Consider the following 53,148-nt stretch of genomic DNA (forward strand, 5'->3'; position numbering starts at 1 on the left):
ACATCGGCTGCCACTGCGTGGAATGCAATCTGGTCGGGGTCTTCGCCGACTGGCCCTGTGAAGCGGGTGACGCGGCAGCCTTTCTCGCCAAGGTGTGAAGGCCGGCCGAAGCCCCCTCCGGGATCAGGCTCGCAAGCTCGGCGTCACCACGCCTTGCCCAGCGTCAGGCCTCCCGCTTCAAGCCCTGGCATGAGCAAGACCTGACCCTCTCGCGCTGGCGCGCCAGGCCTTGGCGGCTCAAAGCCCCCCCCCGATCCCTCCATCAGTTCGCCAGCAAGGCCGGCAGCAAGTGCTTGGCCAGCAGATCCATCGTCAGCTTCGGCGCATTGCGCACCTGGTAGTTGCTGCTGGTGATCACGATGACGGCGTCCAGCTCGGGAATGATCTGCACCGTGTTGCCGCCGGCGCCGTTCATGGCCCAGCTGCGGATGCGGCGCTCGTCTACCTGGAACTGATGGCCCCAAAACAGGTAGCCGTAGTCCGTGCCATCGTCCATGCGCGCCTGCGGGCTCAGCGAGGCCGCCACCCAGGCGGCGGGCAGCAGCTGCCGGCCTTGCCAACGGCCGCCATCTCGGTAGAGCTGGCCGAGCTTGAGCAGATCGAGGCTGCGCAAGCCCAGCCCGCCACCGACTTGCGGGATCGGCGGGCCGGATTGTTGCTGCCGCGGCACGGCCGGCAAGAACTGCCATTGGGCCGCCGTGATGCCCAGCGGCTCGAACAGGCGGCGCTGCGCGTACTGCGCCAGGGGCTCGCGCACCGCCGCGCTCAAGGCCGCGCCCACGGTGCTGACGCCGGCCGTGCAGTAGCTGAAGGCGCGGCCATGCGGCGAGTCCTTGGGCGCGGTGGCCCAGGCCGGAAAACCGCGCATCGGCAGCTCCCAGAAGAAGCCCACCCAGTCTTCAACCAGGTACATGCGCTCCTCATTGCCGCGCGACCATTCGTTCCAGTCATTGCACTCCAGCGGCCCGCTCATGGTGATCAGGTCCTCGAAGCTGATGGCCGCCTTGCGGGGCTCGCGGCGCCCGTGTTCGGCCTGGCGCGGCAGGTGCTCCAGCACGCTGGCCTTGACACTGGCCACATGCCCATCGGCAATGGCCAGGCCCAGCAACATGCCCGCCACCGACTTGGTGACCGAGCGCGTGTTGCGCAGCGCCTCGCGCCCCTCCGGGTCGAAATAGGCCTCGAAGATCAGCTGATCCTTGCGAGCGATCACGATGCTGGTGATCGCCTGGAACTGGCCGGCCCGCACTGCGGCATCGGCCGCTTGCAGGGATGGCGTCTGCGCGGAGGCCCCTCCCGCGCTGGACAACAACAAGAGGCCGGACAGGGCCGACAGCACGGCAAGGTGGACAGGTCGCTTCACACGGAGCTCCAGGGCGTTGGACTTGGGCGACCAGCCTAGCAAGGGCCCTGGAGCCTTGGCTTGTACGCACGCAACCTTTTGGCTTGCCTGATTGCTTGCTCGTTTGCATTCTTGATCGCTTGCTGCCAGGGCGACCCCATGGCTTTTGGGCCAGTTGAACGCCGCTGACATACTGTCCCGCATGCCTTTGCCCCAGCCCATCGGCCACCGTTTGAACGCCCTGCACGCCCACGACCTGGCGCTCAGCCACTGCGTGCCCTCGTTGGCCGCGCATGAGGTGCCCGAGCATTGCCACATCGAGCCCCAGTTCGTGCTGGTGGCGCGCGGGCGCTATGCCAGCACGGCGCACGGAGCCACTGACGAAAGCGAACCCCTGCTGGTGTTCAACCCGCCGGGCACCGTGCACGCCGATTGCTTTGCCGCCTCGCAGCCGCTGGCCGAGGCACGCTTCATCTCGCTGGACCTGGGCTTTGGCCTCTGGGGCTCGCTGAGCCAGGCCATGGTCTTACCGCCCGAGCCTGTGGCCTTGTCCGGACCGGTGGCGCGGCAGCTGCTGGCCCGAGCGCTCCGCCTGGCTCAAAGCCTCGACAGTGAAGCGCTGGACCTCGACAGCCTGGCGGCCGAGCTGACCGCAGCAGTGGCCGGCGACCAGGAACGCCAGCACGGCCGCCCGCCGCCCTGGCTGCTGCAGTGCCGAGATGCCTTGCGGGATGACAGCCAGTACACCGTCGGCAACCAAGGCCTGTGCAAGCTGGCGCAGGAACTGGGCCTGCACCCCGTCTATCTGGCACGCGCCTTCCGCAGCCACTTCCGCTGCTCACCCGGCGACTTCGCGCGCCAGCACCGCCTGCAGCGCGCCGCCAAGCTGCTGGCACACAGCCGCCTCAGCCTCAGCGAGGTGGCGCTGGACTGCGGCTTCTTCGACCAGCCCCATCTGAGCCGGAGCTTCCGGGCGCGTTTCGGGATGACACCGGGTGAGTACCGGGTTCGGGCGGGGTAAAGATCGCCGAGGGTCGGGTTTTGCCTTGAGATATGAGGCCTGCCCCTCGACGCCTTGCTAGCGGTCTTGAGCAAAACCTGAAACCCTCAAATTTGCAGCTATAAAGCGAGAAATCCACACTAGGCAAGATGCCATGAAGTTCCGATCCGACACTCTTGAGATCGACCCCGAGAACCCATTTGCCAACGATGCACTTGAGCGAAAGCCGCTCGTAGAGTTCCTCGAAGGGGTTATCACCAAGGCTGAAGGTCCGCTGGTGCTGGCACTTGACTCTCCTTGGGGCACAGGCAAGACAACACTCGTGAAGATGCTGCAAGCCAGCCTAGAGAAAAAGCAACATCGCTGCATCTACTTCAACGCTTGGACTGTGGACTACACAAGCGAACCACTTGTGGCGCTGGTATCCAAAATCGATCTGCTTGAAAAACATAAGAGCCCGGTAGCCCAAAAGCGTCTAAATACACTGAAGAACATCTCAATGCTGGTTGGCAAGCGCGGGCTGATTGCCGCGGTTAAGGCCTCGACGCTTGGAGCACTAGATCTTGACAAAGAGTTTGAAGCGGCGCTCGCACAGGGATCCGGCGACGCGACGTCGGAATTATTCGACCTCGTTACCAAAGAGGGAGAATACCTCAACAAGTTCCGACAAGAACTAGAAGCCGCTGTCAGCGAACTGAGGAATAGTGATGCGACAAAGAACTTGATCTTCTTCATCGATGAGCTAGATCGCTGCCGACCAAGTTTCTCAATAGAACTATTGGAACGGATAAAGCATCTTTTCGACGTCCCAAACATCATATTCGTACTGTCGATCGACAAATCTCAGCTAGAGGTCAGCACATCATCGGTCTATGGCACGGGCATCAATTCCCGAGAGTATCTCAGGCGGTTCATAGATCTTGAATTCCAAGTACCTCAAGTCTCAGGCAAGCCATTTATTCAAAATTTGTTCAAACGCTCCTCTCTGGATTCCAGCTTTAGCCAACGGCAAGGAGAGTTGCGAGGCGACAGATCCAATTTTATCGATGCATTTTGCCACCTAGCCAAAGCGACTCAGCTTTCTCTTCGAACACAGGAGCAATGCATTTCAAGGCTGGCGCTGGTCATGGAGCAAACCCCCGCCAACCATTACTTGCATCCTATTCTTGTCGCCACACTAATTGTGGTCCGATCAATCAATACTCTGCTGTACTCGCAAATCAGGGCGGAAACCGCTTCAACCGAAGAGTTGATGAGCTGGCTCCGCAACTTGCCTGGTTCAAACTCGCTAAGTGCTCATGCATCACTGGCGATTGAGGCGTACATGAGCGCGGCAGACCCCAACGAAACGCGGCGCGCGATTCGCCGCCAGCGACTTGAGAACATTTCAAACGACACTACGATTGATTCAATCGACCGAAGATATGCCAGCGATGTCTTGCAGTTAACAGGACAACTTGCTAGCAGATACAGCGGAGCACCAAACTTGGCTTTCCTGATGAACAAAATGGACCTAGCGGAAAACCTAAAGCTCTAACGCTAGCCAACACTGGCAATATTCGGCAACGGCTTACCTTGCAAGTGAGCCTTGACCAAAGCCGGTCCGTAGTAGTGATTCAGGAACTCATGAATTGCTACCAGGTGCGAGACAGTAGCGACTGTCAAGCCCAACGCCGCAAGCCCTATGTCCACTAAATTACCCCAATACGATCCAACGGCAAAAACAAGGACGATTCCAACGAGCAGTTCATTAGCCCCGACCATTGCTCTCAATCTCGCACGAGGCTCCACAAGACTCGACTCAATCAGATCCAACGCTGTCTTTCGTTCGTCAATTGAAAGTCCGGAAAACTTTGCACTGTCAAGCTGCAAAGCCTTCCTGCTAGCACCGGTCGCCTGATCCACCAATTTATAGGCAAGTCTGGTCATCATCTTTGATAAGGTCACCCCACCGAACGTCGCACCAATGGCCCACAACACATTCGCAGCAGTGGCCAGTGACAAAACACCTTTGTCCAATGCGACGAAATCCGAGATTGGGATGACCGAAATTGTTTCCAGAATACTCAAGTGAGTCTGGTGCTGGGCAGCAAGAGAGGCTAAAAAACCAGCTGCAAAAATGGCAAGTCGATGCAACGGAAGCGCCTTTGTCGCAGCTTCCGCATACGTTGAACTAATATCCTCCCACGCAGACATGGTCTATGCCACACGAAGAAACATTAAGTCACCACCACGCAGATCAAATCCTCTTGCCTCAAGAATAGGGCACACATGAATCCTCACCTCCGCCTCGCCTGTGTGATACCGGTGCAACGCCGCAAAGTCTGCTTCATCTGATAGCTTTAAGGTCACTTCCTTCTGAGTATCAAGATTGAGAAGCTTCGCATTCGGTCTCGTAGAGCGATTGCCGGCATCAAGAAGTCGAATTCGCGCACGAACAATCATTGGAGGTCCGAGCTCACGGTCAGCAGCAATCTTGTGAAAACTCGTTGCAATTGCCGGTGTAAAAACCAAGGGCAGCTGTGGTCTTGACCCAAAAAATGTCAGTTCGACAGTACTTTGCGCTAAGCCAGGTCGATTAATTTGCCCGACAAGCTGGTCCACTTCTTTCACGATGGAACGATTGGAATAGGCATCGGACCAAGCGGCAGGCGGATTTTCCAATACATCTGAGAACGCACGCGCTCGATCACCCATTTGAAAAGCGTACTGTCGGCTTTCAACCAACTGCTGAGCGATCGATTGATGCTGTACAAATGCGCGATCAACTGCGCCTTGAAAAATCATGCTTGTTGCAGCGTAAATGCGATCAATGACACGATCAGCACCGGCTTTAATGGCATCCAGATAAATGCCGCCTTCTCGCGGATACAAGGCGAGGAACTCAGTATCTCGATACTCGGCGCTGGTCAAGCGCTCGTACTTCTCAACCGCCCCGTACTTCTCGACGAGATAGGCCCGGTCAATGGCCCTCTGCATGTGTTGATAGGTGTTGCCGAGAACACGGACGCTCACGCGATGCTCGTCAGTGATCCCACCGTCAAAATGAACACTAAATGAAGCCACAAGATCTCCCTGCTCGCTATTGATTTTTCGGGCATTCTGGATCAGGAGACGCCGATCGCGATAGGGGGAAACCTGACGTTATGGCGTGATCGTCCTTAATCACTGATTTCTCATCACCCCTACTCCCCCACCAACACCCCCGACACATTCCACGAACTGAAGCTCGTCCCCTCGCGCGGCCCTTGCGGAATCCGCACCGTCATCCGGTGCCGTCCGGCTTTCAAGTTACCGAGGTCGATGTAGATCGGGTTGGTCGCCGTGCCGGGGCACCAGTTGGAGCGGCTGATGTCGGAGGACGAGAGGCCGTCGTTGAAGTTGCCTGAAGCCGGGTTGAAGAGGCGGAAAGCGCCGCAGTCCTGGCGCCAGGGGACGAAGGCAAACACCTCTTTGCCGTTGAGCAAGATGGTGTTCTTCTTGGGCACGAACTCGTCACCATTGGTCCACCCGCCGTGGCCGGTGCTGATGTAGCGCAGGCGGGCGTTCTTGAGCGGGCGGTCGAGGGTGAAATCCACCTCCAGGCCCTTGGGCTTGTCGAACATGGTGGCGTAGTCCTGCTCGGCCATCTCCATCACATTGGTGGTGTTGAACAGCGGGATCAGGCGTGGAGCCGATGCGGCAACAGCCGCTGCACCTGTACTCGGGCTCACCGGCTTGGAGAACATGGCGGTGGCGGCATCGCTGGGGTGGATGGTGAGGTTGAGATCCAGCTTGTGGCCGCCCTTGTCGTAGTTGCCGATGAACACGCCCAGGGCCAGTTGCTGGCCCGAGAGGCGCTGTGCCAGATCGGTGATGTCCATGCGGTAGGGCGCGGCCTCGTGCCAGGTCTTGCCCTTGAGCTGCAGGTGGTTGTAGTGCTTGACGCCAAAGGGCGTGAAGAAACGCATCAGCTCGATCAGGGGCGCGTAGTCCTCGGTGGCGACCACGCCGCGGTAGGTCCGGCCATTGCCGTTTTGGTAGGCCGGCAAGGCGGCCACGCCGCGCTGCAGGCCGTCCAGGAAGTTGCGCGTGGCCTTCTTCTTTCCTTTCTCTACTTCCTTCGCAGTGCCCAGCGGGATCACGAAGACCGAGCCGGTGCGGTCGTAGGCATCGCCGTTGGAGCGGGCCAGCAGGTCCACAAACACCTGGCTGCCCGGCGCGATCTCGGGCAGCTGCACGATCTTGAGCACGACCGTGCCATTGGCATAACGGGTCACGCCCTCGCGTGGCTCGCGGTCCTCGCCCGCGAAGTTGACGATCTGGTCCTGGAACACCGGGATCGTGGTGAAGCGGCTGCGCCAGACGCGGTCTTTGTAGCTGAGGCCGTCGAGCAGGGACGGCGCTTCAGCCTTCCCACCCTGGGCCATCTCCGCCAGATCCAGGCCCTGGAAGGGCTCGATCTGCGTGGCGCTGATGACGAAGTTGCCATTGCGCACCAGCTCCAGCACCAGGCCCAGCTGGTGGCCCAGCACGGTGGGCGCGCCGGCCGCGGGCAGCTCGGTCGTGTACCAAAGCTCGATGGTGTTGGAGTTCACCACCGTCTTGGCCTTTTTGCAGCGGTAGCCGAGGATGGTGCGCGTCTCTTCGCTGAACTCGTAGCTTTGCTTGGGCAGCGATTCGCGGTCCAGGGTGGCGATGCCCTCCCCTGGGCTCAGGCGGGCCAGCTGCAGCAGCTCTTGTGCGGCGGGCTTGATGAACTGCTGCTCAAAGGGAAAGCCGGCCTTGCCGGCCAGGATGGCCTCGGAGCTGATCAAGGCCTCGCCCTTGGCGGCGAACACCCAGATCGGGTCCTGGCCCTCGACCGGCTTGCCGTTGTAGCTGCGCTGATAGCGCAGCTTCCAGCCCTCGGTGGGCGCGGCCAGTGCCAGGCTGGGCGCCAGGGTGGCCAGGGTGGCCAGCAGAACGCCGGCCAGGTGGGCTTTGTTGAACATCGGGCGTGTCGTGCGCATCCTTATCCTCACTCGTGTCGTCTTCTTGCTCTTGGCCGTCGGCCGGTCGCCTCAGTGTGCCAGCCGCAGCTGGTGCAGGCCCTCGTCTGCCGCGGCGGGCAGCTCCAGGCGCAGCCGGCCGGTCTCGTCCTTCTGAGCCGGCAGCGGCTGGCCGTCGAATCGCCAGGGCGATGCACGATCCAAGCCCAGAATCTCCAGCCGCGCCAGCCGCTGAAATCCGGCGTTCGGGGGCAGATCAAGCTCCAGCATCAGCCCCTGGCCATCCTGACGGATACCGATGCGGCGTGCCGCACCCTGGCGATAGCCATAGCCCTCGCCTGAATCTTGGAACACCTCGCTGTGGCCGCTGCCGCCCCAGGCCACGGTCAGGGTCAGCAGCGCGGCGCGCATCTCGCCCGTGTGCTGCAGCGGCGCTTGCGTGGGCACGGCGGCGCCCACGCGGATGAACAAGGGCAGGCGGTCCAGTGGCGCGGCCACGGTGGCCTCGCTGCCGCCTTCGAAGCGGCGGCCGGTCCACCAGTCCAGCCAGGCTTCGCCGGCGGGGAAGTAGACGCGGCGCTGGCGCTCGCCCTCGCGCAGCACCGGTGCCACGAGCAGGTCGCGGCCGAGCAGGAACTGGTCGTCCACCAGGCTGGCGCGCACATCGCGCGGGAAGTTGAACCACAGCGGCCGCAGCGGCGGCAGGCCGCTCCGCTCGTTCTCCTCAAAGAGGCTGTAGAGGTAGGGCAGCAGGCGGTAGCGCAGCTCGATGGTGGCGCGGTTGATGCGCTCGAACTCGGGGCCAAAAGCCCAGGGCTCGCGCGGCGCCGAGACATCGTTGGAATGCGTGCGGAAAAAGGGCGTGAGCACGGCCGCCTGCAGCCAGCGGCTGTGCAGCTCGGCGCTGGGGCTGCCCATGAAGCCGCCGACATCGGCGCCCACGAATGGCACGCCCGAGATGGACAGATTGCTCAGCATGGGGATGGTGAGCGCCAGATGCGTCCAGGTGGGTGAGTTGTCGCCCGTCCACACCGCTGCATAGCGCTGCACACCGGCCGCGCCCGCGCGCGTCAGCACCATGGGCCGCTGCTCGGGCCGCAGGCGGCGCAGACCCTCGAAGCTGGCGCGGGCCATCTGCAGGCCGTAGACATTGTGATAACGCGCATGATCACCGGGCCGGCCGTCGCCGGCATGGCGCGCATCCAGCGGCAGGGTCTTTTGCGGGCCGAGCGAGATCTCGGGCTTGTTGAAGCCATCGGGCGCGAACACGCCCGGCTCGTTCATATCGTTCCAGAAGCCATCGACGCCCAGCTCCAGGGGCGCGGCGTAGAGCTGGCCGAACCAGTCGCGCGCAGCCGGCGAGGTGAAATCCGGGAAGGCACAGATGCCGGGCCAGACCTTGGCATGCAGCTCATTGCCATCAGCGCCGCGCATGAACACGCCGGCCTCCCGGCCGCTGCGGTAGATGGCAAAGCCTTCGTCGCGCTTGATGCCGGGGTCGACGATGGTGACGGCGCGGAAGCCCTGCGCATGCAGCTGACCCAGCATCTCGCGCGGCTGCGGGAAGCTGCTCGGGTTCCAGGTGAAGACGCGGAAGCCGTCCATGTGATCGATGTCGAGGTAGAGCACATCGGCCGGGATCTGGCGCTGGCGGAACTCCCGCGCCACGCTCAGAACTTCATCCTGCGTCTTGTAGGACCAGCGCGACTGCTGATAGCCCAGGGCCCAGACGGGAGGCAGCGGGCCGCGGCCTGTGAGCGCGGTGTAGTCCTGCAGCACCCGGGCCGGGCTGCGCTCCGGGCCGCCGGTGAAGACGAAGTAGTCCAGCTCGCCACGCGCCGCACCGAAGCGCCAGCGCTGCGGCTCGGTCTTGCCCATGTCGAACCAGCTGCGGCTGCTGTTGTTGAGAAAGACGCCGTGGCTCAGGCCCTGGTGCAGGGCGATGAAGAAGGGGATGGCCTGGTAGGACGGGTCGTGGCCGGGCGCGTAGTCGGGCACGTCGGCGTTCCACATCACCAGATGCTGCTGGTGGCGCGAGAGCGGCAGGGCTTTCTCGCCGAAGCCGTAGTAGAGCTCGTAGTCGTCGCGGCGCTTGGTGGCCTCGACGCTGCCCTCTTGCGGATCGAAGACGATGGGCCGGGCCGGATCATCGGCGCTGATCAGGCGGCCGGCGCTGTCGAACACGCTCAGCTGCAGCTCAGGGGCACGGCGGATCTGCACCCGCGTGCCGCTGGCCGAGCGCAGCTCCAGCAACTGCGGGCCAATGCGGCGCAGCTCCGCCTTGGCCTGCGGCGGCGATTCAGTCAGCGCGTAGCTGGCCGTGTCGGGCTCGAAAGGCGCGCCGCTGGGGCTGATGCGCACGCGCAGCACCTCGGGCGTGACGAAGCTGATGCGGGCCCGGGCGCCGCGCGCCAGGCGCAGGTCCACGCCGTCCTCGCGCGGGCTGGACTGCGTGACCGGGCCGAGGCTGCGCGGGACCGCCTCGGCAGGCAGCGGTGCGAGCACGGCGAACACAGCGAACAGCCATGCCGTGGTGCACCGAGGGCTCCAAAAGCTCATCACAGCGCCGCACTCCCCAGCACACGCAGGCGCAGGGCGCGCTGCAAGTCATCCACGGTGGCCTTGCCGTTTCCGCTGAACTTGAGCTTGAGACGCAGCGACTCGCCGGGCAGCAGCGTCAAAGCGTTGTCCGCCACGTCCACATCCAGGCCCTCGAACTCGACCCAGACGCCACGCGCCAGACTGCGCGCTTGCACATGCAGCTGCAGCTCGCCGCCCACGCGCTCGACCTGGGCCTGCACGGCCGAGGCTTGTGGCCAGGCCAGATCTTTCGCGGGCTTGAAGTACACCACGCTGCGCGATGGTGGCTCGCCCTCGAGCTGCAGCTCGAACACGGCCACGGCGGCGGCTGGGTCGGCATCGCCGAGCAGATCGGCATCGGCATAACGCGTGAGCAGCTGGGACGAGAGCGGGGCCAAGGCCAGCGCCTGGCGCTCCTCGCGCAGGGTGCGGCCTTGCAGCGTCATCACGCGAAGGCGGACCTCGCCGCGGCGGGCCTCGGCGCGGTCATTGATCACATGGAGCCGGGTCTGGCCCGAAGCCTCACGGAGTGCGGCCACCGCCACCGGCGCGAAGAAGCGCCGGGCCTGGAAGTGCAAGGCCTTCCAGCGGCCGACATGGTCGATGCTGGACCAGGACGCGCCGGGCCAGACATCGTTGAGCTGCCAGTACAGCGAGCCCATGGTGAAGGGCCGGCTGGCGCGGTGGTGCAGGGCGGCGAGCTGGATGCCCTCGGCCTGCATCAGCTGGCTGCGGTAGATGAAGTCGCCAAAATCGCGCGGCTCGCCGAACTCCTCGCGGATGTATTTCAGCAGCCGCTCATTGCCTTGGCCGGCCATGAATTTCTGGTGCGCGGTGATCAGCGGCGCGTGGATGCCCTGCGCACTGCGCGGTGCAAACGCATCCACGGTGGCCTGCACCGGCCAGGCCTGCAGTCCGTACTCGGACATGAAGCGCGGTGTGATCTCCAGGTACTTGCTGACCGGGTGGGCCGGGTTGCCCCAGACCTCCCAGTAGTGCATATCGCCGCTGGCGGGCATGTTGGCCACCTCGGCCAGGTCATCACCCGGCGAGCTGGACCAGTAGGCGATGCCACCGCCCTCCTCCGCCACCACCTGGCGCAAGTCACGGCCGAAGAGCTGCACATAGCCCTGCCAGACGCGCTCGGCAAGGGCCGGGTCGGCCGCCTTCATATCGCGGCCATGGCCCCAATATTTCCAGGCGATTTCCTGCTCGTTGTTGCCGCACCAGAGCACCAGGCTGGGGTGGTGGCGCAGGCGCTGCACCTGCTCGCGCGCCTCGACCACCACATTGGCGCGGAAGGCCGGATCGTAGGCCGGCTGCATGCCGCCGCCGAACATGAAGTCCTGCCAGATCATCAGGCCCAGCTCGTCGGCCAGGTCGAAGAAGGCTTCGCTCTCGTAGTAGCCGCCGCCCCAGCTGCGGATCATGTTCATGTTCGCCTCGCGCGCCGAAACCATCACCCGGCGCAGCTGCGCGGAGCTGACGCGCGGCGAGAACATGTCGAACGGAATGGAATTGGCACCCTTGGCGAAGACGGGGATGCCGTTGACCTCGAAGTGGAAGCCGCGGCCTTGCGCGTCGGGCTCGCGCTTCAAGACCACGCTGCGCAGGCCGGTGCGCTGGCTCAGCGCATCGACGCGCCGGCCGGCTTGCCAGACCTCCAGCTCGTAGCGGTACAGGGCCTGCTCGCCGTAGCCGTTCGGGAACCAGCGCCGCGGTTGCTCGACCTGCAGGGGCAGCGCGATTTTCTGCAGGCCGGCCTCCGTGGCCTGGCCCCACTGCTCGGCGGCCAGCTGGCGACGGCCATCAGGGGCGGTCTGCCAGAGGCGCAGCTGATAGTGCCCGGCGCGCGCCAGCTCCAGCGTGGTGATGGCGCGCAAGCGGGCACGCTCGGCCGTGACTTCATCCTGCAGCAGCTGCAGCGATTCGATGCGCAGGCCGTTCCAGCTCCGCAGGGTCACCGGCTGGCTGATGCCGGCAGTGACGTAGCGCGGGCCCCAGTCCCAGCCGTAGTGGTAGCCCGGCTTGCGGACGAAATTGCTCGTCATAGCATCGGGCGGCTCGTCGCCGTAGGGCGAGGGGTAGTTGCCGGCCAGCTTGACCGGCATGGCCTGCACCTGGGGCAGGAGCATGTTGATCGGCGAGCGGAAGACGATGCTCAGCTCATTGCCCTGCGCGCGCAGCAGGCCTTTTTGAACCGGCACGCGCCAGCGACGGAAGGCGTTGTCGGCCTTGAGCAAGGGCTGGCCGTTGAGCCGCACCTCGGCAAACGTGTCCAGGCCCTCGAAGACCAGCTCCTGGCGTGCCTGCGCCCGCTGAGCGCGCGGCACATCAAAGCGCGTGCGGTACTCCCAATCGGCCAGGCCTATCCACTGCAGCGCCGCCTCGGGCGCGGCCACAAAAGGGTCGGGGATCAGTTGGGCGGCCAGCAGATCGGTGTGCACCGTGCCGGGCACCTGGGCCGGGCGCCAGGCCGTGGCTGCGGCATGGGCGGCGGCCTGGCTGCTGGCGGGGCTGAGGCGGAACTGCCAAGCTTGGCTGAGGGGCAGCAGTTCAACGGCTGCTGCGGGCAAGGCAAGCGAGAGCATGGACAAGAAACAGGCTGCGCGACGAAGCAAGTTCTGAAACTTCATGTGGCCCTCCAGTAACGCTCAATCCACTGCTGGTGGGTGGGCATGGCGGCCACGGCGTCGCTCAGGATGTGGCGCGTGCCCTCCACGAAAGCACGCAGGCGGTCTTCGGGCATGTCATCGACGATGGGGTGGTAGCTGCGCGGCAGGATGCGCTGGCCCAGCATCACCTGCACCCAGCTGGGCAGGGCGAAGAAATCCTCGCCGTGACGGAAGTAGCGGCCATCGGCGCGGAACAGGTCCATGGCCTCACGCAGGCTGTCGGGCACGGACATGGTGCGGCAGTCGTTCCAGAACAGGGAATCGTCGCGCTCGGTCGCGTGGTAGTGCAGGATCAGGAAGTCGCGCACGCGCTCGTACTCGAAGGCAGTCTCGCGGTTGAAGCGCTCGGCCAGCTGCGGGTTGAACTCAGAGCCGGGGAACAGGCTCAGCAAACGGCTGAGGCCCGATTGCACGAGGTAGATGCTGGTGGATTCCAGTGGCTCCAGGAATCCGCTGGCCAGGCCCAGGGCGATCACGTTCTTGTTCCAGACCTGCTTGCGCATGCCGGTGGTGAAGCGCAGCAGGCGAGGGTCGGCCAGGGGCTTGCCGTCGAGATTCGCCATCAGGGTGGCGGCGGCCTGGTCCTCGCTGAGGTGCTGGCTGGAGAAGACATAGCCATTGCCGATGCGGTGCTGCAGCGGGATGCGCCATTGCCAGCCGGCGGCCTGGGCGGTGGCGCGGGTGTAGGGCGTTATGGGACTCACACCTTCACAAGGCACAGCCAAGGCGCGGTCGCACGGCAACCAGTGCGACCAGTCGGTGTAGCCGGTCTTGAGGGTCACTTCGATCAGCAGGCCGCGAAATCCCGAGCAGTCGATGAAGAGATCACCCTCGACGCGTTCACCGCTTTCCAGCTGCACGGCTTCGATGAAGCCGTCGCCCGTGCGCTGCAGGGCGCGCACGATCTTGCCTTCGATGCGCTGCACGCCGCGGCGCTCCGAGATCTCGCGCAGAAAGCGGGCGTAGAGGCTGGCGTCGAAATGGTAGGCGTAGGCGATGTCCGCCAGGGGCGAGTCGGGCGCAGCGTTGGAGTCGCCCGGGATGAACTTGCCCTGCGGCGCCATCACGGTCTGCAGCGAGTAATCGCCGATCGGCCCGGCGCGGCCGGCCAGGAACAGCTTGAGCCAGAACTGGTGGAACGGCAGCGGCCCGCGCGAGCGGCCGATGACGCCGAAGCCATGGGTGTAGCGGTCACCCATGCGGGCCCAGTCGCGGAACTCGATGCCGAGCTTGACGGTGCCCTGGGTGCGGCGAACGAACTCCGCCTCGTCGATGCCCAGCATCTGGCCATTGAACATGCGGATGTGCGGCACGCTGGCCTCGCCCACGCCGACGATGCCGATCTCTTCGGATTCGATCAGACGCACCGAGGCCTGCCGGCCCAGGTAGGTGGCCAGGGTGGCGGCGGCCATCCAGCCGGCGCTGCCGCCCCCGACCACCACCACGCGGCGGATGGGGCCGTGGGTCGGGGATGGGCTGCGGCTGCTGCCGTCCTTGTCGAGACTGCTGCTCTCACTCATGCTGGAGAACCCTTCTGCCGGGCCCGAGCGCGGCTCACGCTCGGGCCCACAAAGAAAAAGGTCGGCCTGGGTTGCAGCCCATGCCGACCGGAGATCCCCTCACGAGGTCAGCGCGAGGGGTCGAGGAACATCGTCAAATCGGCCGGTGCGTCAGTACTTGTAGGTCAAGCCCACATAGGCAACGCGCCCGGCGTAGCTGTTGCCGTAGAAACGATCCTGCGTGTCATTGCCCAGGTGCGAGCGGGCTTCCTGCTTGGTCAGGTTGAGCACCGAGGCCGTGAGGCTCAGCGCCTTGCTGACGTTGTAGGCGGCGTTCAGGTCGATCTGGCTGTAGGGGTCCGAGTAGACATTCAAGCCATTGACCAGGCCACCGACCACCACACCGCGGCGGTTGTAGGAGGCGCGCAGCAGGTACTGGTCGTTGCCGTAGAACACCGTCAGATTGCCTTGGTTCTTGGCGCTGCCGACCAGGGGCGACTTGCCGATCACCTTGCCATCGGCCAGGGTGATCTCGGCCTGGTTGGTCTTGTTGTAGGTGTAGTTGAACTGGAAGCCCAGGCCGAAGTCCAGGGTGTGCTGGCCGTACAGCTCGATGCCTTGCGAGACGGCGTCGCGGCCGCCGGCGCTGGTGGCGTAGTTCTGCACGGTGACGCTCTGGCCGCCCACGTCCATCACCATATCGCGCACCACGGGCACCGAGAAGTTGCTGACGTTCTTGCGGAACACGCCGGCACCCAGCACCGAGCCGCGGTGGAAGTACCACTCCAGACCCAGGTCGACCTGTGTCGCCTTGTAGGGCTCCAGGCTCTTGTTGCTGCCCTGACCGAACCAGCCCACCTTGTCGGCGCCACCGATCAGGCGACGGTCATTGACGTACTCCTGGCTGTAGGACTTGAGGCCGCCGGGCGTGGCGATATCGCCATAGCTCGGGCGGGCCACCACCTTGGACGCCGCAGCGCGCAGCAGCAGGTTCCGGCTCAGGTCATAGGCCAGATTGAGGCTGGGCAGCACATCGGTGTAGCTGCGGTCCAGCGAGCTGACCACGAAGGAGGAGACATGGCCGGTGGCCGGGTTGCTGTTGCTGTCCGGCAGCTTGGTGAAGCCGCTGACGCAGCCCGAGCCTGCCGGTGCACCGGCCGCCGGCAGATTGCCGGGCAGGCAGGGCGCGGGGTTGCCATCCGGGCCGTCGAAGAAGTAGTCCTTGTAGTAATCGACCTGGTCGGTCGAATCGGCATGCTGCTTGGTGCGAACGAATCGCAGGCCGATATTGCCGCGCAGGCGGTCGGTGCTGATATTGGCTTGCAGGTAGGCCGCCGAAATCTTCTCGCCGACGTTGTAGACGAAGTTGTCTTCCTGGCGGGTCTGCATCGCACCGTAGGTCTTGTTCAGGTGCGCGATATAGGCCGGGTAGTCAATCGCCGGGAAGGCGCTGGCATTGAGGCCGCCGGCCAGATGGCTGAGCGAATCGCCGTACAGGAAGGAGGACTGGAACTTGGAGGCGGTGGCATCACAGCCGTTCTGGAAGCGCTTGTCGTAGTTGGCCGGATCGGCGCCCTGGCAGACCCAGTAGTTGTTGCCGGTGCTGCGGCGCGTGCCGCCATCGCGGAACTTGAGGCCGAACTGCAGGGAGTCGAGCCATTCGCTGTCCTGGCGCCAGGTGAAGTCGGCCTGGGCGTACTTCTGCTCGGTGCCGTTCTTGGTCCAGGACGAGGAGGTGGAGCCCAGGTCGATCTCGCCAATGCCCTTCTGCAGATTGGCCATCAGCTCGGGCGCGAAAGTCATGGTCGGTGTGCCGACCAGGCTCCAGGCGCTGGCGGTGTTGCCCATCGTCCAGCTGCCGTTGGCGTTCTGCAGGCGCGGCTTGATGGGCATGGTGAACTGCATGTCCGGCCCGCCCTTGGCCCAGGTGCGGCCGAGCTTGAAGCTGGCGTCGATGCTATCGCCCTTCCACTCGGCGGCGATGTCGGCGGTTTGCGACAAGGCCTTCTCGCGGTTGTAGCTGCCGGTGATCTGCGGCGTCGGCACGGTGCAATCGTCCGGGCCCCAGCCGCCGGGCTTCTGGCCGCCTGCCGCTGCGGCGGCTTCGCTGCAGTAGTAGGTCTTGCCGGGTCGGGCGCTGTACTTGGCGCCGGTGACGATGGTGCCGCTGGGATCAAAAGTCAGGCTGTCCAGCAGGCGGCCGCTGGGCCAGTTGCCGTCACCGTCGTAACGGGCCAGGTTCCACTCAGGCACCTTGAGGATGTTGGTCTGCGAGTTCTGCGACAGGTTGAAGCGGAAGTAATTGCCGGTCAGGGTCAGCCGGTCGAGGGGCTTGGCCTGCAGGGTCAGCTGGCCGCCCTGGCGCTCACGCTCTTCGCTCTTCACGTTGAGGTTGACCGAGGTCGGCATCATGAAGTTCTGGTAGTACTTGCCGCTCTGGTCGTAGAAGCCCGACTGGCCCCACCAGTAACTGCTCATGCCCGAGGGCTTGCCGTTGACATCGGTGGCGGGGTGGGTCTTGTAGTTGTCGCCGTACCACTGCCAGTTTTCGGTGCTGGCACCCATGGTGCGGGTGGTGCGCTTTTGCTGCGTCACGCCCACCAGCACGCCGAAGCGCTTGGCCTCGTCGTGCCAGGCGTACTGGCCGGAGAACTGACCATCGGTCTTGTGCGTGGTGTCGGCCCAGGTGCCCTCGGCGGTGAAGAAGCCGCTGCCCGACTTCATGTCCAGCGGGCGGCGTGTATGCAGGATCACCGTGCCGCCGACGCCGCCTTCGTCCAGCCGCGCTTCGGGCGACTTGAACAGCTCGGCGCTGGACAGCATGTTCGCCGGCATCAGCATGTAGTTGAAGGAGCGGGTCGGGTCGCCGTTGGACTCGGCCGTGGCGATGTAGTTGCCGTTCAGCTGGGTCAGGGTCAGCTCGGACGAAAGGCCTCGCACGCTGACGTTCTTGCCTTCGCCGCCGCTGCGGTCCACCACCACGCCGGGCACGCGCTGCAGCGCGTCGGCCACGTTCTTGTCGGGGAACTTGCCCACGTCTTCAGCATTGACCACCTCGACGATGGCATTGGCATTGCGCTTCTGGTCAAGGCTCTTCTCGATCGAGCTGCGGTAGCCGGTGATGACCACCGTGTCCATCTGGGCGGGCGCGGCCTTGGCCTCGGCTTTCTTGTCGGCAGGCTTGTCGGCCGCGGCGCTTTGCGCCTGTGCACCGCCGGCCAGGGCCAGCAAAGCCAGGATGGCGGCCGAGGCAATCGGCGTCTTCGCCGTGAAGGCCCAGCGACGCTGTCGAGATTCGTGCGTGTTCTTGCTTGTCATGGTCTGTCGTCTCCTGATCGTGCCCTTGTGGCGGGCTTTGTTTGATTGGCGGAAGCGAGATCCACATCGCCAGCGGGCCCGGCGGCACGCCTCGCTTCCCAAGGCATAAAAAGTTTCGGCAGCCCGGCGCTCAATGACTCCAGCACGCGAGCTCTCCAACTCCTAGTTCGATGCAAGGCCCAGCGCGCCAGGCCGGGGCCTGGAATCGGCAGCTGCTGTTCGTTTTTCAGGGTGCGCCCGGCGCAGTTTCGGGAGAACCCTGTAGATTTACTAAACGACGCAAAAACCGCTGACTTCTCGCTGGGCAGTGCATTCCACCCAGGGAAATTTATACAAAGGATGACAGACGCCTTCAACAAACTTTCACAGTTTGGATTCAGTTTAGTTTTGTTTAGTAAACGAAACGAGGCGGTCTTGCGACAGCGCATGAAATGGGGCGATTCGGCCTGGACGCGGCCGCGCAGCGGGTCCTAGACTGCGCTCCAGGCCCCTCTTCCTCTGCGCCGCAGAAGCGGCGGGCACCGCTGTGCAACAGCCCCGATCCATGAGCCTGAAGCCCTTTTCCTCCTTCCCCGCCGCCGCCTCTTCTGCTGCCGCTGCGCCCAGCTCGATCCACGCCATGCCGCCGCACGAGCTGCTGGTGGCCGATATCGGCGGCTCGCACATTCGCATCGCCCGCCACCTCGGCGGCAGCCACTGCGAGCTGCTGCAGCAGACGGCCACACCGGCACAGGACTGGTCGGCCTTCTGCGAGGCCTTGCACGCGGCCGTGGCGCCGCACGCCGGCCCGCACAGCGCCCTGTCCATCGCCATCGCCGGCGTGGTCTCGCCGGTGAGCGGCGAGGTTCAGGCCTCCAACCTGCCCGCGCTGCGCGGCCATGCCTTGGCTCGGGAGCTGACGGCCCGGCTGGGCCTGCCGGTGCAGGCCCACAACGACGCCGATTGCGCCGCCCTGGCCGAAGCCCGGGTGGGCGTGGGCGCCGGGCATGAGGTGGTGTTCGGCGCCGTGCTGGGCACCGGCGTCGGCGGTGGCCTGGTCGTGCGCGGGCAGCTGGTGCGGGGCGCGGGTGGCCTGTGCGGCGAATGGGGCCATGGGCCCATCCTGCGCGAGACCACGCTGTTGAACGGCCACGGCCAGCCCGTGGAGCTGCCACGCTGGGCCTGCGGCTGCGGGCAAATCGGCTGCCTCGACACCGTGGGCGGCGCGCGCGGCCTGGAACGCCTGCATCTGGCGCTGAACGCCGACGCGCCCCGCAACAGCCATCAGCTGCTGATCGACTGGCAAGCCGCGGAGCCCGCGGCCAGCGCCACGGTCGCCGCCTGGATCGAACTGCTCTCGGGCCCGTTGGCCCTGGTGCTCAATGTCACAGGCGCCAGCGTCGTGCCGGTTTGCGGCGGGCTGAGCCGTTGTACACCTCTTATCGCAGCACTCGATGCCGCCGTGCGCCAGCAGATCCTGCGGCGCGACGCGGAAGACCTGCCCCTGCTGCGACCCAGTGTCTTGAACGACCAGGCCGGCCTGATCGGCGCCGCCTTGGCCTTCGAGCCCGAGGCCAGTCACCCGGAAGTGCGCCCATGAGCTGTGTGCTGGAAGTCTGCGTGGATGACATCGCCGGCCTGGATGCCGCACAGCAAGGCGGCGCCGATCGCATCGAGCTCTGCAGCAGCCTGGGCTGCGGCGGGCTCACGCCCTCGGCCGGCTTGATGGCCGAAGCCGCCCGACGCAGCCTGCCGGTGATCGCCCTGATCCGCCCGCGCAGCGGTGGTTTCGTCTACAGCGAGGCCGAGGCGCGCGTGATGCAGCACGACATCGCCCGCGCGGCCGAGCTGGGCCTGGCCGGCGTGGCCATTGGCGGACTCACGCCCGAACGCCAACTGGACCTCGCCCTGCTGGAGCGCCTGATCCGCGCGGCAGCAGGCCGCCTGCAGCTGACCCTGCACCGCGCCTTCGACCTGGTGCACGAACCCGGCGCCGCGCTGGAGGCCGCCATCGCTCTGGGCTTCCAGCGCGTGCTGACCTCGGGCGGCGCCCCCACCGCCCCGGCGGGCGCCGCGCAGCTGGCGGCCCTGGTCCGCCAAAGCCAGGGCCGCATCCGCATCCTCGCCGGCAGCGGCATTCGGCCCGACAACGTGGCCGGCTTGCTGGCCGCGACCGGGGTGCACGAGGTGCATGCCTCCTGCCGCGCACCGGCGCGCGAGACGCCTGAAGGCGAGCTGCTGGCCCTGGGTTTCAGCGAAGCTCAGGCCTGGCTCTGCGCGGCCGACACGGTGCGGGCCATGCATCTGCAGATCCGCAGCCATGGCACCCCGAAAGCGCACTGAACACGCCCGGATCAAGTCCGGTTTGGGCGCACCCGGCCCAAGGCCCGCAGCGCCAAAACCAAGGCGAGGCCGGCGATCAAGCCCAGGCCCAGCAGAGAGCCGGCCGGCCACGACGAGGCCGCAGGCCGCGACCGGAACACCGGCTGCGCCGCAAAGTCCTCGGGTGTGAAGCGCCGCTCCTGAAACAGGAAGGGGTAGTAGAAGGCGCGCAGCCGGGCATGGAACTCAGCCACCGCGTCCTGATAGGCCAACTGGGCGCGCAGGTCGGTCTCGGCCTGACGGTGCAGCGCAGCCTGAACCCCCACGCCGGGCAAGAGCCATCCCAGGCGCTCGGTCCAGGCCTGCCGCGCGATCAGGCCCTGGCGGTAGTCCGCCACTTGGGGCGCCACACGCTCGTCGCCCAGCTGCTGGAAGGCGTAGTACCACTTCCAATGGAATCCCGCCGGCAAGGGCGCCGTCTGCCGCCACTCGGGGTGGCTGCGGAAGAACTGCGCCAGGGTGGCCTCGCGCGGCAGATCCCAGGCGCCATGCACGGCCTGACGCTGCGCCAGCATCAAGTCCACCCCCTGATGCACAGGCACAGCCCGCGCCAGCACGGCCTGAGCCAGCGTCGGCAGAACGAGGGTCAGAAGCGCCCAGCAGCCCATCAGCGACAGCGCCTGGGCGCCCGAGCTGCGACCGCCCGCGGCCAGGCACAGCGACAGGCCGCTCCAGAATGCCAGGTAGGCCGCTGTGCAGAGAAGCACACTGGCCAGGGCAGGCAGAGGCATGGCGCTGCATGCCGCGCCGGCCAGCACCGGCAGCACCAGACAGGCGAAGACCAAGCCCACGCGCAGGCCTGCACGGCGCAGCCACAGGCCGCGGCCGCCGCCGGGCAGGGCCAGCAAGGTGCCGAGCCGGCCGGCGCGACGCTCGCCCGAGACCAGCTCGTAGAGCAGCGCAATCAGGAACAGCGGCGCCAGATAGACCAGCACAAAGGCGAAGTCGAAACGCCCGGCCAGCGCCAGCTCGGGGTTGAAGCTCTCACCCTCGTGCAGCTGGGCCTGCAGGGCCAGGGCGCGGATGCGCAGCACATAGGGCGCGGCATCGCGCAAACCCAGCGCCAAGAAGGCCGCGGGTGACGGCGGGTCCCAGCTGCTGTGGAAGGTGTAGTACGCGGCCGAACCGGCATCACCGCTGCGCCCCTGCTTGAGCGCCTGGGCCGCCAGGTCTTGCTGCTGCAGATCGGCCAGGCGGGCGATGGTCTGCTGCTGGCGGGCCACCTCACGCAGGCCCGACCACACCGCCAGCGAGGCCAGCAGAAACAGCAGCGCCAGCGCCACGCACACGAGGCGCGAGCGCAGCAGCAAGCGCAGCTCATGCCGCCAGGCGTCTGCGGGTCTCAGCTCCTTCGGCTTTGCGGGCGGTGTCATCCATGCCATCACGCTCATCGCATGCGTCTCCCCAGATGATGCGTCGCCAAGGCCAGAGCGCCGATCAAGGCGGCCAGCCAGCTCAGCAGCACCACCGCGGCCGGAGCGGCGCGCTGCAAGGCCGCGGTCGGCGGCTCCGGCTCGTACCGAAAGCCGGCCATGCCCTGCCAATGCGCAGCACTGATGCGGTTGTCGCGGCTGGAGCGGTCGCTGGCGAACTTCAACTTCTCGGCCTGCAGGCGGTTGAGCGACTGCACCAGCTGGTAGCGATGGGCTTCAGCCTGATCGACAAAGCGGCGGTAGCTTTGCAGATCGGTGCCCGCCGCGGCCATGGACAGACGACGCAATGCCAGCACCGGGCTCAGCCAGGCAAGGCGGTCGAGCTGCTGCAGCTGCGCGGCCTGTCGCTCGAAGCTGGCGTGGGCATAACGTGCAAACAGCGCGCTGCTCAGGCGCTCGCCCTCCATGCCCACCAAGCCTTTGTAGTTGACCGGCAGGTCTTCCACGCGGGCCACGCCGTAGCGGGCCAGCACCTGCTTGCGGAACTCGGCGAAGTAGGGGTCATCGGGGTTGTGGCTGTCGCCCAGCGCCGCCAGCTCGCGCGCCACCGCGATGTCGGTCTCAAAGCGGGTGGGCAGGGCCAGCGAAGCAGACGCCAGCTCGGGCGCCCAGCGCGGCAGCAAGACCACGCCGAGGGACCAGACAGCCAGCAAGGCCACCAGGGCGTCACGGGCGCGGGCCAGGCAGGCCGACAGCGCGACGATGCCCAGAGCCCAGAGCAGAAGCCACAGGCCATAGCCGAGTGCCAGCGTCAGCAGCAAGATGCCTGGGGCTGGCGTGGCCGCTGCCATCCACAGCAAGGCCAGCCAGGCTGGCAGCACCGCCAGCGCGGCCACGCCGCTGAGCGCCAGGACCTTGCCGGCCACGAGTTGCCAGGGGCGTATGCCCTGGGCCAGCAGCACGCGCAAGGTGCCGGACTCGCGCTCGCGCGCCAGCGCGCCATGGCCCAGGAAAATCAGCAGCAGCGGCGCCAGCACTTGCAGCACAAAGGCCGGCGTCAGCTGGCCAAAGCGCAGGAGCAGCGAGGACTGCCGCACGTCGCCAAAGTTGGCGCTGTTCTGGCGGTGGCCCTCCAGGTAGAGGGTGTGCCCGGTGTAGGCATCCACACCAGCATCCAGGGCCGCCAGCGGGCTCAGGGGCCGGAACACAAAATGGCCGTAGTGCACCATGCGGTGGGGGTGACGCTCGGGCTGGGATTCGAACTCATGATCGACCTGAGCCTGGTAACGGGCCCGTGCGGCCGCCGCGCTGCTGCGCTGCTCCCAGGCGGTGAAGCAGGCCACGGCACTCAGCAGCAGCAACAAAGCCAGGCCCAGCGCGGCGACGCGATCGCGGCGGAGCAAACGCCATTCTTCGACGGCAATTCGGAACACGCTCGCCCTCATGAGGCCCCCGCACTGGCGTAGCGGCGGTGCAGCGCGCGCACGTCAAAGCGCTCTTCGCCCGTGGCGGCCACCTCTTCGATCAGCCGGCCGGCCTCGATGAAGCCGATGCGGTCCGCCACATCGGCGGCGCCGAGCAGATCGTGCGTCACCATCAGCATGGCCACACCCTGCCCGCGCAGCATCCGCAGCAGGCGGCTGAGCTCGCTGCTGGCCTGTGGGTCCAGGCCGGAGCTGGGCTCGTCCAGCAGCAGAACGGGCACACGGCGCGCCAGGGCCAGCGCGATCGAGACTTTCTGCCGCATGCCCTTGGAGAAGCCGGCGACGCGCTGGCCATGGGCCGCGGCATCCAACCCGGCTGCGGACAAGGCCTCATCGATGGCCTGCGCGCTGGCCGGCTGGCCGGCCAGATGCAGCAGGTAGGCAAGGTTCTCGCGGGCGCTGAGGTGCTCGTACAGCGCCACGTTCTCGGGGATGTAGGCGATCTGGCGGCGCGCGCGGCTGGGCTCGTTCACCGGGTCGATGCCCTGGACGCGCAGCTGGCCGCTGGCCGGCCGCACAAAGCCCAGGAACAGGCTCAGGGTGGTGGTCTTGCCGGCGCCGTTGGCGCCCAGCAGGGCGTAGATCTCGCCTGGCTGCACGGTCAGGTCCAGGCCGCGCAAGATGGTGCGCTCGCGGTAGCCCGCCACCACCGCGCGGGCCTCCAGCGCAGGGGGCACTGCCGCAGCGGCGGGTGGATCAGGGTTCAGGGTTTCGCTCATGATGGCGGGCCTTCGCGTCAGAACTTGGCCTGCAGGCCCAGGGTGAAGCTGCGGGCTGTGCCCGGCGTCACCCACAAGCGGCTGTAGGAGCTGGTGTAGTAGGTGGTGTCGAAGAGGTTGTCCACATCGAGCGTCCAGCGCAGCGTCGGGCTGGCGCGCCAGTAGGCCACCAGCTTGGCCGTGGTGTAGGCGGGCAACTCGAAGGCCGGCGTGCCCGCATTGGCCTCGGCCTGGGTGCGGGCCTGGCCCAAGCGGGCGCCCATATGGGTGAGCCCGCCGCCGATGCTGTAGCGCTGGCCCTGCGGGAGGCTGGCCTCGTACACGGCCAGCACACTGCCATTGACCTTGGGCACATTGAGCAGGCGTCCGCCGCGCTCCAGGGTGTTGTCCTGGCTGACCTCCACATCGTTGAGCACCAGACTGGCGTTGAGGCGCCAATGCGCGCTGAGCTGTCCGGCCAGGTCGAACTCCAGCCCACGGCTGCGGATTTCGCCGGCCGCCATCGAGAAACCGGCATGCGCCGGGTCGGCGGTCAGCACATGGCGCTTGCGGATGTCGAAGAGCGCAGCGGTCGCACCGATGCGGCGGTCCGCGCTTTCCCATTTGCTGCCGAGTTCCAGAGCACGGCCGGTCTCGGGCTTGAAGCCTTGGGCCGCGACATCGGCGCCGACATTGGGGCGGAAGGAACGGCCGGCATTGGCATACACCGTCCACTGCGGCGAGGGCAGCCAGGACAGGCCGATGCGGGGCGAGCGGGAGCTCGGCTGCTGGCGTGCCGTGGTGCTGTTCAGGCGATTGGCCAGGGTCTGGCGGTAGTCATCGAAACGCAGGCCGGCCACCAGACGCCAGGCGGGGGCCAGCTTGATGGCGTCCTGCAGATAGACGGCCGTGTTGCGCTGATGCTCCAGGGTGCTGGTGTTGGGGCCCGGCTCGGGCAGCGCCTGGCCGTAGGCCGGCTGTTGAATGTCAATGGCATAGGGCTTGCCGGCGCTGGGGTTGACGCGCCGCATCACCGAATCCATGCGGAAACGGAAGCTCTCCAGACCGATCAGCAGCTCATGCTCGACCGCGCCCAGCTTGACCAGGCCTTGCAGCTCCGCCTGCACGGCGGCATCGTTGGAGTCGTAGTCGCGATGGCGCCGTTGCCGCGTCAGCGTGACGTTATCGGGGCGCAGCGCCGTGGGCTCGGTGGAATAGCCATTCACCCCGGTCTCGCGGTAGGACAGGCCCAGACGGCTGCGCCAGTTGCTGCTCCATTCGTGCGAGAGGGTGAGCTGGTGGGTCTGGTTGCGCACGGTCACCTGCCCATCGGCAGGCTCGCCGAGGAAGCGGCTGCGCGGCACCGCACCCAGGCGGTTGTTGACGGCGACCACACCACGGTCCAGGGGTGTCGCGTGGCGCAGGGCTTCACCGACATAGTCAAGCTGGGTGGCAGGGCCCAGCTTCCAGGTGAAGGCCGGGGCGAGCACTTCGCGCCGGGCGCTGACATGGTCGCGGAAGCTGCTGCGGTCTTCCACCGCCACATTGAGGCGGTAGGCGGAGTTCTCACCCCAGGGGCCGGTGCTGTCCAGAGCGCCACGCTTGAGGCCATAGCTGCCCAGATAGGCTTCCACCGCATGGGCCGCCTGCCAGAGCGGGCGCTTGGAGACGATGTTCAAGGTGCCGCCCGGCTCGCTGCTGCCGTAGAGCGCAGCGGCTGTGCCCTTGAGGAACTCGATGCGCTCGACACCGGCCAGATCGCGCGGGGCATTGAAGCCGCGGTTCGATGAGAAACCGTTCAGCAAGGTGGCCATGCCGGTGTTCTCGTTGCCCGGCAGGCCACGAATGGCAATGTTGTCCCACAGGCCGCCAAAGCTGTTCTGGCGCGAGACGCCGCCCACGTAGTCCAGCACATCGTCGAGCTTGGTGGCACCGAGGTCGTCCATGGCCTGACGGGTGACGATGCGCACCGATTGCGGCAGCTCGCGCAGGGCCAGCTCGGTCTTGGCGCCGGCGGCATCGGCCGCATGGTAGGTGCCCGATTCGGCGCGGCCGACCACGTTGACCGCGGGCAGCTGGGCGCTCTTGGCATCCGGAGCGGTCGGCACAGGCTGGGGGGCTTCAGCCGGCGCGCGTTCGGGCGTCAGCGTTTGGGCGCGGGCGTTGGCCGCGAAGCAGCTGGCCAGCGCCAGCAGCAAGGGAAGACGGGCGCCAGGCGCCGGGCGGAAATGGGTCAGCATGGGGAAGCGGCTCGCGAAGAGGGTGGGGAGAAGAAAGAACAGGAGGAGGAAAGAAAAGGCCAGCTCTGGTACACAGCCCCAATTCGGCAAGCCCGGCCAGGGCATGGCAGGGCTTCAAGCGAGAAGGCTCAGGAATGCCGGCCGACCGAGCGCCCAGCGAGCGTGCGTACACACGCGTGGCGGCAGGGGGTGGGGCGGCTTGAGGGCGGGCAGAAACGTGGACGTGGCATGACGCCATTATTGCGAATGAATTATCATTTGCAAAATTAAATCCATGCCAGGCATGGAAAGGCCGGGGCCTGAGGAGGCGCCACGGCCTTCGGAAGCGAGCGCACTCAAGCCCCATGGACGCCCCCTCGGCGCCCTTCAACACCGCCCATCACCTTCTCACCGCAGCCAGCTCTCGCCACCCCATGTCAAGCCTTGCCGCCATCCTCGCCGCCTGCTTTGCGGGCGGGCTCCTCAGCCTGCTGCTGGCCGCCATCCTGGCCTTTCGGCTGCAGGGGCGGCATCTGCATCGCCTGATCGCCTTTGCTGCCGGCACCATGCTGGCCGCGGCCCTGCTGGACATCCTGCCCGAGGCCTTGAGCCTGGCGCCCGGCCACAGCGAGGCTGTGCTGGCCACGCTGCTGGTCGGCTTGATCGGCTTCTACTTGCTGGAGCGCCTGGCCTTGTGGCGCCACGCCCATGCGGGCGAGCCGGGCTCGGCCCGCACCGGCACCCCATGGGTGGTGCTGCTGGGCGATGGCTTGCACAACCTGGTCGACGGCGTCCTGGTGGCCGCCGCCTTCCTCGCTGACCCTTGGCTGGGCCTGAGCACCTGCCTGGCCGTGGCCTTGCATGAAGTGCCGCAGGAGCTGGGCGACTTTGCCCTGCTGCTCGCGGCGGGTTGGAGCAAGCGGCGGGCCTTGCTGGCCAATGGCCTGTCCAGCCTGGCTTCGCTCGTGGGCGGTGTGCTGGGCTGGCTGGCCTTGGAAAGCGCCCAGGCCGCCCTGCCCTATGTGCTGGCCGTGGCTGCGGCGAGCTTTCTCTACATCGCCGTGGCCGATCTGCTGCCGGCCCTGCACCGCCGTCACCGGCAAGACGGCTTCCTGGCCCAGACCGCGATGTTGAGCGCCGGCCTGGCCTGCGTTCCCGTGGTGGGCCATTGGCTGCACTGAGCGGCAGCCACGCTCTCGCCATTCCACACGACCCGCAAAGGTGATCCGCATGTCTCACTCCGCCCCCAAGCGCCTGCCCACCACCGTGCTGTCCGGCTTTCTCGGCGCCGGCAAAACGACCTTGCTCAACCACATCCTGCGCAACCGAGAAGGCAAGCGCGTGGCCGTGATCGTCAACGACATGAGCGAAGTCAATGTCGACGCAGCCCTGGTCCGCGACAGCGCCAAGGCCGCCGGCGTGGGCCTGTCCCGCACTGAGGAAAAGATGGTGGAGATGAGCAATGGCTGCATCTGCTGCACCCTGCGCGACGATCTGCTGCAGGAGGTCCGGCGCCTGGCCGCCGAGGGCCGCTTCGATCACCTCCTGATCGAATCCACCGGCATCTCGGAGCCCATGCCGATTGCCGCCACCTTCGACTTCACCAGCGAGGCGGGGGAAAGCCTCAACGATGTGGCCTACATCGACACCATGGTGACCGTGGTGGATGCCCTCAACATCCTGCGCGACTACAGCAGCGCCGAGTTCCTGGCCGACCGCGGCCAAGCTGCGGGCGAGGAGGACCAACGCCGTCTGGTCCACCTGCTGGTGGAGCAGATCGAGTTCGCCAACGTCATCGTCGTCAGCAAGACCGATCAGGTCAGCCTGGCGCAACTCGATCAGGTGCATGCGCTGATCAAGGCCCTGAACGCCGAGGCGGAAATCATCGACGCGCGCCACGGCGCGGTGGACCTGGACGAAGTGCTGGGCACCGGCCTCTTCGACCTCGACAAGGCCGCAGCCATGCCGCGCTGGGCCCAGGAGCTGGAGGGCCACCACGACTCGGAGGCCGACACCTACGGCATCGAAAGCTTCGTCTACCGCGCGGACAAACCCTTCCACCCCCAGCGCCTGCATGACTTGCTCGCCACGCCCCTGCCCGGCGTGCTGCGCTACAAGGGCTATGTCTGGCTGGCGAGCCGACCCGACTGGGTGGCTTGCGTCTCGGGCGCTGGCCGCATGTGCGATGTGCAGCCCGTCGGCCGCTGGTGGGCCGCTGCGCCCCGAAGCCGCCGGCCGGAAGACGAAGCCACGCGCCAAACCATCCTCACCCACTGGACCGAGCCCTACGGCGACCGCAAGCAAGAGCTCGTCATCATCGGCCAGCAACTCGACCGTCAAGCCCTCAGCGCAGCCCTGGACCGCTGCCTGCTCAACTTCACCGAAACCCGCAAAGGCATGGCTGCCTGGCGCGAGCTGCCCGACCCCTATCCGGGCTGGGAAGAAACGGCAGCCGAGGCGGCCGCCGCCTGAGCAGCAAGCGACCCCGAACCCGGCCTCGCGCTGGCGCCAGCGAGGAGGCCGCGCCTCAGGACTCCGAGATCACCTCAAACCCGCCAAAAATCATGCGCTTGCCGTCGAAGGGTGGCTCGCCCGCGGCGGCCATGCGTGGATCGGCCATGACCTTGTCCCAGGCGGCATTGCGCAGCTCGCGCGAGGGCCAGGTGATCCAGGAGAACACGACCGTCTCCTCGGGCTGGCACTGCACGGCCATTGGGAACGAGGTCAGCTTGCCCTGCGGCACATCGTCGCCCCAGCAATCGACAACAGCGGTCGCGCCGTATTCCTTGAAGATCTGGCCCATTTGCTGCGAATGCGCCAGAAAGTCAGCCCGCCGGGCGGTGGGAACGGAAGCCACGAATCCATCGACGTAAGCCATGTCGGTTCTCCGATGAGGTTGAAGCAGCAAGACTACCCGAATGCTGAGCACTATCAGCCGCCCATGCCGGCCATGGCTGCGGCGGCACGACGCTCACTCAACCGCCGCAGACGGCTCGCCCTCGGTGTGCCGCTCGGGCTCCGTGGTGTGGAGGATCTCGTTCAGCACCGAGGTGGCATAGTTTCCAGCGGGCAAGCTGAAGCTGAGCACCAGCTGATCGGCCTGCGGCCAATCCCATGACAGCTCACCCGGGCTCGCCACCAGGGCGCGGCGCTCTTGATCCAAACCCGCATGCTCCATGCCCTCGCACAGCGGGGCATGACGGGCGGCCACGCCGTTCTCCAGCGCCTGCGCCTGTTCGCTGCTGCTCACGCGGCCCCGGCCCCAGAGCGGCCCGGTCGGCCGGCCCGCGGCGTCCAACACATCGCCAGGCAAGGTCTGACCCCAAAGCCCTTGCTGGATGCGCAGGGCCAGCACTTCATTGAAGACAAAAGAGCGCACCGCCGACAGGTAGATGCCTTTCTTCTTCGGATTGCGCACGCGGATCTCGCGCGCCAGCATGGCCCGCCCCTGCTCGACATTGCCGCCCTCATGGCCGAAGCGCTGCGCACCGAAGTAATTGGGCACACCCTGGGAGGCCACAGCCTGCAGATTGGCTTCGATGGCGGCACGATCGCCCACCACATCTCGCAACACGATGCGGAAGCGGTTGCCCTGCAGATCACCGGGGCGCAGTTTCTTCACATGGCGGCTCTGGCTCAGCACCTTGAACTCGGGGGGCTGGAGCTGGGTCAGGTCAGGGGTCTCACCCTTGGGCAGATAGATGCTGAACCACTGGCGGGTGATGGCGTAGCGGTCCTTGAGCCCGGCATAGCCCACATCCCATTCCTGCACACCTGCGGCCGCGGCCAGTTGCTGTGCGACGAAGGCGGTATTGGCCCCATTCTTTTCGACGTCCAGCCAGATGTGCTCGCCCGCACCCGAGGGCAGCTGCAGCGGCAGCTCGGTCACGGTGAAGTCCTCGTTGAGGAGCTTCAGTGTGGCGCTGGCACCGCTGGCCGGATAGGCCTTGGGCCACAGCGGCAGGGTCGTGTAGGGGGATGAGGCGTCGGTCATGGGGCGGCCTGACGGCACCAACTGGCGATGGAGGCAGGATGTCCATCCGACCAGGGGCTGTCGAGGGCGCGATTGTCCTCTTTCACGGCCTGCCAGCCTTGGGCGAAGGGCTCCCGATCTGAACCGAACGAGGGAGGGCGCCGCAGCTGCAGAGCTCGGCCTGAGCCGGCTTGCGGTTCATTGCACCCACAGCAGCTCAAAGTGCTGGCGTAGCGCAGCGATCTGGAGAGAGACCTCATCGCCTTCGAACTTGCCCAGCACCGCCTTGCACAGGGGCGCGTCGCTGCTGATGACCTGAACCCTTTGCTCGCCACAAAGCAAGGTCATGCTGCCGCCTGCCGGGCCGAGAAAGAACAGCCGTTGCTGCCGCGCGTCCTCGACATCGACCAGGCAAACCAAGGCGCCGAGTTGGACACCTTTGCCGGCGTCGTAGGGCTGCGGGCGGAAGCGGCGCCAGCTGAGCATCGCCTGACGGATGGCCTCGGCGCGTCGGGCTTGGCCGGTGGCCAGATAGGCGGCTTCCAGACCCAGGGTGTCGTACTTGTTCTCGGCGATGTTCTCTTCGTGAGTCGCCGTCTCATGCGCTGCCCGCGCCGCCTGCTCCACTTGCAGCAGGTCTTCGGCCAGCCGATCCAGCACCTGCTGCTGCAGCAGAGTTTTGTCCATGAAGTAGGAAAGGCGGCTCAAACACGAAGGGTAAGGGGCTCACGATTATGACGGGCGCCATACCGGGCTCATCGGCGAACAAGAGCTCGCCGTGCCCGTCGCCATCGTTGAACTCAGGCCCGAAGGACTCCTCCGTCCGCGAAGCCTTGGAGATACCATGCCAGCATGCCCGGCTCACCACGGGGAGGAGTACGCAATGACCCGTTCGGAAGCGAAACAGGATGAACTGGGTGGCCTCCGCCAGGAGTTGGCGGCTCAACGGCAGGCGCTGCTGGCCAGCCTCTTGGTTTCAGCCTGGGTGGTCGAAGCGCGAGACCCCTACACAGGCGGGCACCTCTGGCGGGTGGCGCGCATGGCGCATGCCCTGGCCCTCGAGTCCGGCTGCGCACCGCGCGAAGCCAGCCGCATCGCCATGGCCGGCTTTCTGCACGATCTGGGCAAGGTTGGAATTCCTGACGCCATCTTGCGCAAGCCGGGCAGGCTCACTGAAGCGGAGTTCGAAACGATCAAGACGCATCCTCGGGTCGGGGCGCGCATCTTGTCCGGCCACCCCTTGGCGGAATTGGTCGTCGGCGTGGTCCACCACCATCATGAAATGCCCAATGGTCTGGGCTACCCCATGGGTTTGGTGGGCGCCGAGATACCTCTGGATGCCCGCCTGGTCGGCATCTGCGACGCGTTCGACGCCATGACGAGCACGCGGCCCTACCGTGCAGGCATGCCCATCTTCAAGGCACTCAGCATCATCGAATCCGAACTCGGCAGGCAGTTCGACCCGTCCCTCGGAGCCCTGTTTGTTCGCATGGGGCGCGACGCTGCCTTCGACGCCATCGTCGGGCACAGTGACGAGGGCATCCCTCTGCAACATTGCCCGGCATGCGGGCCGACGCTGGTCCGCACACGCACGGTGCGTGCCGGTGATCACCTGGGCTGCCCGGCCTGCTCAGCACGCTTTGTGTGGACCCACGCTGACCAGGACTTGCGGGCTGTTCCGACCGGGGAGCGTGCGAGCGCGCAGGAGTTGGAGCCGGGTCTGGACCGCGCCCAGATCGAGGCCTTGGTGCTCGACTGGGCGGACGCGATTGCCGGCCCGGAGTGACTCAGGCACGGCTTGCGGGCTCGGCGGCCAGCCAGCCGTCCGTCGCCGCAATCGGCTCGCCTCAGCGCCCTTGCTCTGGCTTGGCTTGGACCACAGGGAAGTCGATGTCCGTGGCCGCGACGTTGTTGACGTAGTTGGTCAAGACGTTCAAGGCCACATGGAGCACGATCTCCAGCACGCTGGCCTCATCGAAATCAGCGGCGCGCAAGGCGGCCAGGTCAGCGTCCGTGACGCGGCCCCGTTGCTCGGCCACTTGGAGGGCAAAGCGTAAAGCCGCAGCGCTGCGTGCATCCTCCGAGTGCCCATCGCGGGCGGCACTGATTTCTGCAGCACTGATCTTGGCGACGTGGGTGCCGAGGTAGCTGTGCGCGGACAGGCAGTAGTCGCAGGCATTGAGTTCGGCGATCGCAAGGGCAATGCGTTCGCGCAGTTGCACGCTCAGCTTGCCTTTGGCCAGGGCCGAGTTCAAGGACAGATAGCCTTCCAATGCGGCAGGGCTGTGGCCCAGGAGTTTCATCAGATTGGGCACCACACCCAGTTGCTGCTGCACGGCGGCCAGCAGTGGTTTGGCGGCGTCGAGCGAGGTTTCAAGGCTGGGAATGCTTAGACGGGACATGGTCTAACTCCGGTTTTGAGTGGCTTGGGGTGACAGGGTTGGGGGTCGATTCGCGGTGGTTTCAGCGAATGGGTGAACTGTCCTTGAATCGCTCGGCATTTAGAATCACCCGGGAATTCAAGACACCATTGCGCGAGGAGAAACAGTGGACCGATTGCACCTGATCAATGTCTTCGTCGCAGTGGTCGATGCGAACGGGTTCGCGGGCGCTGCGCGCAAGCTCAACATCTCGCCGCCCGCTGTGACCCGCGCCATCAGCGAGCTGGAAGCTCATCTGGGCGTGCGCCTGCTGACACGGACAACCCGCGTGGTGCGTGTGACCGAGGCGGGGGCTCGTTATGTGGAGGACTGCCGCCGCATCCTGGCGGAGTTGGCCGAGGCGGATGAATCGGTCAGCGGCTTGCACGCCGCGCCACGCGGCCGCCTGACGCTGACCGCACCGGTGCTGTTTGGGGCGCTGTTCGTCACCCCCATCGTGACCGAGTATTTGCAGCGTTACCCGGAGGTGACAGCGTCCTGCTGGTTCCTCGACCGGGTGGTGAACATGGTCGACGAGGGCGTGGACATCGGGGTTCGCATCGGGGAGCTGCCCGACTCTTCTTTGCAAGCGATCCGGGTGGGACGGGTCCGCCGCGTGATCTGTGCGGCGCCCAGCTATCTGAAGCGCCATGGTGCCCCGCAAACCCCGGACGATTTGACAGCACACACCATCGTGTCGGCCAGCGGCGTCACCCCCACGCCAGAGTGGCGCTTGGTGGAAAACGGCGCGCCCAAGCTCGTCAAGCTGCAGCCGCGCATGAGCACCACCACCAATGACTCTGCCGTGGCGGCTGCCGTGGCCGGCTTTGGCCTCACCCGGCTGATGTCTTACCAGGTGGCCGAGCATGTGCAAGCGGGGCGGCTGCAGATTGTGCTGAGCGAGTTTGAAACGGCCCCTCTGCCCGTGCATCTGGTGCACCGCGAGGGACGCCATGCCTCTCAGAAGGCGCGCGCTTTCCTGGATCTGGCGATCGAGCGTCTGCGCGCCAGCAAGGCGCTGGACTGAAAGCGGCCCCGCCGCTGAGGGTTCAAGCCAGAGGCTCGGCTCCGCGCGCCGGTTCGGCGCCTGATGCAGAGACCGCCTCGCGCAAGCGCTTCAATTCCTCGCGGGCTTGCAGCAGCTCGGCGCGCAGCGGCTCCACCGCTGCATTCACCTCGGCCTCGGTGAAACGGGGTGTGATGTGCTTGGGGCAGTTCCAGTCGTAGGCTTCGACCGTGATCAGCATGGCGCGCTCCACACGCGCCTCGTACTGCGGCAGGGCCAGCCGGGCCAGCAGGGCCGGGTCTTCAGCGGCCGTCACCAGCCTCACGCGCCCCAGGATCTTCAGCCGGCGTTGATGGGCGTAGTCCATCAGGATGATGGAGATGCGGTCATTGCCCTGCAGATTGCCGACGCTGATGTACTGCACATTGCCGCGGAAGTCGGCATAGCCCAGGGTCTTGGCGTCCAGCACCTGGAGAAAGCCAGCAGGCCCGCCGCGGAACTGCACATAGGGCCAGCCGGTTTCTCCCACCGTGGCTTGATAGAAGCCATCGCGGGCATGGATGAACTCAGCCTCACGCTCAGTGAGTGCGTCGCGGCGATCCTCGGTGTGATCCAGGGCTTCGTAGGCGGAGCGGCTGCCCATGCGGGTTTGCATGGCCCGCACGGTCGGCGTGAATGCGAGGTCGGAATAGGCTCGGCTCATGAGGGGTCCTTCAGCAGCAGTAGGGGTGAGACAGCCCTGGCGGCTGGCATGGTGAGGCCTGCCACTGTGCGCGAACTCGGTCGGTCTGTGAATCCACGCGGAGCTGACGACAGTGTTTCCGTCGCCGGAACAATGCCGGCAAGTCTTTGGCGCACGGATTGCACGACGGCAGCCTCAAGCCAGCCATTGTTCCGCTCTGCGTAGCAGTGACTTCGCTGCAATGGGGCTTCTCCTGAGGGCGACAACTGCGCACAGTGGAGGCCTTGCCGAGCGGCTGGCGCTTGGCTGACACCCTCGCCCTCCAAAGGAATGCTGCATGCGTGAGCACCATGTTGACGTCGCCATCATCGGCAGCGGTACGGCCGGCATGTCCGCCTACCGCGCTGCCTTGGCACATACCCCCCGAGTGCTCGCCATCGAAGGCGGTCCCTACGGCACCACCTGCGCCCGTGTGGGTTGCATGCCCAGCAAGCTGCTGATCGCGGCAGCCGAGGCGGCCCACGCCGTGGCCGAAGCCGGGCGCTTTGGCGTGCACCTTGACGCGCCCGCTCATATCGATGGCGCCGCCGTGATGGCCCGGGTGTGCAGCGAGCGCGATCGCTTTGTGGGCTTTGTCACCGAAGCCGTACAGGCCTGGGCGCCGGAACACCGCATGCAGGGCTGGGCGCGCTTCACGGCACCCCAGACGCTGGAAGTGAAAGGCCATGACGGCGAACTGCATCGGGTGCATGCAGCGCGCATCGTCATCGCCACCGGCTCCGAGCCTCATATCGAGCCGGCCTGGTCAGCAGCACTGGGTGACCGGCTGATCCGCAACGATGAACTGTTCGATTGGCAGACCCTGCCCCAAGCGGTGCTGGTGCTGGGCACCGGCGTGATTGCGCTGGAGCTGGCCCAGGCCTTGCATCGCCTGGGTGTTCGGGTGCGCGTGCTCGGCCGCAGCCAGCGCGTGGGACCACTGACCGACCCGGCACTGCAGGCCTTGGCAGGCGAGCTGTTCAGCAGCGAACTGGCGCTGTCGCTGAACCAAGCCACGCCCCGTCTGCGGCGCGAGGGCGATGAGGTCCTGTTGGAACTGGACGGGCGTGTGGAGCGCTTTGACTATGCCCTGGCTGCCGCCGGGCGCCGTCCGCGGCTGGCGGGCCTGGGGCTGGAGCACAGCGGCCTGCCCCTGCAAGCCGATGGGCGCTTGCCCTTCGACCCCCACACCGGGCAGGTCGGCAACAGCCCGGTCTTCATCGCTGGCGATGCCAATGGTGAGCGGGAGCTGCTGCATGAGGCCGCCGACGAAGGCCGCATTGCGGGCGACAACGCCGGCCGCTGGCCCGATGTGCGCGTGCGGCCACGCCGTGCGCCCCTGGCCATCGTGTTCAGCGAGCCGCAAATGGCCATCGCCGGGCACAGCCACGCCGAATTGCAGGCAGCAGGCACGCCGTTTCTCGCCGGCCAGGTGTCCTTTGCCGACCAGGGCCGCAGCCGCGTGATGGGCGTCAACCGCGGCGCGCTGCATGTCTACGCCGAAGTGGGCAGCGGGCGCTTGCTGGGCGCAGAAATGCTGGGGCCACGCGCCGAGCATCTCGCCCATCTGCTCGCCTGGTCGGTGCAGCGCGGTGACACCGTGCAGCAGATGCTGGACAGCCCCTTTTACCACCCGGTCATCGAGGAAGGTCTGCGCACCGCGCTGCGCTTGTTGCAGCGCGACTTGCGCATGGGCCCACCGCCCGTGGAACGCTGCCTGGACTGCGGACCGGGCGCCTGAGTGCCACCCATTGATCACCTCCCAAACACCGTCAACCATGATAGCCGTCTACTACGCCCCCACGCCCAATGGCGTGAAGATCCCCATCGCACTCGAAGAGTTGGGCGTTCCCTATCGCCTCGTGCCCGTCAATCTGGGCCGTGAAGAGCAAAAGCGCCCAGACTTTCTGGCGCTCAATCCCAATGGCCGCATCCCGGTCATCGTCGACCCCGATGGGCCGGGCGGCGAGCCGGTGTCGGTGTTCGAGTCCGGCGCCATCCTGCTCTACCTGGCCGACAAATTTGGCGGCTTGATGCCTTCCGATCCAAGGGATCGCATTCGTGCGCTGGAGTATTTGTTCTTCCAGGTCGGCGGCGTCGGCCCCATGTTCGGGCAAGCAGGATGGTTCATGCGCCAGCCCGAGCGCATCACCGTGGGCATTGACCGTTATCAGGCGGAATCGCGCCGCCTGACGGCCGTGTTGGATTCACGACTGCAAAAAGCCAGCTGGCTGGCCGGCGAGAGTTTTTCGGTGGCCGATATTGCCCACTTCGGCTGGCTGCGCGTGGCCGACTATGCCGGCGTTCAACTTGATCACTACCCTGCGGTACAGGACTGGCTCCAACGCATCGCAAGCCGGCCCGCTGTTCAGCGCGCTCTCCATCCTGTCCAAGCCACCTGAGGATGATCATGAAGCTGTTCCACTTTCCCCTGTCCGGCAATGCACACAAGGTGCGCCTCATGCTTTCCCTGTTGGGGCTGCCCCATGAGGCGGAAGTACCCACCGGCGGCACGCACAAGCAGCCCGAGTTCCTCGCCATGAACCCCTTCGGCCAAGTGCCGGTGCTGGTGGACGGCGAGGTGGTGGTGCGTGACAGCCAGGCCATCCTGGTTTATCTCGCGGCTCGCTACGGCGGCCCGGCCTGGTGGCCGGCGGACCCGGCCCGCTTGGCTGCCATTCAAGCCTGGCTGTCCACCGCCACCAACGAGGTGGCGCATGGGCCGGCCCTGTTGCGCATGCACCGCAGATTCGGCCGCCCCATCGATCTGGAGGCCACCACGCAGCGCAGCGAGACCTTGCTCAAGCTGCTGGATGCGCAATTGAGCGGTCAGCCCTGGCTGGTGCAGGGCGATCAGCCCAGCATCGCCGACCTGGCCGTCTACCCCTACATCGCGCTCGCACCCGAGGGCGGCCTGGATCTCTCACCTCACCGCCACGTGGTGGCTTGGCTGGCTCGCATTCAGGCCCTGCCTGGCCATGTGGACATGCCGGGCCTGTGGCGCCCCAGTCCTCAAGAATGAACAACACCCATCACCCCGATCTCACCCGGCGGGACTTGCTTGTGGCTGGCGCCGCAAGCACCGCCGCCGGATTCCTCCACCCCAGCTTTGCCAACACCATGAGCACCACATCCCCCGACGCGCCGCGCCCCCCTCTGCCCCCGTTCAGCCGTGAGACGGCGATTCAAAAGGTCCGCGCGGCCGAAGACGCCTGGAACACGCGCGATGCCAAGCGCGTGACCCAGGCCTACACGGCCAACAGCCGCTGGCGCAACCGGGCCGAGATCTTCCAGGGCCGTGAGGCCATCCAGGCCTTTCTGGAACGCAAATGGGCCAAGGAGCAGGAGTACCGCCTGATCAAGGAACTGTGGGCCGTCAGCGAGAACCGCATCGCCGTGCGCTTCGCCTACGAATGGCGCGATGACTCGGGCCAGTGGTACCGCGCCTACGGCAACGAGAACTGGGAGTTCGATGCCCTGGGCTATATGGCGGTGCGCCATGCCAGCATCAATGACCTGCCCATCAAGCCCGAAGAGCGCAAGTTCCACTGGCCCCAAGGCCGCCGCCCGGATGATCACCCTTCGCTGAGTGATCTGGGTCTGTGAACACCCGGGCCTGACTTCAGACGAGCTCTCGCCACAGGGCGCCCCAACTGGGGCGCCTTTTTTTTCTTTGGCGGCCGCAACTCGGGTGCACGCAAGACAGCGTTCGGCTGGCCCTAGCCGCCGCGAACGCCTGTGTTCGCCTCTGCCGGCCAGGCCGCCATGGCCACGTCCACCATGCGCAGCAGGCTGCTGGTGCTGGCGCCATCGCGCGCCTGGATCGCCAGGCCCTGGATCACCAGCGCAAAGTAGCCGGCCAGGGCCGCGCAGTCGGTGCCTGCGGCCAACTCACCCTCGGTGCGAGCGCGCTTGAGCCTTTGCTCGATGGCGTGTCTGGCCTGCAGGCGCATGGCTTCGGTCTGTGCATGCTGGGCTGCGTGGGCGGGCGCCCCCTGCAGGCCGGCGGCCGACACCATGCAACCGGCGACGTGGCTGGGGTCGGTGTACTGGCGGCAGGCCGCCCGCAAGGCCTGCTCCATGCAAGCACGCGCCGGCAAATCGGACAGCAGCGCGTCGCCGAGAAAAGCGCCATGACGTTGCGCGTAGAGATCCAGGCATTCGCGATAGAGCGATTCTTTGTTGCCAAAGGCCGCATACAGGCTGGGCGGCGCGATGCCCATCGCACTCGCCAGCGTGGCCGTGGACACGCCCTCGTAGCCATGCCGCCAGAACAGATCCAGCGCCAAGTCCAGGGCCGCGGCACGATCAAAGCCGCGCGGGCGCCCAGGCAGGCGGCTGCCCTCAGAGTCCTTGGTAGAGGGGGTCGCTGATCTCGGCTTAGGCATGGATGAATTGTATTGATCCCTACACAAATGACAGTGCAGAGATTGCAGGCGCGAGAAATTCAGTCTTTCGCCACGCGGAACACCGCGACCGGCTTTCGAACGCTACTATTTCTGTATCGATCACTACACAAATCGGAAATCATGAATCAGCAATTTCAAATTCGCATCAAGGACGCCAAAGCGCAGCTGCAGGCGCACACCGGCCCAGCCCATCACGAGCCCGCTGCCGGCCAGGTGCTTCTGCAGGTGAACGCGGCGAGCCTGAACTACCGCGACCTGCTCACCTTGCAAGGCGCTGCCAGCGGGGCGGCACGCGATGGCCTTGTGCCTCTGTCTGATGCCGTCGGGACGGTGCTGGCCGTAGGCGACGGCGTGCAGGGATGGCAGGTGGGCGATCGCGCCAGCCCCAACTTCTTCCCGGCCTGGGTGGATGGCCGCTTCGACCCTGCCCATCTGCAACAAGCCCTGGGCGGCGGCAACACCGACGGGGTCTTGAGCCAGCAGCTGCTCGTGTCGGCTCAGTCGCTGGTGGCACCCGCTGCGCACCTCAGCGATGAAGAAGCCGCCACCCTGCCCTGTGCCGGCTTGACCGCCTGGCATGCCTTGTTTGAGCGCGGCCAGGTCAAGGCCGGCGAGACGGTGCTGGTGCAAGGCACCGGTGGTGTGGCGCTGTTCGGCCTGCAACTGGCCGCTGCGGTCGGGGCTCGCGTCATCGTCACCTCCTCCTCGCATGCCAAGCTGGAACGTGCCCGTCAACTGGGCGCCTGGGCCACCATCCATTACGGCGAAACGCCGGACTGGGACCAGCAGGTTCTGAGCTTGACCGAGGGGCTGGGCGCGGACCACATCCTCGAGCTTGGCGGCCCGGACACCTATGACCGCTCCATCCGTGCCGTGGCCTCGGGTGGGCGCATCGCACAGATCGGCGTGCTGAGCGGCTTCAATGCCCGCCCCGACATCCAGTCGCTGCAGTTCAAGAACGCCCGCATCGACGGCATCTGCGTGGGCTCGGTGGCCCAGCTCCGGCGCCTGAACCAGTTCATGGCGCAGCACCGCATCCGCCCCGTGATTGATCGCGTGTTTGACTTCGAGGACAGCCCTGCGGCCTACACGCACCTGGCCTCCGGGCAGCATTTCGGCAAGCTGGTGATCCGCCTGTGACCCGCTCCGCCTCCTTCGCCTTCCATCTCCATCCTCCGCAACTGAAGCAAGCACCATGAGCAAGTTCCCCATCCATACCCCCACCTCCGCACCGGTCGCCGCGCAAGCGCTGCTTGTGCAAGCCCAGCAACGCTACGGTTTTGTTCCCAACCTGTTTGCGGGCATGGCCAGCGCTCCAGCCCTGCTGGCGGCCTATGTGGACATATCAGAAGCCTATGCAGCCAGCAGCCTGAGTGCGCTGGAGCAGCAGGTGGTGAGCCTCACCGTCAGCCGCCTGCATGAATGCCACTACTGCGTGGCCGCACACAGCACCATCGCCCGCATGCAGAGCCTGGATCCCTCGGTGGTGCAGGCCTTGCGCCAAGGATCGCCACTGGCCGATGCCAAGCTGGAAGCGCTGCGTCAGTTCACGCAGCAGATGGTGGAAGAACGCGGCTGGCCTCGCCCTGGGCAATTGGAAAGCCTGCTGGCCGCGGGCTACACACAGCAAACCGCATTGGAGGTAGTGCTGGGCATCGCCATGAAGGTGATGTCCAACTACAGCAACCACCTGGTCGGCACGCCGCTGGACGTCGCCTTCCAGCCGGAGGCGGTGACGGCTTGATGCTTTGACGGCCTGGGCGGGCTCAGGCGCACGCGTCAAAGATCCAGAGTCAGGCTTTCACTGCTGGCCCAACCTACGCAGGTGCACAGGCCCTCGGCGCGTTGCGCGGGGCTCAGGCAGACGTCACGGTGCAGCGGGCTGCCCTCCAGCACGCGGCTGTGGCATTGCCCGCACTCACCGCGCTTGCAGTCGTAGGCCACGAAGGCGTCCGCGGCAATCAAGGCATCGAGGATGCTGGTGCCCGGCTGAACCTCGACTGCGATGCCACTTTGTGCGAGATGCACGCGAATCGGCCGGTCGCCTGGCTGCGATCGGGCGCCAAAGCTCTCGAAGTGCAAGGCGGCGCCTGGCCAGCCCAACTCTGCAGCGCGTTCACGCAGCGCATTCAGCAGAGGCACCGGACCGCAGGCGTGCAGGCTGGCGCCAGCGCTGAAAGTACCCAGCAGCGCCTCCAGCGCCGGAGGGTTCGCACCCACGTGCAAATGAAGTTGCGCGTGGGACAGCGCCCGCAGCTCGTCGAGCAGCACCAGCCGGCCCTCGCTGCGCGCCAGATAGTGCAGCTCAAAGGGCTGGCCGGCTGCATTCAAGGCGTGGGCCATGGCATGCATGGGCGTGATGCCAATGCCGCCGGCCACCAGCACGGTCCGGCCCTGCTCGGCTTGCAAGGGAAAGCTGTCGAAGGGGCCGTCCACATCGAGGGCTTGCCCTGCCGCCAGTTGTTCATGGATCCAGCGCGAGCCGCCCCGCGAGGCCGGGTCGAGCAGCACCGCAATGCGGTACTCCTCGGCCGCGCCCTCCGTGCCGAGGAGGGAGTAATGGCGCTCCAGCCACTGGCCGTCGGAAATCGGCAGTTGCAGCCGAAGATGTGCGCCAGCGGACCACGGAGGCAAGACCTGACCCTGCGGATGACGCAAGCGGATTTCAAGCACGTCCGTGCCGTGACGCTGCAATTGGTGGACGATCAGTTTCATGCAGTGACCTTGGGGTTGAAGGGCGAAGCGTCCAGGAATTCCCAGCTCAGAGCCATGGCTTGCTCGCGCAGCAACCAGGCCTCGATCTCGAATTCCCAAAAACGACCGGTGCCCCCGGTGAGACCCTTCGGATCTGCCTGATCCCAGAGCAGTTCGGCGCGGCCCGTCAGATGCAGGAGGCGGCCATTGGCGAAGTCCGGAATCACCAGTCCGCAGGCCGGATCCAGAGCGAGATTGCCCAGGGTGTTGAACATGCTGTTGCCGGCATAGTCGGGCACGCGCAAGCGTCGTGCGCTGAGGCGCTCAATGAAGCCATTGGGGCCGCCACGGTGCGAGGCATCGAGCGAGCCGCCCGGTGCGCCGCTGGCGATGAAGAGCGTGTCTGCCGCATCGAGCAGTGCAGCACTGGCTTCATCGAGGACCTGGCCGCGTTGCACGCTCGCAGGCTGCGCAGGAGATGCTTCATCAACGACGCCTTGCGGATGGCGTCGCTGGATGTACTTGGGGCAATTGGGGTAGGCCTCATCGATGGCCACACGTACATGCTGCCCATCGACATGCTCGACATGGCCGTTCACGCGGTAGCGGCGCCGGGTCGAGAGCTCAATGAACAAGAGGCCGGCCTGCGAGCCGAGGCCCAGCTCCTGCCAGAAGGGGTCGTCGGCCAGGCGCCGCGCGCGCGCCAACGCGATCTCGATGCTGCGCCCTTCGGGGCTGCGCAGAAAGCCAGGTGGCCCGAAGAGCAGCGAAGCCCAGACCTGGCCCCGATCCGTTCGGGTCGCGGTGGCGACCATGACTTGCTTTTCGATGAAGGGGCGGGCGCCGGCGATCACCGTGTCGGTGATCACACCGGCATTGCGCACTGCGATCGCAGACTCTCCGGCGCGTGCTTGCACGGCACGCTCGCCTTCATGGAATGCATAGGTCATGGTCGTCTCCCTTTGCCTTGCTTCAGAACGTGAAGACGGTGAAGCCGTCGGCCACCAGCTTGCCCAGGCTGGGCAGGCCGGAGGTGCCGGGCACGCTGTTGTCGGTGATCAGGTCAAAGCCGCTCTTCACCGCCTCTTCACGCGAGCCGAACACATCGGCGCAACCGCAGGACACGCCGGCGATCTCGTTTTCCACCGCCTTGAACAGGGCATGCACGGGATGGTCGGCCTGGCTGATCACACCGGGCCAGCGGGTGCCTGCGCCTTGGAAGTAGATGGACACGTCCGTGCCGCGCTGCTTGAAGTCATAGGCGGCGGCCAGGCCGTTGAACATGCGACCGAGCGCGTCTTCGCCGCCGTTCTTCGGGTCGGACAAGATGATGATGGCTGCTTTCATGGGGTTCCTTGGTGGGTTGGATTCAGAGTGATTCAGGTCCTGCGGTGTGCTGCAGGCCTGGGACTGAACTCTAGGGATCGAGCCTCACTTCAGAAATCACTTGCACGGCAATGGGCTGTTACGGCGCGCGGAAGAATGGCCGCCCTGCTGCAGGCCTGCTGGGCTTGCTTCGGCAGCCTCTGATAGGCGGAATGAGGTGAGATGGGATGGGAGATCACGGCGATGGCCACGGATGTGCGGCCTGGCCCCAGGCGAAACCCGTTCACCTCTTGCGCCGCGCAAGGCGCAGTGAACGCCTTTTCGGCCGCCCGAGACGAATGGGACAGCGAACGAGACGCGCAGTCACCTCAGCAAGCGCTTCGATTCCTAAAGTTCAGTCCATGCAGTCGGGCCAGGACATGCGAACGCAAGAAGCCCTGCCCCAGCTGCTGTGACACCCGAAGTAACGGCGACTTTCATCGCTGCACGCCGAGCAACTTCAGAACTTCAGCTTGCACTCAGGGGTTGGCCTGAGCCGAGTCATTCATAACCACCAACCAATCCGCCCAAGAAAGGCACATCATGTCCAAGAGCTATTTCCGTGTTTCCCTGATTTCCATCGCCGCCGCTGCCGCGCTGACGGCCGGCCTCGCCCCGTCTGCGGCCTTCGCCTATGACGAGAACTCTGCCGCTGTCGTGAATGTCGACAGCAAGGGTGTTGGCCTGCGTGGCCATGATCCTGTGGCCTATCACACCGTGGGCGCGCCGACGGCGGGCAAGGCTGAGTTCTCGGCCAAGCACAAGGGCGTGACCTATCTGTTCGCCAGCGCCGCCAACCGCGATGCTTTCAATGCCAACCCGGACAAGTACGAACCGGCCTACGGTGGCTTCTGCGCCATGGGTGTGGCTCTGGAGAAGAAGCTGGACGGCGACCCGGCAGCCTGGAAGCTGGTGGACGGCAAGCTGCACTTGAACGTCAACAAGGACGTTCAAAAGAAGTGGCTGGAAGACGTCCCGGGCAACAACAAGAAGGCCGATGCGAACTGGCCCTCGATCAAGGTCAAGACCCCCAAGTCCCTGGCTTGATCCTGAAGCGGGGGCGCGCTGACTTGAGCCCGGCGCGTCCTTCCTTCCCTCTCCCCAACCGACTCCCTACACATCATGAGCACTCGACGACATGTGATCACAGCCCTGGCTTTGGCTGCGGCTGTACAGGGCGCAGCCAAAGCCGCAGAGAGCAAGCCGAGCAGCAGCAAGCCTGCCATGGAAAAGTGCTACGGCATCTCGCTGGCCGGGCAGAACGACTGCGCCGCTGGCCCTGGCACCAGTTGCGCCGGGACCTCCAAGGTGGACTACCAAGGCAACGCCTGGAAGAAGGTGCCCGTCGGTACCTGCGTCACCACAAAAACCCCGAAAGGCCAGGGATCGCTCACGCCGATCACGGCGATCACGCGAATCACGCGGGTCACCCCGATCTAGCCCCTGTTTCGCCGCAAGAGAGAGCGCCATCGTGCAGCCAAGTATCGGGCTGAGCTTCAAGCCTCAGCATTTTCAGCAAGCCATGCAGGCGCAAGCCCAAGGCCTGTGGTTCGAGGTCCACCCCGAGAACTACATGGCCGACGGCGGGCCGCGCCCGCGCATGCTGGCAGCGCTGGCCGAGCGCCACCCGGTGGCGCTCCACGGTGTTTCGCTTTCCCTGGCCGGGCCGGAGCCCTTGGATCTGCAGCACCTGCGCCGCCTTCGACATCTGATCGACCGGATCAAACCGGTCCGGCTGTCTGAGCACCTGGCCTGGTCTCGCCTCGGAACACGCTATGTGCCTGATTTGCTGCCGGCACTGCGCACCCGCGCCTTGCTGGAACGGGTTGTCGCCCATGTCGACCAGGTGCAACAGCTGACAGGCATGCGCCTGGCGCTGGAGAACCCCAGTCACTACCTGAGCCTGGAGGGCCACGAGTTCAGCGAAGCGCAGTTCCTGAACGAGGTGGTGCGACGCACGGCCTGCAGCTTGCTGGTCGATGTGAACAACCTCCACGTCAGCGCCGCCAACATCCAGCAGCACGCCAGCGACTGGCTGGCAGAGATTGACATCGAGGCCATCAGCGAGATCCACCTCGCGGGGCACAGCGAGGACCCCGAACTCGGCCCCCGGTTGCTGATCGATGCCCACGATCGCCCCGTTTCTGAGGAGGTGCTGGCTCTGTACGCCGCCTTGTGCCAACGCATCGGTCCGCGCCCCACGCTGCTGGAGTGGGACGCAGACGTGCCTGAGTTCTCGGTGCTCTGGCAAGAGCGCGAGCGGGTGCAGGCTGCCACTCCAGCCTGGAGCTTCGCCCATGACTAGGGAAGCTCTGCATCCATCAGGCCGGCCCCTGCCAGCGCGGCCTCGGGCGGTCTGCCGCCTTGCACCTCTCGCCAATAGCTACGGCTATTGGCTTCCAGCTGCGCCTTGCAGCCCATCCCGATCCGCACTCCACGGTCTCGCCCCGATTTATGCAGAGCTTCCCTAGCCCTTCGAGCTTTTACACCCAGTTCTTGACCAGCATCGATGGCTGGCATTTGCTCGCCGGAACCGACGTCGAAGCCGGGCTGGCCCCGGCGCCAGCGGCCACCGCGGTGTATGCCAACACCGGTTTGCGCGCGGCCATCGAGGCCCTGGAAGCCAACTTCCTCAGCGTCGCCCAATGGTTGGGCGGTCCCTGGTTCTGGCCGGCGGCGACCGCATTCGCGCGTGCCCACCCGCCTCAAGAACGCCGCTTGTTTCTGTACGGCGATGGCTTCCCCGAGTTCTTGGCCGCGCTGGAACACGCACAACTGGCCCGTTACACCAGCGATCTGGCCTGGGTCGACTGGATGTGCATGCGCGCCCACGCAGCAGGCGACCACCTCCCGCTGACCGCGACTCGCTTGGCCACGCTTCCAGCCGATGCCTTGCCAGGCCTGCAACTGAAGGTGGCACCGTCGACCCATTGGAAGCCTGCGCCTGGATATGCACTGGTCGAGCTCTGGCGCGAGGCACGCGCCGGGCGCACCGAGATCGAAATCAAGCCCCAAGAGCTCACCGGCGTGCTGGTGACCCGGCCTGAAGACCATGTCTGGGTGCACGAGGTTCCGCTGGCGAGCTTGCATCTGCTGGAAGCGCTGGCCTCCGGGCAATGCCTTGCCGATGCCGCGGCTCATGCCAGCAGCAAGGCATCGCCAGACCATCCCTTCGATCTGCAGGCGGCGCTGAGCCCCTTGCTGGACAAGGGCGCCCTGCTGATGCCCTAAGCACCCATGCCCCTGACGGAATCAAGCGGCTGAGCCTCCCGCTCCCACCCGCGACTTTCATGACACCTAGCATCCCCCCACAAGGAACCCATCGTGAACGTACGCCTTCCCACGCTCTCGCATGCGCACCAAGCCCTGATTCACGGGGCCGGACGCCTCTTCTCTAACACCGTCCTCCTGCTGGCAGCTCGCCTGGCGCTCGCGAGCATCTTCTGGCGCTCCGGGCGAACCAAGGTCGACGGTTGGTTCACCCTGAGCGACTCGGCCGTGGCCTTGTTCGCGGAGGAGTACCAGCTGCCTTGGGTGGAACCTGGGCAGGCTGCTTTGCTGGCCGCGCTGGCCGAACATGCGCTGCCGATCCTGTTGTTCCTGGGTCTGGCCACACGTTATGCATCCATGGGTCTGCTCGTCATGACCCTGGTGATCCAGTTCCTGGTCTACCCGGACGCGTGGCCCACGCACCTCAGCTGGTTGTGCCTGCAGGCTTTGATCCTGGCCCGGGGTGCCGGAGCACTGTCCGTCGACGCCATGCTGTCCAAGCGATTGTTCCGCGCCACGCAATGAGCTCTTGCTATGGATGCGCTTGGTGCCAATGGCTCATGCCGTCGATGATGCGGCATCTCCCCGGCACAGATGCAAGCCTCCATGTCAGACGAAATCGATACCTTGTTGACACGCTTCGAGCTGAGAACGCGTGTGTTCTTCTCAGGGCAACTCTGCGGCGTCGCGAACTTCGATGACGGACAGGGTGTGGGCCATTTGCATGTGATGCGAAAGGGGCAGCTCGATGTCCTTCTGCCCGACGGCTCGGTACAAACCGTGAGCGCTCCGGCAGCCCTCTTTTTTCCGCGCGCCACGCCGCACCGTCTGCGCGCGCCCGAGGTCGACGGGCCCGATCTGATCTGCGCATCGGTGGTCTGCGGTGCGGCGCTGGGTCAGCAGCTGATGGCAGAGCTGCCCGCCATGTTGGCCGTGCCCTTGGAGGACCACCCTGGCTTGCAAATGAGCCTGCAGCTGCTGTTTGACGAAGCCTTCGCCGAACGCCAGGGGCGAGCGGCCGCCGTCGACCGCTTGAGCGAGCTGGTGCTCATCCATCTGCTGAGGGAGGTGCTGAAGCAAGGGCACTTGAAAGCCGGCGTACTCGGCGGCTTGGCCGATCCTCGCCTGGCCCGGGCCTTGCACGCCATGCACACCGACGCGGCAAGACCCTGGACGCTGGAGCAGCTGGCCATCGTGGCCGGCATGTCGCGCGCACGCTTTGCAGCGCAGTTCACTCAGATCATCGGGCAATCACCGGGCGACTACCTCGCGAGCTGGCGCATTGGACTGGCACAGAACCTCCTCTGCAAGGGCCGACAGGTCAAGAACATCGCAGACGAGGTGGGCTACGGCAGCGCCTCTGCGCTGACCCGGGCTTTTGTCCTCAAGACGGGTCTGGCGCCCACCGAATGGTTGGCAAGCAAGCGAGCAGGTGCACGCGCTGCGCTCCACAGCACCTGATGCCTTTTTCGCACGCTCGCACACACACTCATTCATTCACTCAATCGTTGACCTGCCCATAAGAAGAAGAGGCCTTTCGGCCTCTTCTTCACCAAGCCCCGACCGACTTGATTCAGCAGTGACAGGCTTTGCTTCTTTACAAGAACTGACTCCAACAAATAAAGTCCGTCGAGATTGGCGCTTGTAAGTTGTTGATTTTTCTACATGGGCGTCGCACTGGAATGTCCGTCGGAAACCCTGAAATCTGGGGGCCTCGCTACGTCGATCCAAATAAAGTCCGTCGAAGCAACATCGCCGGCCGATTCGACCTGGATCCTGTCTGAAATGAATCCTCCCCGGCGCCCCTTGAGCCACGATGAAAGGCGGCTCCGCAGCGATTGCTGTCCTTCGGATTGCTGAGCGGGCCGTCAGCAAAGTGCCCAAAGCTGAAGTTCGTCGAACCTTGGTACCAGGCTGTCTCCTGTCATTCGCTTCAGGCCAGACCGCGAACACCTACCGCTAAAAAGCTGACCTTCGAACTGCGAATACCGATGCGGCAAAGCAGTCGCTCTACGTTAACGCTAACCGGCCCGCGACGGGAGGGCGCCGGAGGGCCAGAAGGAAGTGAGGCCCGCAGGCAGCGTGCCGTCGCGTGTCCGGTTAAGCAAATGGTTGGGCGTCATTGCGCGGCGGCCCACCCGACAAGCTTTCCGCCTGCTGCAGCCAATCCAACATACTCCGCACCACACTTGAAGTAGATGAAATCTTGCCCCGGCACGCCGCCATGAGGAACACCCTCCGGCCACCAATGGCGTTCGAACGGTTGTCTTGGAAGTCCCTGCGCACTGACTGACGCGCACGTTGGTGGCAGAACTACCTCTGTGCCAACTGGCACATCTGCAGCCCACATGCGGGCGTTCGTGTCCAGATTGTGCTGCTCAAAGATTCGCGTAGACGCGGCAGGTAGCCACAAGGGCAGCCAGCCTCTCTGCAATGACCCAGCTTCAACCGCAACGGCATAGCTGTCGTAGTTGACCTCCAGAGTTTCCGAAGCGCACCCAACCACCAGAACTGTTGCCAGGGATTTGATCAAGCGGCCAAGGGTATATCGAGTGCTGGTCATGACGCCCAACGTTTGAGCTAACCGGCCCGCGACGGCAGGACGCCGCAGGGCCAGAATGAAATGAGGCCCGAAGGCGGCATGCGGTTGCGGGTCCGGTTGAGCGATTGGTTAAGCCTCATTGTCATACGCCCTGCGACCACCAAGGTGCGGTGTAGCCAAGAACGGCACCAACAAGCGCCCCGAGGGCGATGCCGGCGAGGCTTAGGCCGACAATGACCGCAATGGAACAGCAAGCAATGCATCCCGTGAGGACGCACCTTCGGGTTGCAATTGCCTCAGGAACTTCTTTGATCTCCGTGACGAAGACAACTCCAAGGAAGACTCCGAAGATGAGAAAGCAAGCTACGACGGTGACCAACCTCGATTCGACATCCTGTCCGTTGATGCTACCGACCTGCGCGAGCATGTAGGCCACAAAGACCAGCCCAACAAGCAAGGCCGGACGCCACTCCCCAGAGAACAGCCAACGCACTGCCAACGTTGCACGCCTTGCTTGGAGCGGCTGAGGTTTTGCTTCCTGCGGCATGGAGCGGCGATAAGGTGGGGTGTGAGGCTTAACGTCAAAGCTCAGCGGACGGCGTAGCCGTCCGCTGCAGCGAAGGGTTGGACATCAAGCTGGGCTCTACTCTCCGCCAAAGCCCAGCCATAGCCAACGAAACTGGAAACGGCTCTTCGTTTCTGAGAGCGGGGCCAGCCCAATACCAGATCGTGGAGGCGTGAAGTTCTGGAGCATTGAGAAGCAGCTTTTCAAGCTGCGCCCATTCGCGCTGTGCGAACCCATCAGCCATAAACAAGTCGTCTACTGATGCGACTGTCAGAGCCATGGCAGAGAACGCTTCGTCGTCAGACAGTTCTTGCTGCTGCAAGAGAACAAACAGCGATGGAAGCAGCTCAGGATTGGCGTTGGTCAAATCCCAGTCTTGCATTTGCTGATCCCATGCTAGGCCAAGGAGGTCAGAAAGCTTTTCCTCCGCAGCCGGCATGCTGTAGCGCTCGAACCGACTCAACACGACTGGCAGTGCCGCACTCATAGTGTTCAACGTGAAAGCTCAGCGGGTGGCGAAGCCGTCCGCTGGAGCGAAAGGTTAAACCGCAGACTGGTGCGCACCTTCTTCATGAGTTTTCACTCGGGTGTGTGGGATCTTTGGATAAAACAGTCTTTCCCCGAGTTCGAAGATGCTTGGCTGCGCGAGCAAACCCTGCAATCGCGCATAGGAGGAAGACAAAGAAAGCCAATCCGAAGAGAACGTTCGCGGCACCTCTGCCTGCGGAAGAGAGATCAAGCAAACTCGGAGCCATGATGGAACCCGCCGCGAGAAGCCAGGCTAGGTTTGCGACCAGCCGAAGAGCGCTCCGTTTCCGCTTTGCGTCGACAGGCTCGTTGTTGTGATCGGTACTCATCGTCGATTTTCTAAAGGCCCGGGCTCTGCGGTTTAACGTCGAAGTTGAGCCGCGAGCGGCGGCTAGGCACGGAAGGCCCAGAATGAAATGGGGGCCTGGAGTGCCCAGCCGTTGCGAGTCGGCTCGAACGACAGGTTAGCCAGCTGACCGCTGCAAGACTTCTCGCCGTGCCGGAGCCAGCCAGGGACAACCTCATACGCCGACCATACCGTGCTCCGAGGAGGTCGATGAAGATTGACCTGAACTGCGCCGAGCCCATTTTCGCCACTGACGAGGAAGGTCAACTCGGCGCACGAGATGTACGCAGTCAGCTTTTGTCTGGATCCTAGAAGCAGTAGGCGACTTGGTTTCCCAACATGGGCCGCAACTGCAGGGGATTGGAATATCTCTGAGGCTGCAGCCTTGTACGCATCGGAAAGCGCTGCGGTAGCCGCCAAATAGGCAATGGCAAGGCCAACGAACAGCGCACCAATGAAGATCACTCGAGTCTTCGCTGAACTTGACGGTGGCGCAACTCTCATCTTTGAATCAGATGGCTAACGTTGAAGCTGAGCTGGAGCCGCAGGCGATCGGCTCGAGCGACCAGTTATGCAGAGCCGCTTCGAAGGCACTGCAGTGGAAGTGGCCGACAGCATACCGAAGCTGTACCCATGTGGCGATCGGCTGAGGCGGCAAGCGCTTTGTTCTTCTGCGGGTCGGTGGCAGACCAAGAAGAGAGTACGAGCATCCGGGCCAAGACCGGCAAGATCACGGCGGACGGAAGCTGGTCCGGATCGACTACAGCCCGACTCCGAGAGGATCACGGCAGCTTGTTCCGCGTGGCCGAGGCGAACGCCCGACCTAGAACGGACCTTCAACCGTTGTTTAGCTTGCTGCATAACGTGAAAGTGAGCGGACGCCGAAGGCGGTCCGCTCCAATGACAGGTTATGACTCATTGCGCAACTCCGAGTAGCGAGCCCTGAGGGACGGAATTGAGGATGAAAAATCCCCATGCTCCAGCGCATCCGCGAGGCTTCGTAGGAACTTTTTGGCTTGCGTCAGCCGCAGGCCAAACAAGTGGTCTGGCATCCAATCGTCGTTCAGCCCTTGATCCAATGCCTCGGCCACTTCAGCCAAATACCCACCTGCCTCGGTCCGTTTGAAAGCCACATATTCAGCACGATCCGCAAGTCGCTCAAACAACGGCATGAGCCGCGCAGAGCCTGGCTGATCCTCATCAGCCCAACGCCACGATCGCAGCGCCTCGCTGAACATCTCTAGCGCGGCAAGCTCGGCCCTACGAAAGTCGTGAGTCATAACGTTTGACATGAGGGGCGGCCAAGGGCGCTAGCCCTTGGACGTCCCTCTCGATGGAAGGGTTAGACCCAGGCTACGCGAACAAGGCCGTGTATTCAGCAACTCGATGAACATCAATTCCGGCACTTTGCTCAATGTAGATTGGATGATTGCTCGGCTTAAGAATCACATCAGGGCGAAACGCTGGCCCTGCCAGCCGAAGCTCCGCTGAATGTCCCAAGGCTCCGGCAGTGATTGGGATCGCATTTGCTACGACTGCGGGAATTGGTGGCTCGGAAAGCTGATCTTCTGACTCCCACAGCTCGTACACACGTTCAAAGTCGGATTGGGCTACTTCCACCCACAACCCTATGCAGTACGGTTCTGCACGAGACTCAACCGGCAACGGAAGAATTGCTCGAATGAAGAACCGTTCTCCCTTAATGATGCACAGTTCATTGTTCTCTTGAAGGAACGCTTGGCGCTCGTCAGGAGAAAGGCTCGCCGCGTCGTCTGGACGCTGGAAAGTGAGCTCCATTTCCTCCAGTGGATGTTCTTTCCCACACTTCGAGCAAAGCATTCTGGTTACCCAAGGTCTAACGTTGAAGCTAACTGGCCCGAGACGGCAGGACGCCGAAGGGCCAGAATGAAATGAGGCCCGAAGGCGGCATGCCGTTGCGGCTCCGGTTGAGCGACAGGTTAGACCGCGGATTCATTCAGCGCACCTTCGTAGATGGCCAGGTCCTCTCCGGAAAAACAGCAGAAAACAACTTCCTGCACCTGGGGCGATGCTGGCAACACAGCCAAAACTGTATTGACTGCCACGCGCGCAGCAAGCTCTATTGGATAACCATAGATGCCCGTGCTGATACTCGGGAAAGCTAGCGAAACCGCACCTGCCGAACGAGCCACCTCAAGGGAGCGTCGGTAGCAGGAGGCCAGGAGATCAGACTCCCCATTGCCGCCGCCGCGCCAGACCGGACCAACCGTGTGAATGATGTGGTTCGCCCTAAGCCTGTAGCCCCTAGTGAGTTTGGCATCGCCAGTCTTGCAGCCACCAAGCAAACGGCATTCGTGTACCAAGTCGGGTCCCGCAGCGCGATGAATCGCGCCATCAACTCCACCGCCGCCAAGCAGAGATGAGTTCGCTGCATTGACGATTGCATCGACAGGCAGCGTCGTGATGTCGGCCCGGATCGCTCGAAGGACGGCTGGCATATGGATGCGGTCTAACGTGTGAATTCACCGGACTGGCGCGGCTTGCCGCGACAGGTCCGGTGGAATGAGAGGTTAGCCCGCAGGTAGCCAAACATAGCGAATATCCTCACACTCGATTAACCAACTGGTGCCGCCGATTTCAATTTCGTGGATGACTGCACCAGCTTCAGACAGTCGAATTTCATCCTGGTCCCAATCGCCGTGGGCGGGAAACTCGCACCCAATGGAGTAACGCTTTACGTTCAAGTATTCGATTTCGATGTGACCGTTGTGGTACGCCCCGAGGAGGCGCACTTTGATATGCGACTGCCGATTCTCGTGACAAGTACCAGAGGCTGTCTCATAAACGACCAATGATTCAAGCCAAGCATCGTGAGGGGCACGGGGATCTTTGTAATTGTGGTGCCATTCAGCAAGAGCGAATTCGCGGGCGGACGGAGGTAGTTGATCTGAGATGGACGCAAGGTGCTCCTGGTAACGACGCCAGGATGAAACAAAGGACTCTGTTGAGTCTTGGCCTCCATCTTTGCGAAGGACGTAAGTCATTGGGCGGGCTAACGTGAAAGTGAGCGGACGCCGAAGGCGGTCCGCTCGAATGACAGGTTGTGCAGAGCCACTTCGGAGGCACTGCCGTGGAACTGCCCGAGAGCATACCGAAGCGGTACCCACAGGGCGAACGCCCGAGGCGCCAAGCGCCTTGTCCGCCTGCCCTCTGGCGGCGATCCAAGAAGCGGCGAACAAGCGGCGGAGGCAAGGCAGGCAAGATCACTGCGGCCGGAAGCTGGCCTCGTTCGCCGGCCGCCCGACTCGAACACGCGCAACGAAATTTGATCCGCGAGATCGCGGCGATCGCCGATCCGAAATCGAATCTTCATGCGCGGCCTAGCTTGCTGCACAACGTGAAAGTGAGCGGACGCCGAAGGCGGTCCGCTCGAATGACAGGTTGTGCAGAGCCACTTCGAAGGCACTGCCGTGGAACTGCCCAAGAGCATACCGAAGCGGTACCCACGGGGCGAAGGCCCGAGGCGCCAAGCGCTTTGTCCGCCTGCCCGTTGACGGCGAAAGACGAAAAGGAAGCCAAGCGGCCGCGCCCAAGCAGGCAACATCACGGCAACCTGAAGCTGGCCACCTTCGCCGGCCACCCGACTCGAACGCGCGCAACGAAACTTGATCCTCGAGATCGCGGCGATCGCCGAACCGAAAACGGATCTTCATGCGCGGCCTAGCTTGCTGCACAACGTTGAAGCTGAGCCGGAGCCGCAGGCGATCGGCTCGAGCGACCAGTTATGCAGAGCCGCTTCGAAGGCACTGCA

Annotated in this window: 49 protein-coding genes (1 of these 49 cut by a window edge); 21 read left to right on the forward strand and 28 right to left on the reverse strand. The window is 64.9% G+C overall.

Going from position 1 to position 53,148, the window contains the following annotated elements; translation table 11 throughout:
* A protein-coding gene (locus AC1Q6P_RS05935; RefSeq protein ID WP_492665775.1) for a hypothetical protein crosses the window boundary here: on the forward strand, window positions 1–98 show its 3' end. It extends 343 nt beyond the left edge of the window; 98 of the gene's 441 nt are visible here — the last part of the coding sequence; its start codon lies off the left edge, out of view; it ends in the stop codon at window positions 96–98.
* 164 nt (window positions 99–262) lie between these two features.
* Here the strand turns inward: AC1Q6P_RS05935 and AC1Q6P_RS05940 are convergent, their stop codons facing one another.
* Entirely contained in the window at window positions 263–1,363 is a 1,101-nt protein-coding gene (locus tag AC1Q6P_RS05940; protein WP_492665776.1) for a serine hydrolase domain-containing protein, read from the reverse strand.
* Window positions 1,364–1,544: 181 nt separating this feature from the next.
* Here AC1Q6P_RS05940 and AC1Q6P_RS05945 point away from each other — a divergent pair, with 181 nt between their 5' ends.
* Both AC1Q6P_RS05945 and AC1Q6P_RS05950 read left to right on the forward strand, forming a co-directional pair.
* Entirely contained in the window at window positions 1,545–2,363 is an 819-nt protein-coding gene (locus AC1Q6P_RS05945; protein ID WP_492665777.1) for a helix-turn-helix transcriptional regulator, read from the forward strand.
* Window positions 2,364–2,496: 133 nt separating this feature from the next.
* A complete protein-coding gene (locus AC1Q6P_RS05950) occupies window positions 2,497–3,879 on the forward strand; it encodes a KAP family P-loop NTPase fold protein (protein ID WP_492665778.1) in 1,383 nt (460 codons plus the stop codon).
* Between the two features lie 2 nt (window positions 3,880–3,881).
* Here AC1Q6P_RS05950 and AC1Q6P_RS05955 read toward each other — a convergent pair whose 3' ends face one another.
* From AC1Q6P_RS05955 to AC1Q6P_RS05985, 7 genes are all read right to left on the reverse strand, one after another.
* The gene (locus tag AC1Q6P_RS05955; RefSeq protein WP_492665779.1) at window positions 3,882–4,538 is read right to left on the reverse strand and encodes a hypothetical protein; all 657 of its coding nucleotides are present in this window, start codon (window positions 4,536–4,538) and stop codon (window positions 3,882–3,884) included.
* 3 nt (window positions 4,539–4,541) lie between these two features.
* Complete coding sequence (locus AC1Q6P_RS05960; RefSeq protein ID WP_492703091.1) at window positions 4,542–5,357, reverse strand: hypothetical protein; 816 nt, start codon at window positions 5,355–5,357, stop codon at window positions 4,542–4,544.
* 170 nt (window positions 5,358–5,527) lie between these two features.
* Window positions 5,528–7,333: a PNGase F N-terminal domain-containing protein gene (locus AC1Q6P_RS05965; protein ID WP_492665781.1), complete on the reverse strand. Its 1,806-nt coding sequence runs from the start codon at window positions 7,331–7,333 to the stop codon at window positions 5,528–5,530.
* A 51-nt stretch (window positions 7,334–7,384) separates the two neighbouring features.
* A complete protein-coding gene (locus tag AC1Q6P_RS05970) occupies window positions 7,385–9,871 on the reverse strand; it encodes a glycoside hydrolase family 31 protein (protein ID WP_492665782.1) in 2,487 nt (828 codons plus the stop codon).
* Window positions 9,871–12,528 carry a beta-mannosidase gene (locus tag AC1Q6P_RS05975; RefSeq protein WP_492665783.1) on the reverse strand — a complete coding sequence of 886 codons (2,658 nt, stop codon included), beginning with the start codon at window positions 12,526–12,528 and terminating at the stop codon, window positions 9,871–9,873. The genes AC1Q6P_RS05970 and AC1Q6P_RS05975 overlap by 1 nt, the downstream gene beginning before the upstream one ends.
* Window positions 12,525–14,087, reverse strand: a complete 1,563-nt coding sequence (locus AC1Q6P_RS05980; RefSeq protein ID WP_492665784.1) for a tryptophan halogenase family protein — start codon at window positions 14,085–14,087, stop codon at window positions 12,525–12,527. The genes AC1Q6P_RS05975 and AC1Q6P_RS05980 overlap by 4 nt, the downstream gene beginning before the upstream one ends.
* Window positions 14,088–14,237: 150 nt before the next feature.
* Window positions 14,238–17,384 carry a TonB-dependent receptor gene (locus AC1Q6P_RS05985; RefSeq protein WP_492665785.1) on the reverse strand — a complete coding sequence of 1,049 codons (3,147 nt, stop codon included), beginning with the start codon at window positions 17,382–17,384 and terminating at the stop codon, window positions 14,238–14,240.
* A gap of 544 nt (window positions 17,385–17,928) precedes the next feature.
* Here AC1Q6P_RS05985 and AC1Q6P_RS05990 point away from each other — a divergent pair.
* Together AC1Q6P_RS05990 and AC1Q6P_RS05995 are read left to right on the forward strand one after the other, a co-directional pair.
* Window positions 17,929–18,963: an ROK family protein gene (locus tag AC1Q6P_RS05990; RefSeq protein WP_492665786.1), complete on the forward strand. Its 1,035-nt coding sequence runs from the start codon at window positions 17,929–17,931 to the stop codon at window positions 18,961–18,963.
* On the forward strand, window positions 18,960–19,706 hold the full coding sequence (locus AC1Q6P_RS05995) for a copper homeostasis protein CutC (RefSeq protein ID WP_492665787.1): 747 nt from the start codon (window positions 18,960–18,962) through the stop codon (window positions 19,704–19,706). The genes AC1Q6P_RS05990 and AC1Q6P_RS05995 overlap by 4 nt, the downstream gene beginning before the upstream one ends.
* 11 nt (window positions 19,707–19,717) lie before the next feature.
* On the opposite strand, the gene AC1Q6P_RS06000 is transcribed toward AC1Q6P_RS05995, so the two are convergent.
* Genes AC1Q6P_RS06000 through AC1Q6P_RS06015 form a run of 4 tightly spaced genes read right to left on the reverse strand, consistent with a single transcriptional unit; the run spans window position 19,718 to window position 25,540 of the window.
* Entirely contained in the window at window positions 19,718–21,118 is a 1,401-nt protein-coding gene (locus AC1Q6P_RS06000; RefSeq protein ID WP_492703093.1) for an ABC transporter permease, read from the reverse strand.
* 14 nt (window positions 21,119–21,132) lie between these two features.
* On the reverse strand, window positions 21,133–22,563 hold the full coding sequence (locus AC1Q6P_RS06005; protein WP_492665789.1) for an ABC transporter permease: 1,431 nt from the start codon (window positions 22,561–22,563) through the stop codon (window positions 21,133–21,135).
* Window positions 22,560–23,321 (reverse strand): ABC transporter ATP-binding protein, encoded by a 762-nt coding sequence (locus tag AC1Q6P_RS06010; protein ID WP_492665790.1) that lies wholly within the window; start codon window positions 23,319–23,321, stop codon window positions 22,560–22,562. Before AC1Q6P_RS06010 ends, AC1Q6P_RS06005 begins: the two co-directional genes overlap by 4 nt.
* Window positions 23,322–23,338: 17 nt before the next feature.
* On the reverse strand, window positions 23,339–25,540 hold the full coding sequence (locus AC1Q6P_RS06015) for a TonB-dependent siderophore receptor (RefSeq protein WP_492665791.1): 2,202 nt from the start codon (window positions 25,538–25,540) through the stop codon (window positions 23,339–23,341).
* Window positions 25,541–25,953: 413 nt separating this feature from the next.
* Here AC1Q6P_RS06015 and AC1Q6P_RS06020 point away from each other — a divergent pair, with 413 nt between their 5' ends.
* Together AC1Q6P_RS06020 and AC1Q6P_RS06025 are read left to right on the forward strand one after the other, a co-directional pair.
* Window positions 25,954–26,700, forward strand: a complete 747-nt coding sequence (locus tag AC1Q6P_RS06020; protein WP_492665792.1) for a ZIP family metal transporter — start codon at window positions 25,954–25,956, stop codon at window positions 26,698–26,700.
* 49 nt (window positions 26,701–26,749) lie between these two features.
* A complete protein-coding gene (locus tag AC1Q6P_RS06025) occupies window positions 26,750–27,991 on the forward strand; it encodes a GTP-binding protein (protein WP_492665793.1) in 1,242 nt (413 codons plus the stop codon).
* A gap of 55 nt (window positions 27,992–28,046) precedes the next feature.
* Here AC1Q6P_RS06025 and AC1Q6P_RS06030 read toward each other — a convergent pair whose 3' ends face one another.
* The 3 genes from AC1Q6P_RS06030 to AC1Q6P_RS06040 all read right to left on the reverse strand — a co-directional run bounded on the left by AC1Q6P_RS06030 (window position 28,047) and on the right by AC1Q6P_RS06040 (window position 30,179).
* On the reverse strand, window positions 28,047–28,397 hold the full coding sequence (locus AC1Q6P_RS06030) for a DUF1428 domain-containing protein (RefSeq protein ID WP_102768207.1): 351 nt from the start codon (window positions 28,395–28,397) through the stop codon (window positions 28,047–28,049).
* Window positions 28,398–28,490: 93 nt separating this feature from the next.
* The gene (gene truD, locus AC1Q6P_RS06035) at window positions 28,491–29,513 is read right to left on the reverse strand and encodes a tRNA pseudouridine(13) synthase TruD (protein WP_492665794.1); all 1,023 of its coding nucleotides are present in this window, start codon (window positions 29,511–29,513) and stop codon (window positions 28,491–28,493) included.
* A gap of 177 nt (window positions 29,514–29,690) precedes the next feature.
* Window positions 29,691–30,179 (reverse strand): GreA/GreB family elongation factor, encoded by a 489-nt coding sequence (locus tag AC1Q6P_RS06040; protein ID WP_492665795.1) that lies wholly within the window; start codon window positions 30,177–30,179, stop codon window positions 29,691–29,693.
* A 91-nt stretch (window positions 30,180–30,270) separates the two neighbouring features.
* On the opposite strand from AC1Q6P_RS06040, the gene AC1Q6P_RS06045 reads away from it, so the two are divergent.
* Window positions 30,271–31,278, forward strand: coding sequence for an HD-GYP domain-containing protein (locus tag AC1Q6P_RS06045; RefSeq protein WP_492703095.1), 1,008 nt, complete (start codon window positions 30,271–30,273; stop codon window positions 31,276–31,278).
* Window positions 31,279–31,339: 61 nt separating this feature from the next.
* Here AC1Q6P_RS06045 and AC1Q6P_RS06050 read toward each other — a convergent pair whose 3' ends face one another.
* Window positions 31,340–31,894 (reverse strand): carboxymuconolactone decarboxylase family protein, encoded by a 555-nt coding sequence (locus AC1Q6P_RS06050; protein WP_492665797.1) that lies wholly within the window; start codon window positions 31,892–31,894, stop codon window positions 31,340–31,342.
* A 145-nt stretch (window positions 31,895–32,039) separates the two neighbouring features.
* Here AC1Q6P_RS06050 and AC1Q6P_RS06055 point away from each other — a divergent pair, with 145 nt between their 5' ends.
* Window positions 32,040–32,939: a LysR family transcriptional regulator gene (locus AC1Q6P_RS06055; RefSeq protein ID WP_102768213.1), complete on the forward strand. Its 900-nt coding sequence runs from the start codon at window positions 32,040–32,042 to the stop codon at window positions 32,937–32,939.
* Between the two features lie 22 nt (window positions 32,940–32,961).
* On the opposite strand, the gene AC1Q6P_RS06060 is transcribed toward AC1Q6P_RS06055, so the two are convergent.
* Window positions 32,962–33,621, reverse strand: a complete 660-nt coding sequence (locus tag AC1Q6P_RS06060; protein ID WP_492665798.1) for a pyridoxamine 5'-phosphate oxidase family protein — start codon at window positions 33,619–33,621, stop codon at window positions 32,962–32,964.
* Between the two features lie 316 nt (window positions 33,622–33,937).
* Here AC1Q6P_RS06060 and AC1Q6P_RS06065 point away from each other — a divergent pair, with 316 nt between their 5' ends.
* The 4 genes from AC1Q6P_RS06065 to AC1Q6P_RS06080 all read left to right on the forward strand — a co-directional run bounded on the left by AC1Q6P_RS06065 (window position 33,938) and on the right by AC1Q6P_RS06080 (window position 37,245).
* Window positions 33,938–35,380 carry a dihydrolipoyl dehydrogenase gene (locus tag AC1Q6P_RS06065; RefSeq protein ID WP_492665799.1) on the forward strand — a complete coding sequence of 481 codons (1,443 nt, stop codon included), beginning with the start codon at window positions 33,938–33,940 and terminating at the stop codon, window positions 35,378–35,380.
* A gap of 37 nt (window positions 35,381–35,417) precedes the next feature.
* Window positions 35,418–36,041: a glutathione S-transferase family protein gene (locus tag AC1Q6P_RS06070; RefSeq protein WP_492665800.1), complete on the forward strand. Its 624-nt coding sequence runs from the start codon at window positions 35,418–35,420 to the stop codon at window positions 36,039–36,041.
* 8 nt (window positions 36,042–36,049) lie between these two features.
* Window positions 36,050–36,661: a glutathione S-transferase family protein gene (locus tag AC1Q6P_RS06075; RefSeq protein WP_492665801.1), complete on the forward strand. Its 612-nt coding sequence runs from the start codon at window positions 36,050–36,052 to the stop codon at window positions 36,659–36,661.
* Window positions 36,662–36,759: 98 nt separating this feature from the next.
* The gene (locus tag AC1Q6P_RS06080; RefSeq protein ID WP_102768218.1) at window positions 36,760–37,245 is read left to right on the forward strand and encodes a nuclear transport factor 2 family protein; all 486 of its coding nucleotides are present in this window, start codon (window positions 36,760–36,762) and stop codon (window positions 37,243–37,245) included.
* 113 nt (window positions 37,246–37,358) lie between these two features.
* Here AC1Q6P_RS06080 and AC1Q6P_RS06085 read toward each other — a convergent pair whose 3' ends face one another.
* Window positions 37,359–38,027 (reverse strand): TetR/AcrR family transcriptional regulator, encoded by a 669-nt coding sequence (locus tag AC1Q6P_RS06085; protein ID WP_492665802.1) that lies wholly within the window; start codon window positions 38,025–38,027, stop codon window positions 37,359–37,361.
* A 141-nt stretch (window positions 38,028–38,168) separates the two neighbouring features.
* On the opposite strand from AC1Q6P_RS06085, the gene AC1Q6P_RS06090 reads away from it, so the two are divergent.
* A complete protein-coding gene (locus tag AC1Q6P_RS06090) occupies window positions 38,169–39,188 on the forward strand; it encodes a zinc-dependent alcohol dehydrogenase family protein (RefSeq protein WP_492665803.1) in 1,020 nt (339 codons plus the stop codon).
* Window positions 39,189–39,243: 55 nt separating this feature from the next.
* A complete protein-coding gene (locus AC1Q6P_RS06095) occupies window positions 39,244–39,792 on the forward strand; it encodes a carboxymuconolactone decarboxylase family protein (RefSeq protein ID WP_492665804.1) in 549 nt (182 codons plus the stop codon).
* A gap of 35 nt (window positions 39,793–39,827) precedes the next feature.
* On the opposite strand, the gene AC1Q6P_RS06100 is transcribed toward AC1Q6P_RS06095, so the two are convergent.
* From AC1Q6P_RS06100 to AC1Q6P_RS06110, 3 genes are read right to left on the reverse strand one after another with little or no spacing between them, the layout of a single operon-like run.
* Window positions 39,828–40,763, reverse strand: coding sequence for a PDR/VanB family oxidoreductase (locus AC1Q6P_RS06100; protein ID WP_492665805.1), 936 nt, complete (start codon window positions 40,761–40,763; stop codon window positions 39,828–39,830).
* On the reverse strand, window positions 40,760–41,692 hold the full coding sequence (locus AC1Q6P_RS06105) for a pyridoxamine 5'-phosphate oxidase family protein (RefSeq protein WP_492665806.1): 933 nt from the start codon (window positions 41,690–41,692) through the stop codon (window positions 40,760–40,762). Before AC1Q6P_RS06105 ends, AC1Q6P_RS06100 begins: the two co-directional genes overlap by 4 nt.
* Before the next feature lie 22 nt (window positions 41,693–41,714).
* Window positions 41,715–42,089 (reverse strand): DsrE family protein, encoded by a 375-nt coding sequence (locus AC1Q6P_RS06110; protein WP_492665807.1) that lies wholly within the window; start codon window positions 42,087–42,089, stop codon window positions 41,715–41,717.
* A 561-nt stretch (window positions 42,090–42,650) separates the two neighbouring features.
* On the opposite strand from AC1Q6P_RS06110, the gene AC1Q6P_RS06115 reads away from it, so the two are divergent.
* From AC1Q6P_RS06115 to AC1Q6P_RS06140, 6 genes are all read left to right on the forward strand, one after another.
* Window positions 42,651–43,154 carry a YHS domain-containing (seleno)protein gene (locus AC1Q6P_RS06115; protein ID WP_492665808.1) on the forward strand — a complete coding sequence of 168 codons (504 nt, stop codon included), beginning with the start codon at window positions 42,651–42,653 and terminating at the stop codon, window positions 43,152–43,154.
* Window positions 43,155–43,229: 75 nt separating this feature from the next.
* The gene (locus AC1Q6P_RS06120; protein WP_492665809.1) at window positions 43,230–43,547 is read left to right on the forward strand and encodes a BufA1 family periplasmic bufferin-type metallophore; all 318 of its coding nucleotides are present in this window, start codon (window positions 43,230–43,232) and stop codon (window positions 43,545–43,547) included.
* Window positions 43,548–43,578: 31 nt separating this feature from the next.
* Window positions 43,579–44,412 (forward strand): MNIO family bufferin maturase, encoded by an 834-nt coding sequence (gene bufB / locus AC1Q6P_RS06125; RefSeq protein ID WP_492665810.1) that lies wholly within the window; start codon window positions 43,579–43,581, stop codon window positions 44,410–44,412.
* A gap of 149 nt (window positions 44,413–44,561) precedes the next feature.
* Complete coding sequence (locus AC1Q6P_RS06130; protein ID WP_492703098.1) at window positions 44,562–45,338, forward strand: HvfC/BufC family peptide modification chaperone; 777 nt, start codon at window positions 44,562–44,564, stop codon at window positions 45,336–45,338.
* Window positions 45,339–45,431: 93 nt separating this feature from the next.
* Window positions 45,432–45,902 carry a DoxX family protein gene (locus AC1Q6P_RS06135; RefSeq protein ID WP_492665812.1) on the forward strand — a complete coding sequence of 157 codons (471 nt, stop codon included), beginning with the start codon at window positions 45,432–45,434 and terminating at the stop codon, window positions 45,900–45,902.
* An 81-nt stretch (window positions 45,903–45,983) separates the two neighbouring features.
* A complete protein-coding gene (locus AC1Q6P_RS06140; RefSeq protein ID WP_492665813.1) occupies window positions 45,984–46,838 on the forward strand; it encodes a cupin domain-containing protein in 855 nt (284 codons plus the stop codon).
* Window positions 46,839–47,496: 658 nt separating this feature from the next.
* On the opposite strand, the gene AC1Q6P_RS06145 is transcribed toward AC1Q6P_RS06140, so the two are convergent.
* The 7 genes from AC1Q6P_RS06145 to AC1Q6P_RS06175 form a co-directional block, all read right to left on the reverse strand.
* Window positions 47,497–47,940 carry a YbbD-related protein gene (locus AC1Q6P_RS06145; RefSeq protein WP_492665814.1) on the reverse strand — a complete coding sequence of 148 codons (444 nt, stop codon included), beginning with the start codon at window positions 47,938–47,940 and terminating at the stop codon, window positions 47,497–47,499.
* A gap of 121 nt (window positions 47,941–48,061) precedes the next feature.
* On the reverse strand, window positions 48,062–48,466 hold the full coding sequence (locus AC1Q6P_RS06150) for a hypothetical protein (RefSeq protein WP_492665815.1): 405 nt from the start codon (window positions 48,464–48,466) through the stop codon (window positions 48,062–48,064).
* 34 nt (window positions 48,467–48,500) lie between these two features.
* The gene (locus tag AC1Q6P_RS06155; protein WP_492665816.1) at window positions 48,501–48,971 is read right to left on the reverse strand and encodes a hypothetical protein; all 471 of its coding nucleotides are present in this window, start codon (window positions 48,969–48,971) and stop codon (window positions 48,501–48,503) included.
* Window positions 48,972–50,266: 1,295 nt separating this feature from the next.
* Entirely contained in the window at window positions 50,267–50,650 is a 384-nt protein-coding gene (locus tag AC1Q6P_RS06160; protein WP_492703100.1) for a hypothetical protein, read from the reverse strand.
* Between the two features lie 61 nt (window positions 50,651–50,711).
* On the reverse strand, window positions 50,712–51,197 hold the full coding sequence (locus tag AC1Q6P_RS06165; protein ID WP_492665818.1) for a DUF2199 domain-containing protein: 486 nt from the start codon (window positions 51,195–51,197) through the stop codon (window positions 50,712–50,714).
* A gap of 119 nt (window positions 51,198–51,316) precedes the next feature.
* Complete coding sequence (locus AC1Q6P_RS06170) at window positions 51,317–51,835, reverse strand: O-acetyl-ADP-ribose deacetylase (protein ID WP_492665819.1); 519 nt, start codon at window positions 51,833–51,835, stop codon at window positions 51,317–51,319.
* Between the two features lie 72 nt (window positions 51,836–51,907).
* On the reverse strand, window positions 51,908–52,381 hold the full coding sequence (locus AC1Q6P_RS06175; protein ID WP_171828618.1) for a hypothetical protein: 474 nt from the start codon (window positions 52,379–52,381) through the stop codon (window positions 51,908–51,910).
* Window positions 52,382–53,148 lie beyond the last annotated feature (767 nt).

It is taken from the genome of Roseateles sp. GW835-FHT13E02, from assembly GCF_058794035.1.

What these genes read in the sequence shown, in the direction of transcription:
- AC1Q6P_RS06030 (WP_102768207.1), bottom strand. Translation starts at nt 28,397, where the DNA reads ATGGCTTACGTCGATGGATTCGTGGCTTCCGTTCCCACCGCCCGGCGG.
- AC1Q6P_RS06065 (WP_492665799.1), top strand. Translation starts at nt 33,938, where the DNA reads ATGCGTGAGCACCATGTTGACGTCGCCATCATCGGCAGCGGTACGGCC.
- AC1Q6P_RS06145 (WP_492665814.1), bottom strand. Translation starts at nt 47,940, where the DNA reads ATGACCAGCACTCGATATACCCTTGGCCGCTTGATCAAATCCCTGGCA.
- AC1Q6P_RS05950 (WP_492665778.1), top strand. Translation starts at nt 2,497, where the DNA reads ATGAAGTTCCGATCCGACACTCTTGAGATCGACCCCGAGAACCCATTT.
- AC1Q6P_RS06115 (WP_492665808.1), top strand. Translation starts at nt 42,651, where the DNA reads ATGTCCAAGAGCTATTTCCGTGTTTCCCTGATTTCCATCGCCGCCGCT.
- AC1Q6P_RS06020 (WP_492665792.1), top strand. Translation starts at nt 25,954, where the DNA reads ATGTCAAGCCTTGCCGCCATCCTCGCCGCCTGCTTTGCGGGCGGGCTC.
- AC1Q6P_RS06075 (WP_492665801.1), top strand. Translation starts at nt 36,050, where the DNA reads ATGAAGCTGTTCCACTTTCCCCTGTCCGGCAATGCACACAAGGTGCGC.
- AC1Q6P_RS06080 (WP_102768218.1), top strand. Translation starts at nt 36,760, where the DNA reads ATGAGCACCACATCCCCCGACGCGCCGCGCCCCCCTCTGCCCCCGTTC.
- AC1Q6P_RS06090 (WP_492665803.1), top strand. Translation starts at nt 38,169, where the DNA reads ATGAATCAGCAATTTCAAATTCGCATCAAGGACGCCAAAGCGCAGCTG.
- AC1Q6P_RS05965 (WP_492665781.1), bottom strand. Translation starts at nt 7,333, where the DNA reads ATGCGCACGACACGCCCGATGTTCAACAAAGCCCACCTGGCCGGCGTT.
- AC1Q6P_RS05970 (WP_492665782.1), bottom strand. Translation starts at nt 9,871, where the DNA reads ATGAGCTTTTGGAGCCCTCGGTGCACCACGGCATGGCTGTTCGCTGTG.
- AC1Q6P_RS06175 (WP_171828618.1), bottom strand. Translation starts at nt 52,381, where the DNA reads ATGACTTACGTCCTTCGCAAAGATGGAGGCCAAGACTCAACAGAGTCC.
- AC1Q6P_RS06010 (WP_492665790.1), bottom strand. Translation starts at nt 23,321, where the DNA reads ATGAGCGAAACCCTGAACCCTGATCCACCCGCCGCTGCGGCAGTGCCC.
- AC1Q6P_RS05980 (WP_492665784.1), bottom strand. Translation starts at nt 14,087, where the DNA reads ATGAGTGAGAGCAGCAGTCTCGACAAGGACGGCAGCAGCCGCAGCCCA.
- AC1Q6P_RS05955 (WP_492665779.1), bottom strand. Translation starts at nt 4,538, where the DNA reads ATGTCTGCGTGGGAGGATATTAGTTCAACGTATGCGGAAGCTGCGACA.
- AC1Q6P_RS06105 (WP_492665806.1), bottom strand. Translation starts at nt 41,692, where the DNA reads ATGACCTATGCATTCCATGAAGGCGAGCGTGCCGTGCAAGCACGCGCC.
- AC1Q6P_RS06110 (WP_492665807.1), bottom strand. Translation starts at nt 42,089, where the DNA reads ATGAAAGCAGCCATCATCATCTTGTCCGACCCGAAGAACGGCGGCGAA.
- AC1Q6P_RS06085 (WP_492665802.1), bottom strand. Translation starts at nt 38,027, where the DNA reads ATGCCTAAGCCGAGATCAGCGACCCCCTCTACCAAGGACTCTGAGGGC.
- AC1Q6P_RS05945 (WP_492665777.1), top strand. Translation starts at nt 1,545, where the DNA reads ATGCCTTTGCCCCAGCCCATCGGCCACCGTTTGAACGCCCTGCACGCC.
- AC1Q6P_RS06160 (WP_492703100.1), bottom strand. Translation starts at nt 50,650, where the DNA reads ATGTCAAACGTTATGACTCACGACTTTCGTAGGGCCGAGCTTGCCGCG.
- AC1Q6P_RS06140 (WP_492665813.1), top strand. Translation starts at nt 45,984, where the DNA reads ATGTCAGACGAAATCGATACCTTGTTGACACGCTTCGAGCTGAGAACG.
- AC1Q6P_RS06070 (WP_492665800.1), top strand. Translation starts at nt 35,418, where the DNA reads ATGATAGCCGTCTACTACGCCCCCACGCCCAATGGCGTGAAGATCCCC.
- AC1Q6P_RS05975 (WP_492665783.1), bottom strand. Translation starts at nt 12,528, where the DNA reads ATGAAGTTTCAGAACTTGCTTCGTCGCGCAGCCTGTTTCTTGTCCATG.
- AC1Q6P_RS06005 (WP_492665789.1), bottom strand. Translation starts at nt 22,563, where the DNA reads ATGAGGGCGAGCGTGTTCCGAATTGCCGTCGAAGAATGGCGTTTGCTC.
- AC1Q6P_RS06095 (WP_492665804.1), top strand. Translation starts at nt 39,244, where the DNA reads ATGAGCAAGTTCCCCATCCATACCCCCACCTCCGCACCGGTCGCCGCG.
- AC1Q6P_RS06000 (WP_492703093.1), bottom strand. Translation starts at nt 21,118, where the DNA reads ATGACACCGCCCGCAAAGCCGAAGGAGCTGAGACCCGCAGACGCCTGG.
- AC1Q6P_RS06040 (WP_492665795.1), bottom strand. Translation starts at nt 30,179, where the DNA reads ATGGACAAAACTCTGCTGCAGCAGCAGGTGCTGGATCGGCTGGCCGAA.
- AC1Q6P_RS06120 (WP_492665809.1), top strand. Translation starts at nt 43,230, where the DNA reads ATGAGCACTCGACGACATGTGATCACAGCCCTGGCTTTGGCTGCGGCT.
- AC1Q6P_RS06025 (WP_492665793.1), top strand. Translation starts at nt 26,750, where the DNA reads ATGTCTCACTCCGCCCCCAAGCGCCTGCCCACCACCGTGCTGTCCGGC.
- AC1Q6P_RS06130 (WP_492703098.1), top strand. Translation starts at nt 44,562, where the DNA reads ATGCAGAGCTTCCCTAGCCCTTCGAGCTTTTACACCCAGTTCTTGACC.
- AC1Q6P_RS06015 (WP_492665791.1), bottom strand. Translation starts at nt 25,540, where the DNA reads ATGCTGACCCATTTCCGCCCGGCGCCTGGCGCCCGTCTTCCCTTGCTG.
- AC1Q6P_RS06170 (WP_492665819.1), bottom strand. Translation starts at nt 51,835, where the DNA reads ATGCCAGCCGTCCTTCGAGCGATCCGGGCCGACATCACGACGCTGCCT.
- AC1Q6P_RS06060 (WP_492665798.1), bottom strand. Translation starts at nt 33,621, where the DNA reads ATGAGCCGAGCCTATTCCGACCTCGCATTCACGCCGACCGTGCGGGCC.
- AC1Q6P_RS06150 (WP_492665815.1), bottom strand. Translation starts at nt 48,466, where the DNA reads ATGCCGCAGGAAGCAAAACCTCAGCCGCTCCAAGCAAGGCGTGCAACG.
- truD (WP_492665794.1), bottom strand. Translation starts at nt 29,513, where the DNA reads ATGACCGACGCCTCATCCCCCTACACGACCCTGCCGCTGTGGCCCAAG.
- AC1Q6P_RS06050 (WP_492665797.1), bottom strand. Translation starts at nt 31,894, where the DNA reads ATGTCCCGTCTAAGCATTCCCAGCCTTGAAACCTCGCTCGACGCCGCC.
- AC1Q6P_RS06155 (WP_492665816.1), bottom strand. Translation starts at nt 48,971, where the DNA reads ATGAGTGCGGCACTGCCAGTCGTGTTGAGTCGGTTCGAGCGCTACAGC.
- AC1Q6P_RS05990 (WP_492665786.1), top strand. Translation starts at nt 17,929, where the DNA reads ATGAGCCTGAAGCCCTTTTCCTCCTTCCCCGCCGCCGCCTCTTCTGCT.
- AC1Q6P_RS05985 (WP_492665785.1), bottom strand. Translation starts at nt 17,384, where the DNA reads ATGACAAGCAAGAACACGCACGAATCTCGACAGCGTCGCTGGGCCTTC.
- AC1Q6P_RS06100 (WP_492665805.1), bottom strand. Translation starts at nt 40,763, where the DNA reads ATGAAACTGATCGTCCACCAATTGCAGCGTCACGGCACGGACGTGCTT.
- AC1Q6P_RS06165 (WP_492665818.1), bottom strand. Translation starts at nt 51,197, where the DNA reads ATGCTTTGCTCGAAGTGTGGGAAAGAACATCCACTGGAGGAAATGGAG.
- AC1Q6P_RS05995 (WP_492665787.1), top strand. Translation starts at nt 18,960, where the DNA reads ATGAGCTGTGTGCTGGAAGTCTGCGTGGATGACATCGCCGGCCTGGAT.